The sequence below is a fragment of the Gordonia caeni genome, assembly GCF_039537105.1.
Lineage (GTDB): Bacteria > Actinomycetota > Actinomycetes > Mycobacteriales > Mycobacteriaceae > Gordonia > Gordonia caeni.
Genome location: NZ_BAAAZW010000008.1, coordinates 1 through 57,428, shown reverse-complemented (window position 1 = coordinate 57,428; position 57,428 = coordinate 1). Strand labels below are relative to the sequence as shown.

Here is a 57,428-nt window from a genome sequence, read left to right as displayed (position 1 = left end):
GCCGCACGGAAGCCACGCACCGCATGACGCCCCTCCTCCGCAGATTCTGCGCCGCCGCAGTCGCCGTCCTGCTCACCACCGCCCTCCTCGCCGTACCTGCACCGAACGCGGCCGCCGCGTCCACGCTGAGTCAGCTGACCGTGCGCGGCAACCAGTTGGTCGACGCCCACGGCCGGACCGTGCTGCTGCACGGAGTGAACAACGTCGACAAGGACGCCCCGTACGTCCAGCCGGGTGACGGCTTCACGCTCACCCGCGCTGATGCGAAAGACCTTGCGGCGCACGGATTCAACGTGGTCCGTCTCGGAGTCTCCTTCGATGGACTGATGCCCCGCCGCGGCCAGATCGACCACGACTACATCGATCGCGTCGTTTCGGTGGTGGACACGCTGGCCGCCGAGGGTCTGTACACGGTTCTCGACAACCACCAGGACGGCCTGTCGAAGGTGTGGGGCGGCAACGGATTTCCCGCCTGGTCGCTGAAATCGCGTCCGCCCAGCTGGGAGCCCAACCCGGGTTTTCCCCTCTACTACCTGATGCCCAGCATGAACGCCGCCTGGGACGAGGTCTGGAGCAACCGGCACGGTGCGGTCGACCATCTGGGCACGGCGCTGGCCACGCTCGCCCGCGCCGTCAAGGGAAAGCCCGGTGTCGCCGGCATCGAACTCCTCAATGAGCCGTGGCCGGGGACGGCCGCCCTGACCTGCTTCCCTGTCGGCTGCCCGCTGTTCGACAAGCAGTACCAGCGCGTCATGCAGACGCTGACCGATCGCATCCACGGCCAGAACGCCGACGTCCCGGTCTGGTGGGAACCGAACGTCACCTGGAATCAGCTGATGCCGAGCTACCTGGGGCTCGACAGGATCCGCAGCAAGAACGTCGTCATCGCCCCGCACGACTACTGCATCCCGTCCCAGCTCGCCATCTACCTGGGCCTGCCCGAAGCGCTCCGCGGTCTGTGCTCGGCCCAGCAAGACCTCACCTGGAGTCACGTCGACACCGTCGCCAGACGCACCCAGCGCCCCGTCGTGGTCACCGAGTTCGGCGACGGCGACGCCACGGTGCTCGCCAATACCCTGCAGCGCGCCGACGAGCGGTTCGTCGGCTGGATGTACTGGCACTATCAGTCTCGGCACCGGCCCGACGGCGTCGCCGACGATCCCCTCGCCGGCCCGGTCGGCCGCCAGCTGGTGCGCACCTACCCGCAGGCCGTCGCGGGCACCTCCCGGTCGATGAGCTACGACGCGAACACCGGCGCCTTCCGGTTCACCTACCGCCCGAACCCGGCGATCAGCGCGCCGACGGTCATCGCCGTCTCCGATCTGCACTATCGCCACGGCCGGCACATCACCGTCGACGGCGGAACCGTGGTCGGTTCACCGGACGGCACCACCATCGCGATCACGGCCGACGGGACCGCTCCGGTCACTGTGCGGGTAGAGAACGCCCCCGCTCCGTAGACTCGTCGCCATGACTGCCACGATCGACGCCGGTGCGGTGCTGCTCGACATGGACGGAACGCTGGTCGACTCGACCGCCGTGGTCAACGAGATCTGGACCCGCTGGGCCGCCGAGCACCAGCTCGACGCCGACGACGTGCTGGCGATCTGCCACGGCCGCCAGGGGTACGAGACCATGGCGATCCTGCTGCCCGACCGCCCGCACGAGGACAATCTGACCGAGAACGCCGCCATGCTCGCCGCGGAGACCGACAACGTCGAGGGCATCATCGCGATTCCCGGCGCCGGTGAATTCCTCGCCGCGCTGCGCGACGTCCCGCACGCCCTGGTCACCTCCGCCGACACCACCCTGGCGACGGTCCGGATGCTCGCCGCCGGCCTGCCCCTGCCGGATCTGTCGATCACCGCGGAGATGGTGTCGCGCAGCAAACCACACCCGGAGGGCTTCTTGAAGGCGGCCGCCGACCTTGGCGTCGACCGGGCCGACTGCGTCGTCTTCGAAGACTCCGGCGCCGGGATCGAGGCCGGTCGCGCCGCGGGCATGACGGTGGTCGGCGTGGGCGCAGCCGCCGCCGGCCACGACCCCGACCACCACCTGATCGACCTCGCCTCGGTCACCGTGACCACCGCCGACGGCCGCGCCCGCATCAGCCTGGGCTGAACCTGCGCGATCATGCCCCGCGGCGGCCGTCCGCGTTGTTAATGTTCGGGGACTAAACCACCCATCGAGCAGGCGGTCGCGCGACGATGATGAAGTTTCTGCAGAACCTCGGCAAGTCGATCATGCTGCCGGTGGCCGTGCTGCCGGTCGCCGCGATCCTGGTCGGCATCGGCAACTGGATCGTGGGTATCACCCACAATCCGAACGTCGTCGCCACCTTCCTGACCACCGCCGGACTGGCGATCGTCGCGAACATGGCGATCCTGTTCGCCGTCGGTGTCTCCATCGGCATGGCCGAGAAGTCCGACGGCACTTCGGCTCTCGCCGGCCTGGTGTCGTGGCTGGTGATCACCACGCTGCTGTCGCCGACCTCGGTGCAGGAACTTCTCGGCCGCGGCTGGACCAAGGTGGAGGACGTACCGGGCGCGGGCGACGACCCGATCGGCGTCCAGGCCGGCTGGCACGTGGTCGACGGGGTCATCGAGAGTCCGGACGTCAGCGCCGCGTTCAACACCGGCAGCTTCCAGAACGCCTTCATCGGCATCCTCTGCGGCATCATCGGCGCCTACTGCTACAACAAGTTCAAGGACGTCAAACTCCCCGACGCCCTCTCCTTCTTCTCCGGCCGCCGCAGCGTCGCCATCATCACCGCAGGCATCTCCCTGATCGTCGCGCTGATCCTGTTGTTCATCTGGCCGCTGCTGTACGCCGGCCTGGTCAACTTCGGCGAATGGATCGTCGGTATCGGCGCGGTCGGCACCGGCCTGTACGGCTTCTTCAACCGCCTGCTGATCCCGTTCGGTCTGCACCACGCCCTGAACTCGGTGTTCTGGTTCGACGTCGCCGGCATCAACGACCTCAACAACTTCCTCGCCGGCGACCAGGGCGACGGCATCTTCGGTGTCACCGGCCAGTACATGACCGGCTTCTTCCCGATCATGATGTTCGGTCTGCCCGGCGCCGCACTGGCCATGTACGTCACGGCCAAGCCCGTCCAGAAGAAGATGGCCTACGGCATCCTGCTGTCGGGCGCGGTGGCCTCGTTCTTCGTCGGCGTCACCGAGCCGCTCGAGTTCTCGTTCATGTTCCTGGCCCCGTTCCTGTACGTGCTGCACGCGCTGTTCATGGGCATCTCGATGGCGGTGGCGCAGCTGCTGCCGGTCCGCATGGGCTTCGGCTTCTCCGGCGGCTTCGTCGACCTGGTGCTGAACTGGACCAACCCACTGGCCCAGAACCCCTGGATGATTCCGGTGATGGGCGTGTTCTGGTTCATCGTCTACTTCGTGGTCTTCCGCTGGGTGATCCTGCGGTTCAAGCTGAAGACACCCGGCCGCGAGGACGACGACGACTTCGTGCTCGACGAGGCTGCCAACGACGGCGACAACCCGTTCGTCGGGACCGCGGCCAAATTCATCGACGCCCTCGGCGGCGCCGACAACATCACCAGCCTGGACAACTGCGCGACCCGCCTGCGCATGGAGTTGGCCGACACCTCCGTGATCGACGAGCACGCGCTGAAGCGGGCCGGTGCGGCGGGCACCATGAAACCCGGCGGCAAGTCGGTGCAGGTGATCTACGGCACCCGCGTCCAGTTCGTGAAGGACGCGATGGAAGACCTCATCGCCGGCCGCATCAGCGCACCGGTCGCGGCCGCCGCAGTCGCCGCCGCGGAGACCGAGGCCCCCGTGGCCGTCGCCGACCGGCCGACCACCGTCACCCTGCGACAGCCCGTGGCGGGCACCGTGATTCCGCTCGACGAGGTCCCCGACAAGACCTTCGCCAGCGGGATGATGGGACCGGGTCTGGCGATCGAACCGGCCGACGGCCTGGTGGTCGCGCCGGCCCCGGCCACCGTGGTGACCGTCTTCCCCACCGGCCACGCGATCGGCCTGCGCCTCGACGACGGCACCGAACTGCTGATCCACGTCGGCCTGGACACCGTGAAGCTCAAGGGCGAGGGATTCACGCCGCTGGTCGAGCCGGGTGACATCGTGGACGCCGGTCAGTCGATCCTCGAGGTGGATCTGGACACCATCCGCGCCGCCGGCTACTCCACCGTCACCCCGGTGGTCGTGATGAACAACAAGGAAGCGACCGTCACCTTCGGTTGATGGTCTAGCGTCTGACGATGTGAGTCACCGTCTGCCGGAACCCGAACCCGACCTCACCTCGCACGGACACGGTCATTCGCACGGGTCCGGCCCCGTGAAGAACCTCGCGCGCTATGCGAGGCCGGTCGTGATGGCGTTGCTCATCCTGTCCGCGTTGGGGGTGGTGATCGGCGCATTCGCGTTGTGGCCGAGTCACTCCGACCGCCCGCTGCCGCCTGAGTTCACCGCCTCCGACGGCGGGCCGATTCAGACCGTCGAGGCGACGGTGGTGTCGCAGATCCGCGCCGACTGCACCTCCCTCACCCCGGGCATCGCGACCGAGGACTTCCCGGCCATCCACCCCGGCGGCGGTGACTGCAGCGCCTCGGTGGTGCAACTGGAGTCCGGCGAGTACGCGGTGCTGTCGATCCCGACCAACCGAACGCAGACCGGAGAGGGCCCGGGCCGGCCGTCGACCGAAGGGCTCGATCCGGACGCCCCGATCGCCGGCCAGCCGCACCTGCGTGTGGACGACGAGCTGCGCCTGTCCGTCATGACCGACCCGGCCGGCACCGCGCGGTACGCCTTCTACGACTACCGCCGCGGCATCGGCCTGATCCTGTGGGCGATCGCCTTCGTGGTGGCGGTGATCGCGGTGGCCACCTGGCGGGGCCTGCGCGCGGTGATCGGCCTGGCGTTCGCCTTCGCCGTCCTGGGCTACTTCACACTCCCGTCGATCCTGGACGGGCACTCGGTGGTGGCCGTCGCGATCGTCTCGTCGGCGGCCATCCTGTACCCGGTCCTGTTCCTGGCGCACGGGTTCACCATGCGCACCAGTTCGGCGCTGCTCGGCACCCTGATCTCGCTGGCCCTGGCCGCCGGGCTCAGCTATGCGGCGGTGCAGTCGCTGACCCTGACCGGTCTGTCCGGCGAGTCGACACGCACGCTGCAGCTGTATCAGGGCTCCATCTCGCTGTCCGGGCTGCTGCTGGCGGGTTTCGTGATCGGCACCCTCGGCGTGCTGAACGACGTCACCATCACCCAGGCATCGACGACGTTCGAGCTGGCGTCCCTGCCCGGCCAGACACGGCTGAGCGCATTCCGCGGCGCCATGCGCGTGGGCCGCGATCACATCGCCAGCACCGTCTACACGCTGGTCTTCGCCTATGCGGGCAGTGCCCTGCCGCTGCTGCTGCTCTTCTCGGTCGCCGGTCAGCCCATCGCCGGCCTGTTGTCCGGGGAGGAGATCGCGATCGAACTGGCCCGCACCTTCGTCGGCGGAATCGCACTGGCGATGTCGGTGCCGCTCACCACCGCGATCGCCGCTGCACTGGTGGCCCCGACGACGAAGGCCGCCACCTCCTAGACTGGAACCCATGCTGGCGAAGGTGTGCGGACTGACCGCGGTAGACGACGTCGCCGTGGCCGTCGGCGCGGGCGCCGATGCGATCGGCGTGGTGATCAATCGCACGAGTGCGCGCGCAGTTGACGAAGATCTCGCGCGCCGGATCGTCGCCGCGGCCGACGGAGCGGTCGACACCGTGCTCGTGGTCAACGACATGCCCGCCGCGCAGGCCGCACACCTGGCGCACCAGGTCGGCGTCTCGGTGCTCCAGCTCCACGGCACCTACACGCCCGAAGACTTCGCCGACGCCACCGCCATCTTCCCGCGCATCTGGCGCGCCACGTCCCTCGCCCACGCCCCCGACCTGCGGGTCGGCGCCTACGGAGAGGAGGCGCTGCTGCTGGATGCGCCCCGTCCGGGCTCGGGCGAACAGTGGGACCTGACGGCTCTGGGCGACGGTGCACCGGAGGGTCACTGGATCCTGGCCGGGGGGCTGCGCCCGGACAACGTCGCCGCCGCGATCGCGCAGGCTCGGCCGTGGGGTGTGGACGTGTCCAGTGGCGTCGAGTCCGCGCCCGGAGTCAAGGATCACGGACTGATCCGGGAGTTCCTGGCGCAGGTGTGCGCCGCCTCACGCTGAATTCACGTTGCACGCGAAAGTGTTAGTTAGTAACACTTGACGGCATGTCTTCCGCACTCTTCCGGCTCGGCCGATTCTCCTTCCGCCACAAATGGTGGGTGATCGGCGCGTGGGTCGCTCTGATCGCCCTGATGGCCGGGCTCATCCTGGGCCTGAATCCGAAGTTCGCCAAGGACTTCGAGCTCCCCGGCACCGATGCCGGCATCGCCATGGAGCAGATGGAGGCAGAGTTCCCCGCGCTGACCGAACAGCAGACCAAGTCACGGACCACCGTGGTGGTGGCGGCGCAGGACGGCCTCGACAAGCACACCGAACAGATCGACGCGCTCACCAAGGCCCTCGCCGGACTTCCGGAGGTGACCGACCCGCAGCAGATCGCCGATCCGGTGACGGTGGCGCAGGCCGATCCCGCATTGGCTTCGCAGGTGCTGTCGGACAACGGCCGCATCGGCCTGATCACCGTCAGCCAGGACCTGGATCTGATGGATCTGAAGCCGGCCGACAAGAAGGCGCTGCTCGACGTGATCGAGGAGCACCGCGGTGACGGCCTGCAGGTCGAGGCCACCAGCGGCGTCATGCAGGCGATGGATTCCGGCGGCACCGCCGAGATCCTCGGCTTCGGCGTCGCCTTCGTGGTGATGATCGTCGCCTTCGGCGCCCTGATCGCAGCCTTCATCCCGCTGGTGACCGGCATCGTGGGCGTCGGCCTGACGATGATGATGCTGATGGTCAGCGCCTCGTTCATGACCGTCAACCAGACCGCCACCGGCATCGTCCTGATGCTGGGCATCGCCGTCTCGATCGACTACGCGCTGTTCATCGTGTCCCGGTACCGGACCGAACGGAACCGCGGCGGCGACCCCGCCGATGCCGCCGGACGAGCGGTCGGCACCGCGGGTACCGCAGTGGTGTTCGCCGGTCTGACGGTGATCATCGCCGTCGTCGCCCTGATGGTGATCGGCATCCCGCTGATCACCCAGATGGGTCTGGGCGCCGCCCTCGCCGTGCTGGTCGCGGTCCTGACCGCACTCACCCTGATTCCGGCGATCCTGGGTGCGGTGGGCCGCTTCGCCTTCGTCCCCCGGATCCCGTGGATCAAGCACGCCGAGGCCTCCGAGGACGTCGACACCCTGGGCGTGAAGTTCGGCAAGGCGATCGTCGCCAAGCCGCTCCCGTTCATCCTCGTCGGCCTGGCGATCCTGGTCGCCGCGGCCGTCCCGGTGAAGGGCATGGAGCTCGGCCTGGACATGACCGCCGACGACGAGATCGCCGCGCAGGAACTGGTCAAGGAAGGCTTCGGCGAAGGCATCAACGGGCAGCTGTTCGTGGTGGTCCATGCCGGAGACGACGGTGACGTCGCCGCGGCCGCCGACAGCGCGGTCGCCGACATCAAGGGCCTGCCCGACGTCTACCAGCCGGAGACGGTGACCTGGATCGGCAACGGCACCGATCCGCAGAACCCGAACGCCGGCGCCGACACCGCCATGATCCTGGTGACGCCGGAGAGTTCGCCGGCCTCGACGCAGACCCACGACCTGATGGAGTCGATCCGCGGCTTCGCCCCGGCCATCGAGGCGCAGAACGCCGAGATCCACGTCGGCGGTCAGACCGCGATCATGTCGGACCTGTCGGCCAAGCTCGACAAGGCCCTGATCCCGTACATCGCCGTGGTGGTGGGCCTGGCCTTCCTGATCATGATCGGCGTCTTCCGGTCACTGTGGGTGCCGCTGATCGGCACGCTGGGCTTCGTCTTCTCGGTGCTGGCCACCTTCGGTATCACCACCCTGGTGTTCACCGACGGCTGGCTCGGCCTGATCGACCACACCCAGCCGCTGCTGTCGTTCCTGCCGATCTTCCTGGTGGGCGTGGTCTTCGGTCTGGCGATGGACTATCAGGTGTTCCTGGTGACACGCATGCGCGAGGAGTTCTTGCACGGCATGTCGCCGAAGGACGCGATCGTCGCCGGTTACCGGCACGGGGCGCGCGTGGTGACCTCCGCTGCGATCATCATGATCAGCGTCTTCGCCGCGTTCATGCTGTCGCCGGAGACCACCAACAAGATGCTCGGCTTCGCCCTCGCGGTGGCCGTCTTCTTCGACGCCTTCATCATCCGCATGATCGTGGTGCCCGCGGTGATCTCGATGCTCGGCGAGAAGGCCTGGGGCCTGCCCCGCTGGCTGGACAAGCTGGTCATCAACTTCGACGTGGAGGGCAGTGCGGTGCGCCACCGCGGCGTCAGCTCCTCCGCCGAAGAACAGGTGTCACTGACATGACCACCGGATCCCGGCCCGGGGCGCGCGCCCAGAACAAGGCGCGCACCCGGGCCGCGATCCGCGCCTCCGCTCTCGACCTGGTCTCGACGCAGGGCTACCACGAGACCACGGTGGCGCAGATCGCCGAAGCGGCCGGGGTTTCGCACACCACGCTCTTCCGCTACTTCGAGTCCAAGGAGCAGGTGCTGGTCGGCGACGACCTGGACGAGCGGCGCCGCGACATGCTGGAGCAGATTCCGCCGGGACTCGGCCGGTTCGATCTGCTGCGCCGGCTCGTCACGAACCTGTTCGAGATCGCCGGCGACGACCCGTGGGCGTCCGATCCGCGGCGCATCGAACTCCTGCGTGCCGAGCCGGTGCTGCACGCCGCCCACCAGTTCGAGGTGGACCGGGCGATCCAGGAGATGACCGCCTTCTTCGCCGATTACACCGGGACCTCGCTGGACGCCCTGCCGCTGCGGGTCTTCATCGCCGCCGCGTCGGGAGTGATGGTGCACCTCGCCGAACGTTCCGGCCGCGCCGACGAGGCCACGCTCAGCGAGCTCCTCGCCGCGATCGACCTCCTGGAACAGGGCCTGCCCCTGTAATCTCCCGTCCCTGTAATCTCCTGGCCTATGACCACTCAGGGGGAGCATTCGGGTCCGGGAGACCGTTCCGGGAGCGTGCTGGGGCCGTATCGCCTGGTGCGCCGTATCGGCCGGGGCGGCATGGGCGAGGTGTACGAAGCCGTCGACACCGTCAAGGACCGCACGGTCGCGCTCAAACTGCTGCCGCCGCAGCTCGCCGACGACGCGGATTACCGCACCCGGTTCCTGCGCGAATCCCAGACCGCGGCCCGCCTGAACGATCCGCACGTGATCCCCATCCACGACTTCGGCGAGATCGACGGTCAGCTGTTCCTGGACATGCGGATCGTCGCCGGCCAGGATCTGCGGGCGGTGATCACTCAGGGGCCGGTCGCCCCCGATCGCGCAGTCGACGTGATCGGCCAGATCGCGAGCGCCCTGGACTCGGCGCACGACGCCGGCCTGACGCACCGCGACATCAAACCGGAGAACATCCTGCTCGACGGCAAGGGCTTCGCCTACCTGGTCGACTTCGGTCTGGTGCAGTCGGCCGGTCAGGTCGGCCTCACGTCGACGGGCCTGGCGATCGGCTCGTTCAACTACATGGCGCCCGAGCGCTTCGGGGGCGGCGCGCCGGTGGGACCGCCGAGCGACACCTACGCACTGGCGTGCGTGCTCTACGAATGCCTCACCGGCGCCAAGCCGTTCGGGGCCGACAGCATGGAGCAGATCATCGCCGGGCACCTGCACCGGCCGCTCCCGCCGACCGGCACCGCCTTCGACGCGGTGATCGCACGCGGCACCGCCAAAGACCCGGCGCAGCGGTACCGCACGGCCGGCGAGCTGGCCGCCGCCGCCCGCGCGAGCCTCGCCGGTCGTCCCCCGGCCGTGCCCGCGCCGACCCGGACCGCCCCGGTCGGCAGCTACGACCCCACCGGGTACGCCCAAACGCCGTACCCCCAGAACCCGTACCAGGCAGCCCCGGCCCGTAAGTCCAAGAACGTCGTCATCGCGGCGATCGCCGCGGTCGCGGTGATCGCCGCCCTGGCCGGAGGCGTGCTGCTCTGGCAGTCCGGCCGGGACGACTCCGGTGGCGACTCCGCGGCCGTGGCCCTGGCCGATGCCACCGAGACGAGGACGGCCACCGTCACCGAATCGGCCGCCTCACCCGCCCCCGCGGACTCCGAATCGGTCCCCACCGAATCGTCCACCGTGCGACCCGCGACCACCGCCCCGCCCGCGGCGCGCGCTCCGGGCGACCTCGGTCTGCCGGTCCCGATCTCCACCCCCGCCTGCAACGGCGACACGGTCGCGGTGGTCTACAACGCGGTGAGCCCGGGCGCCTACCAGCAGGAGATCGCGGCGGCGCTGGCGCAGTATCCGGGGTCGTCGTACCTGCGCACCGATCAATCGTGTCTGTCGTTCAAGCAGTCCGAGAACGGCAATCCGATCTACGCCGTCTACTACCCGGGTGCCACGCGCGCCGAGACCTGCGCCATCCGCGATCGGATCGGCGGCGGCACCTACGCCCGCGTCCTCGACAACTCGACACCGGTCGGCACCGAGGTCTGCTGAAAACATCGGTGACCAGGTGTGACGGGACCGACGCCCGTCATCCAACGATCCGGCAGTGGCCGTTCATCTTGACGCGTTACCATCCACACGTGCTGGAAGATCTGAACAAGAAGGCAAAGAACGTTGGACTCCATGTCGCTGACGCGAAGAAGAAGAAGCTGTACACGGTCCGCAAGGTGAAGAACGGCAAGCTGGTCGCCAAGAACGTCGATGCCGACGAAGCCCTGAAGATCATCAAGAAGTACAAATGATTCCCGGCGCGCGGGCCCTGGTGCAGACCGCACTCTCCCCGGCGCGCACCCTCACCGATCTCGCACACACTCTCGGATTTCAGCACCCCGAGGTCACCGGCAGCCTCGTCGTGATCACCGGCGCCTCGTCGGGAATCGGCGCCGAGACGGCGCGCCTGTTCGCCGCCGAGGGCGCCGAGATCGTCGCCGTGGCGCGCGATCTGGAACGGCTCACCGCAGTCTGCGACGCCATCGCCGCCGACGGCGGTGTGGCTCACCCGGTCACCGCCGACCTGTCCGACACCGATTCCGCCGCCGCCCTCGCCGACGAGATCCTGGCCCGCTTCGGCACCCTCGACGTCCTGGTGAACAACGCCGGCCGGTCCATCCGCCGGTCGGTACTCGACACCGTCGACCGCTTCCACGACTACGAGCGCACCATGGCGCTCAACTACTTCGGTGCAGTACGCCTGACCACTGCCCTGCTGCCGGCCATGATCGCGCAGCGCCGCGGGCGGATCGTCAACGTCGTCACCTGGGGAGTCACCGCCGGGTCGATGCCCAAGTTCAGCGCCTACCACGCCTCCAAAGCCGCCCTCGCCGCGTTCGGCCGCAGCCTGGACGACGAATGCCGCGGCACCGGCGTCAGCGTGAGCAACGTCGGCTTCCCGCTGGTCCGCACCCCGATGATCGCCCCCACCGCCGGCTACGACGACGCTCCCGCCATTTCGGCGGAAGACGCCGCCGGCTGGATCCTGCGCGCCGCCCGGACCGGTCGGCCGCAGCTCTATCCGCGGTATTCGGTGGTGCTGCGCGCCGTCGCCGAGTTCTCCCCGCGCCTGACCGGCGATCTGATCCGCCGGATGGGGATCTGAAAGACTGACGGGCATGGCCGATTTCATGTCCCGCGACGACCTCGACTTCCTGCTGTACGACTGGCTGAACGTCACCGAACTGCTCGAGCGTCCGCGCTTCGCCGAGCACTCGCGGGAGACATTCGACGGGGTCCTGGATCTGAGCCACGACATGGCCGCCAAGCTCTTCGCGCCGCACAACAAGAAGTCCGATCAGAACGAGCCGCAAATCGGCGAGGACGGCCGGGTGGTGCTGCTCGACGAAGTGACCGCCGCGGTGCGCGCCTTCAGCGAGGCCGGTCTCAACGCCGGCTCGTTCGACGAGGAGCTCGGTGGGATGCAGCTGCCGCACACCGTCTCGCGGGCCTCGATGGTCAACTTCCAGGCGGCCAACGCGGCCACCTCGTCGTACGGCTTCCTCACCGTCGGCAACGCCAACCTGCTGGCCAAGTACGGCTCACCGGAGCAGATCGACACCTGGGTGCGGCCGATGCTCGAGGGCCGCTTCTCGGGCACCATGTGCCTGTCCGAGCCGCAGGCCGGATCTTCGCTCGCCGACATCACCACCCGCGCCGAGCCCGCCGGCGACGGCACCTACTCGGTCACCGGCACCAAGATGTGGATCTCGGCAGGCGACCACGAGATCACCGAGAACATCGTGCACCTGGTCCTCGCCAAGATCCCCGGCGGGGGCCCGGGGACCAAGGGCATCTCGCTGCTGGTGGTTCCCAAGTTCTTGCCCGACGGCACCCGCAACGACGTCGCGCTGGTCGGTCTGAACCACAAGATGGGCAACCGCGGCACCACCAACACGCTGCTCAACTTCGGCGACGGCACCTTCGGTGTCGAGGGGCGCACCGGGGCGGTCGGCTATCTGGTCGGCGAGGCGCACAAGGGTCTGCGCTACATGTTCAACATGATGAACGAGGCGCGCATCGGGGTGGGCTTCCTGGCCACCGCGCTCGGCTACGCCGGCTACCTGCAGTCGGTGGAGTACGCCAAGACTCGCGAACAGGGCCGCCCGGTCGACGCGAAGGGCCCTGACGTGGCACCCGTGCCGATCATCGAGCACGCCGACGTGAAGCGGATGTTGCTGGCGCAGAAGGCCTATGTCGAGGGCGCTCTGGCGCTGGGCCTGTACGCCTCGCGGCTGGTCGACGAGGAGATGACCGCACCGGACGAGGCCGACCGCGTCCGGGCGCACACTCTGCTCGAGGTGCTGACGCCGATCGCCAAGAGCTGGCCGAGCCAGTGGTGTCTGGAAGCCAACAGTCTGGCCATCCAGGTCCACGGCGGGTACGGCTACACGCGTGAGTTCGACGTGGAGCAGTTCTACCGGGACAACCGGCTGAACCCCATTCACGAAGGGGCGCACGGCATCCACGGCCTGGACCTGCTGGGCCGCAAGATGGTGATGGACTCCGGTGCCGGCCTGGCGGTGCTGACCGAGACCATCGGCGCCACGGTGGAGTGGGCCCGCGGGGCGGGTGGAGAGGCCCCCGGGTACGCCGACGCCCTGTCGGCGGCGACTGGGCGGCTCGCCGAAGTCACCGCGGCGGCGTGGGCTTCCGGCGACCCGGCGCTCGCCCTGGCGAACGCCACCGTCTATCTGGAGGCGGCCGGGCACATCGTCGTCGCCTGGATGTGGCTGGAGCAGCTGCTGGCCGTCGGCGACCGCGAGGGCGCCTTCTACGACGGCAAGCGTGCCGCGGCCCGCTACTTCTTCACCTACGAGCTGCCCACGACCACATCGCAGCTCGACCTGGTCGCCGCGTGCGACCGCACCGCCCTCGACGCCGACCCCGCCTGGTTCTGACCGCCCGACGGAACGTCAGTTCGGCTGGTGGTCGGCCAGCCAGGCCATCACGTCGTCGAGCACCTCGTCGCGCTCGGGCTCGTTGAAGATCTCGTGGTACAGCTCCGGGTAGATCTTCACGGTCACCTCGCCGCCGCCGCGCTCACCGATGAGGCGGGTGCCGTCGGCGTTGGCCAGCGCGTCGCGGCCACCGTGCAAGGAGAGCGTCGGCACGCGCAGCGACGGCAGCCGGTCGCTGAAGGCGGACATCGCACCGATGAGCGCGCCGCCGAGACCGGCCGGGATCTTACCGTGCCAGACCAGCGGATCGGCCTCGTAGGCGGCGACCACCGCCGGGTCCCGGCTGACCGCCGAGGCGGGCAGCGCGGTGGCCGGCAGCCAGGGCACCAGGCGCCCCAGGACCGGCGCCGCCGCGACCATGATCGGCGGCAGGTCGTCGCCCGGCACCACTGCGGGGCCGGAGAGGACCAGACCGGTCAGGTCGTCGGGATGGTCGAGCGCGTAGGTCAGCGCGATCGCACCGCCCATGCTGTGCCCGATCACGAACAGCGGCAGACCGTCGTGCTCCACGCTGCGGATGACCCGGTGCAGGTCGGCGACGAAGTCCCCGAAGTCGTTGACGCCGAGGCGTTTGCCGCCCGAGCGGCCGTGGCCGGCATGGTCGGACGCGACCACCACGTAGCCGGCGTCGGTCAGCCGCGCCACCACGTGGCCGTAGCGACCGGCGTGCTCACCCAGGCCGTGGACCAGCGCCACGACGCCCACCGCGTCCTCATCGGGGCGGTGGACGTCGAAGACGATGGTGCGCCCGCGCTCACCGCGGACCGAGTGCTCGGCGGATTTCACGCCTGCTCTGACGTGGGCTCGGCGCCGCCGATGATGTCCGGCCGCGAGAACGGCGAGCGCTCCCACAGCAGCGGGAACAGCAGGCCGCCGATCAGACCACCGGCCAGCGGAGCCAGCCAGAACAGCCATAGCTGACCGGGTGCGCCGTCGCCGTTGAAGAAGGCCACACCGGTGGAGCGAGCGGGGTTCACCGAGGTGTTGGAGATCGGGATCGAGATCAGGTGGATCAGCGTGAGCGACAGGCCGATCGCCAGACCGGCGAAGCCGATCGGCGCGCGGCCGTGGGTGGCTCCCAGGATGATGATCACGAAGAACGCGGTCAGCAGCACCTCGGCGAGGGCGACGGCACCGAGGCTGTACAGGCCCGGCGAGTTGTCGCCGTAGCCGTTGGCCGCCATGTTGCCGGTGGCCTCGAATCCGGGCTTGCCGCTGGCGATCACGAACAGCGCCAGACCGGCCAGCAGACCGCCGACCACCTGGGAGATCCAGTAGCCGGGAAGGTCCTTCCACGGGAACCGTCCGCTCACGGCGGCGCCGAGGGTCACGGCCGGATTGAAGTGTCCACCGGAGATCCAGCCCACGGCGTAGACCATGGTCAGCACAGTCAGACCGAAAGCCAGGGAGACCCCCAGAAAACCGATGCCGATCTGGAACTTCCCGATCGCGCCGTCCTCTTCGGCTAAGAACTTGGCGGCGAAGATCGCGCTACCGCAGCCGCCGAAAACCAGCCAGAAAGTGCCGAACAGTTCCGCAAGCCATTTGCCCACGATCGAATCCGAGTTCACGAGAGAGTCTCCTACGTCGGTGAACAGTGCACCGTGATCGTATGAGACGCAGCGCCGTTCAGTCGGCAGTTAGCCGTGATGTCTCCGATTCGTCATTCGACCCGCCCCCGAATCCCAGGAATCCGGCCACGCCGCGACCGGCCGATTCGAGCACCCCGAGCGGACGCATCGCCGTCTCCCCCAGGGTCACCAGGTACTCCACCTGGGTCACGACCCGCTCGAGCCGCGTCACCACGCTCGCCATGCGATCCACGGTGGTGTCGACGTTGTCGAGCGAGTGATTCAGGCGCTCGAGCGTCCCCTCCAGATTGTCGATGGCGCCGTCGAGTTCGCCCATCGTGCCGGTGAGTCCCTGCAGGACCGGTCCCATGTCGCCGAGGATGCCCTCCACCTGGTCGACGGTCTGGTCCGCGTTCATCGCCGCCTGCGCGAGCTTGCGCAGGCGCTGGCGCTCACGGCCGGACCGGTCATTCATGGGATTGATGGCCATGCATCTGATTATGCGCGTTGTCAGTCGGAACGGCGGCGATTGGGCGCGGGAATAGGTGTCGATTGCATGACGTTGACCCCGGATGAGATACTTAAAATCTGAACTAATAGGAGGACGTCATGCCCGCCGTGACTGCTGACACCCTGACCCTGCCCCGTTTGGCGCCGCCCGCACCGGCCGAAGCCGAGCGCACCGTGGTCTCGCTGACCACCGGTCCCCGCTCCTACGAGGGCGAGGGCTTCCCCGTGGTCCGCGCCTTCGCCGGCGTCTCGGCCGCCGCCCTGGACCCGTTCATCCACATGGATCAGATGGGCGAGGTGGAGTACGAACCCGGCGAACCCAAGGGGACCTCGTGGCACCCGCACCGGGGCTTCGAGACCGTCACCTACATGATCGACGGCCTCTTCCAGCACCAGGACTCCTCGGGCGGCGGCGGCCTGATCGCCGACGGCGCCACCCAATGGATGACCGCCGGCGCGGGGATCCTGCACATCGAGACCCCGCCCGCCGAACTGGTGGAGTCCGGCGGCACCTTTCACGGCGTCCAGCTGTGGGTCAATCTGCCGGCCGCCGACAAGTTCCTGACCCCGCGCTACCAGAACCTGGAGGGCGGACAGACCGCACTGGTCTCGTCGGCCGACGGCGGCGCGCTGGTGCGCGTGGTCGCCGGTGAGGTCGGCGGGCACGCCGGCCCCGGCTCCACCCACACGCCGATCACTTTCGCGCACGCCACCGTCTCCCCCGGCGCGCAGCTGTCGGTGCCGTGGCGCCGCGACTTCAACGCGCTGGTCTACGTTCTGTCCGGCAACGGCACCGTGGGCCCCGAGCAGCGGCCCATCACCGGCGGCCAACTGGCCGTGCTGGGCGCCGGCGACCGGATCACGGTGTCCGCCGACGCGCACGGCCAGGATTCGCACCGCCCTGCGATGGAGATCCTGCTGCTGGGCGGGCAGCCGATCCGGGAGCCGGTGGCCCAGTACGGCCCGTTCGTGATGAACACCCGTCAGCAGCTGATGGAGGCCGTCGAGGACTACCAGGCCGGGCGTCTCGGCGTCATCCCCGACGACGCTCTGATGCCGCACGTGGTGCGATGAGTCTGGAGATCGAGGACGTCGATCCGCGGGGCCGGGCGTGGCGCCTGTTCATCGAGACCAGCGCCCGCCTGTCCACCGCGATCGACGACCAGCTCCGCCGCGACGCCGGCATGGCGCTGGCCGACTATCACGTGCTGCTGTTGCTGAGCGAAGCCCCCGGCCACCGGCTGCGGATGAAGGAGATCGCCGAGCGCATGGTGTTCTCGCAATCACGCCTGACCTACCAGGTCGACACCCTCTGCAAGCGCGGCTGGCTGCGCCGCGAGCCGGTGCCCGAGGACCGGCGCGGGAGCTATGCGATCCTCACCGACGAGGGCCGCGGCGCCTTCGCCGCAGCCGCCCGCGGCCACCGGGAGCTGGTGGACCGCCTCTTCTACGACGCCCTGACCCCCGACGACGGCCGCGAGTTGGCCGGGCTGATGGCCCGGCTGGCCGACCGGCTCCAGGAGCACCGCGATGACCACTGAAGTGATCCGCGCCGCCGACCGCCACCACTGGGCCAACGAGTGGCTGACTTCGTGGCAGTCGTTCCCGGCCACCGGCAACTACGACCTGTTCGGCAACGCCCACGGCGTGCTGGTGGTGCACAACGACGATCTGGTCGACGCCGGCGAAGGCCTCGACGCCCACCAGCACCAGAACATGGAGATCCTGACCTGGGTGCTGGACGGGTCGGTGGCGCACAAGGATTCCCACGGCACGCAGGTGGTGCTGCGCCCGGGAACCCTGGGACACATGCGCGCCGGCCGCGGCATCACCCACTCCGAGCGCAACGCCGACACCCGGCACAGCGGTGAGCGGCTGCGGGTGGTGCAGATGTGGGTGGCCCCGCACGCCGACGGCCTGGACCCGAGCCACGCCGAACGCGACTTCACCGCCGCCCTGGAATCGGGTGCGCCGGTCGTGGCAGCCTCCGGACGGCCCGAGCACGCCGGCACCGGCGCGCTGGAGATCGCCAACCGGTTCGCCGCCCTGCACCTGGCTCGGCCCCGCGCCGGGCAGAGGATTGAGCTCCCGTCCGCCCCGTTCGGGCACCTGTACGTCGCCCGCGGCACCGTCGAGGTGGACCGGCTCGGCACCCTCGCCGAGGGTGATGCGTTGCGGACCACGGACTCGGCGATCACGCTGACCGCCGTCGACGATGCCGAGATCGTCTACTGGGAGATGCACGCGAGCTTCGACGTCTGACCGCCGACGTGTGACAGTGGAGTCATGACTGACAACGCTCTCGCCGACGCCGTCGCCGCGCAGATGCCGCTCGCCCGCACCGACCTGGCCGAAGCGGTCGGCTTCGCGTCGATCCACGGCGACGCCGACCGCGCCCAGGCCAACCGGGACAGCGCAGCCTGGGTGGCCGCCCGATTCTCCGACCTGGGCTTCGACTGCGAGGTGATCGACACCTGCGACGGCTCGCAAGCGATCGTGGGCTACCGGCCCGGCCCCGAGGGCAGCCGCACCGTGGCCCTCTACAGCCACCACGACGTCCAGCCCGCCGGCGACGAATCCCTCTGGACCACAGAGCCGTTCACGCTCACCGAGCGTGGCGGCCGCTGGTACGGCCGCGGCGCCGCCGACTGCAAGGGCAACCTCGTCGCGCACCTGACCGCCCTGCGGGCGCTGGGCGAGGACGCCTCGTGCAACATCCGCATCATCATCGAAGGGTCGGAGGAGGCCGGCGGCGAGGGCCTCGATCACCTGGTCCGCGAGCGGCCCGAGCTGTTCGACGCCGACCTCATCCTGATCGGCGACACCGGCAACATCGAAGTCGGCGTCCCCACCCTGACCACCAGCCTGCGCGGCGTGGTGAACGTCCGCGTCGAGGTCCGCGCGCTGGCGGGCGCGGTGCACTCCGGCCAGTTCGGCGGGGCCGCCCCCGACGCGATGGCCGGCCTCATCGCTCTGCTGGCGACCCTGCGGGATGCGCAGGGCGACACCACGATCGACGGCCTGGACGCCGGCCAGACCTGGACCGGCGCACCGTATCCGCCGGAGCGCTTCGGTGCCGACGCCGGGGTGCTTCCGGGCGTCGGCATTCTCGGCTCGGGCACGCCCGCGGACATGACCTGGGCCCGCCCGGCGGTCACGGTGATCGGCGTGGACGCCCCGGGCATCGACGAGTGCGCCGCGGCCGTCATCCCGTCGGCCGCGGCCATGCTGAACCTGCGGATCCCGCCGGGCGTGGACCCGCAGCAGGCCTACGACCTCCTCGTCGCGCACCTGCACGCACACGTGCCCTGGCACTGCGAACTCCAGGTGACCTCCGACGCCGCCGGTTCACCGTTCGCCCCGCGCACCGACGGCCCCGGCTACGCCGCGCTCACCGCGGCGATGTCCTCGGCGTACGACGGTGCGCAGGTGGTGCATTCGGGGCAGGGCGGCTCCATCCCGCTGTGCAACGTGCTGGCCGGTGCGGTGCCCCGCGCCGAGATCGCACTCCTGGGCGTCGAGGAGCCGCGCTGCACGATTCACGCACCCAACGAGAGCGTGGACCCCGAGGAGCTGCGGCGCACCGCCCTCGCCGAGGCCATCCTGCTCAGCAGTTACTGAGCGGCGTCCACCGGAGGCTCCGGAGCCGTGGGCGGAGCCTCGTCGGCCACCGGCAGCACCGGGCACGTGCCGCCCGGGAACTTGCCGAGATTCCGCAGCAGCCACTGCCCCACTCGCGTCACCATCTTGGTGCCGTCGGTGAGCGATCCGCTCTTCGGGAGCGCCGCGATACTCACGCCGTACTGCCCGCGCTCGGTGGTGATGACGCCGAGCTGGCGCACCACCTGCCCGCCGCCGGTGCCGGTGGCCGGCCCCCAGCCGCCCTTGACCGCGCCGGTGACCTTCTTGCTCTTGGGTTCGGCCACTCCCCACCGCTGATTCGCGGCCACGCGGCTCATGTGCTTGAGCACTTCCTCGGTGTCCGGCATGCACGGCAGGTGGGCGGCGAAGACGGACTGGTCGGTCAGGGCCCAGGGCGTCGCACCCGGATAACTGGCCGGGTGATCGAGCTCGGAGGAGACACGGGTGTGGACGTCGTGACCTTCGCGCAGCACCGAGGTCACCGCGTCCACCGAGGCCTGGCCGCCGCCGAGCAGCCCCCAAAGGGCTTCGGCGGATTCGTTGTCGGACAGTTCGATCGCCTTGGTCTCCTTCGCCAGGACTGTGCGGCCGTGCTTGCGCTGCGCGGCGATGGAGACCGGCACCTTCAGCGTGGACCAGGCGCGCGCGGTCTTCAGCGAACCGAAGGAGACGGGAGTGTCGCCGTTCACCGGAGTGATCGCGATCCCGACCCGGCCGGGCAGCGACTTGGCCATCGACTTGGTGAGGGCGCGGAAACTCTTGTCCAGCTCGGCCTTCGGCACCGTCGCCGCCCCGAGGCTGCCGTTGGGCAGGCCCGGAAGACCCGGCAGCCCCTGGGCCGCACCGCTTCCGGCCACCACCGCGCTGGTCACGATCACCGCTGTCCCGACACCGATCGCCCATCGACGAATACTCGCCACTCTTACCCCTTAGGTCACTCCATCAACAGCAGTAACACTATGGAGTCCGGCGGTCGGGGTCGAGCCCCACGACCGCCCCGAGACCCGCGCGTGGCCCCGCCGTTACCGGATTCGCCCGAACCGGGCAGCGGTCAGCAGCGGCCGCCGGGCATCGACGCCAAGCGGCCGCCGAGCCAGCGGCCGACCTGGTCGAGCACCGCGGTGCCGCTACCCATCGACGCGCCCGGCGCATAGGTGCTCAGCGCGAACGCGGTCTGCAGACCGTCCTTGCGGGTCAGCAGCCCGATCTGCCGGACGATGTAGCCCCCGGATTCGCCGGGACCCCAGCCACCCTTCACCGCGGTGGTGCGGCCGGGGATCGCCTCGATCCCCCAGGTCTGGTTGCCGGAGACCTGTCCCATCAGGGAGATCACGTACTCCGAATCGGGCAGGCACGGCAGATTCGCGGTGAAGGAAGCCGCATCGTCGAGCGCCCAGACCGTTTGGCCGAACACCGAGAACTCGGCACGACGGCGCTCCGACGGCACCACCGTGGTCTGGTCGCCCCCTTCGCGCAGCACCGCGGTCACCGCCTGCGCCGCCTGTTCCGGTGTGCCCAGCGACGCCCACAACTGCTCGGCGGCGGCGTTGTCGGAGTCCACGATCGCGGGCTGCTCGGCCGGCATCCGGCCGTTCTTGCGCTGCGCGGCCACCGCCAGCGGCACCTTGATGGTCGACCACGCGACCTGCGGGTCCTGGTCGCCGAGGCTGATCACCGCACCGCCGCCGACCGGGGCGATCGACACCCCGACCGGCTGGGCGAGTCCGGCGCTGAACTCGGCGAAGCCGGACTTCAGCGCCGCCACGCCGCGACCGGCGTTGCCCGAGTTCGTCGGCGGCGGCGTCTCGCTCGAGTCGGCCGGGGCGCTCGCGGTCACCGACACGACCTCGGTGACCACGGCTGCCTGCTCATCGCTGGAACAGGCCGCGGCGCCGGCCCCGAGGGCTAGGATCGTCAGGACGCCGACGCTTCGGCGCAGGATCGTTCGAGGGTCGTACACGGTGGGACTCCCCGCCTCTAGTAGATGTGCACGACGGCGTTGTTGCCGCCCCGGCAGATGATGATGCCCGCCTCGGGGGTGCACGACATCGTGTAGGTCACGCCGGTCACCGGGCTGTGGGCGCTGATCGTCCGCGCCTGCCCGGCGGGACCGGCAGCCAGGTAGGCGGCGCGCACGCTCTCGGCGAAGGCGCACGAGGTCACCCCGCTGCCGACGCCCACCCCCGCACCGCAGGGCGACGAGCCCGGCGGCGGCGTGGCCGGCGTACTCGGCGACGGCTGGATGGTGCTGGTCAGCGTGGTGGTCGACGGACCGGCCGCCGACGTCTCGCCGCCGCTGTCCCGGAAGCCGAAGTAGTACACGCCCAGCCCGATCAGCGCCGCGATCAGCACGACGATGACGCCGCCGAGCGCGTACTGGGCTCCGTTTCCGCGTTGCGGGGGCGGCGGCGCGCCGTAGCCGGCGGGCCCGGAGTACGGCGGAATCTGCGCCTGCTGGGTGCCCGCGTATTGCGCGCCCGCGTACTGGGGTCCCGAGTACTGCTGGGGACCCGAGTACTGCTGGGGACCGCTGTAGTGCTTGGTCCCGCCACCCGGGGTTACGTGGGCGGTGGGTGCGGGGTGGGCGATGAACGACGTCGCCGCCTCCCCGGTGAGTGCGCCCCGCGCCGCCGCCGCGAACTCGCCCGCCGAGGCGTAGCGCTGCACCGGATCCTTCGCCAGACCCCGTTCGAGCACCGCATCGAGCGCGGTGGGCACGGCGGGGTTGATCGAACTGGGCGCGGGTGCGGGCTGCAGGACCGCGGCCTTGATGATGGAGCTGACCGTGTCGCCGCCGAACGGGGGCCGTCCGGTCAACAGCTCGAACAGCACCGCCGAAAGCGCGTAGACGTCCGAGGACGGTGCCACCGGAGCGTTGTCGAAGTGCTCGGGAGCCAGGTAGGCGGTGGAGCCGATGGCCGTTCCGGCCTTGGTGAGTCCGGAGTCGGCGCCGTCGTGGGCGATCCCGAAGTCCACCAGGTAGGCGAAGCCGGTGGGTGTCACCAGGATGTTCTCCGGCTTCACATCCCTGTGCACCAGGCCGGCCGCGTGCGCGGCGTCCAGGGCGTCGCCGATCTGGCCGACGACGGCCACCGCGTCCTCGGCCGGCAGCGGCCCCGAGCTGCGCAGCCGCTGGCGCAGGTTCTCCCCGTCCACGAGCCGCATGTCGAGATAGAGGGTGCCGTCGATCTCGCCGAAGTCGTGGATCGGGATGATGTGTGGCTCCCCGAGCCGGGCGACCAATTGGCATTCGCGGCGGAACCGCTCGGCGAAGGTGCCGTCGTCGGCGGTGCTGCCGCCCAGGAGTTTCAGTGCCACTTCGCGGTCACGCACCGTGTCGTAGGCGCGGTAGACGGCCCCCATTCCGCCGCGTCCGATCAACGCCTGAATTCGATACGGTCCGAACTCGGTCCCCACCCGGTCGTCGCTCATTCGGTCCTCCACTGACCCAATCCGAGAATCACCATCACCAGTTGCTTCTCTGCGCGCTGGACCAGTGCCTGCTCGGTCCCCACCCGGCCGTCACCGTCGAGCAGATCGGCCACCGCCGTCATCATGATTGTGACGAACAAATCGGCCGCAATCTCCAGATCGTCGGCTTCCCATCCGGCCAGGGCCGGAACCCGCGCCAGATCGATCGCCAGTTCCCGGGAGAACAGCCGCAACTCGGTGTTGATCGCGCGACGCACCTCGGTGACGCCCCCGTGCTGTTCGCGGATCAGGAAGCGGAACTTGGCCTCGTCGGTGCGCACGTGTCGCAACAGGATCGACAGCGACTCCCGCGCGGTCGGCATGCCGCCCTTGACCAGGTCCCGCCGGCCTTCGCGCAGGGCGCGGCGCAGCACGCGCATGGAGTCTTCGACCAGGGTGACGCCGAGGTCTTCCATGGAGGCGAAGTGCCGGTAGAAGGCGGTCGGCACGATGCCCGCCCCGCGGGCCACCTCGCGCAGCGAGAGACTGCCGAATGAACGGTCGTCCACCAAGTCGATGGTCGCGTCCAGCAGCGCCTGCCGCGTCTGTTCCTTCTTCTCCGCCCGCGACACGCCGGTGTCGCCGTCGGCCCGTCCACGTCGGGAACGACGGCGCGATCCACCTGACGAATCGGTCGTAGAGGCCACGGAGATCAGTCTAGGCGGTGACCGGCGACACACAGAAAGGCCTTGCAGGCCGCGCGCGAACTATGTCATCGTCATTGGTGTACACACGTTCACTCAAAACCGGCACAGCCCCGCCGATGAACGTTCGTCCCGAAGGAGAAACCATGGCAAGCCGACTCGCAGGCCTCCTCGAGAATCTCGTCGAGGCGACCGCGACCCCGTACCCCGTCGACCGGTATCTCGAGTTCGTCAACCCGATGATCACCTGGCGCGAGACCCGAGCCAAAGTGACTGGCCGCACCCTCCAGACCGACCGCAGCGTCACCCTGACGCTGGCGCCCACGCGCCAGTGGAAGGGACACACCGCCGGACAGTACGTCGAGGTCAGCACCGTCGTCGATGGTGTGCGTCACCGCCGGTTCTTCTCGCCCGCCAACGCCGCAGGCGACACGGCGACGCTGGAGCTGACCGTGACCGCGCACGAGGACGGCTTCATCTCCAAGCACCTGCGCGAGGACGTCGCAGTCGGTGACGTCCTGGGCCTCTCGGCCGCCGCCGGCGACTTCGTCCTGCCCGCGCAGCGACCGGAACGCACCGTTCTAGTGAGCGGCGGCAGTGGCATTACACCTGTCATCTCAATGTTGCGCACCATGATCGCTGAAGGACACGATCAGCCGGTCACTCTGGTGCATTACGCGCGGTCGGAAGACGACGTTCCCTACCGCACCGAACTCGAGGCCGCCGCACGCACGCTCGGCAACGTCGACGTGCACCTGCACTACACCCGCACCCCGGCCGGCGGGCACTTCGAGCCCGCACATCTGGACGGGCTCGCCGACGCAGTCGGTGCACAGGTATTCCTGTGCGGACCGCCGTCGCTGAACGCCGCTGTGCGCGAGTACCACGAGGACCGCGGCCTCGGCGATCGCCTGCACACCGAGGCCTTCACGCTCGACACCGCCCCGGTGATCGACCCGAATCAGCCGATCACCGGCACCGTCTCGTACAGCGCTTCGGGCACCACCAGCGAGAACGACGGCCGCACCGTCCTGGAGCAGGCCGAGGCTTCCGGCCTCAATCCCGAGTACGGCTGCCGCATGGGGATCTGCTTCTCGTGCACCAAGGTCCGCAAGTCGGGCTGCACCCGCAACATGCTCACCGGCGAGCTCGATTCCGAAGCCGACCAGCCCATCCAGATCTGCGTCAACGCGCCCGTCGGCGACGTCGACATCGACCTGTAGACATCCCTCCTGTAGATCCGCCCGTCACCGAAAGAGGTATCGACATGGCCATCAACATCACCGACTACTTCCCCACCAAGAACGACGACAAGACCGTCGAGGTCAACCTCAGCGCCGAGCAGGTGGAGGCGATCGGCGCCGAGCTCGAGGCCCTGCGCACCCGCGTCGTGGACTCGCTCGGCCAGTCCGACCGCGACTACATCTACGGGATCATCGGCGCCCAGCGGAAGCTCGAGTTCGCCGGCCGCGCCATGATGTACCTGCCGTTCATCCCCCCGGTGTGGCTGGCCGGCGTCGGCGCGCTCGGCGCGGCCAAGATCCTCGACAACATGGAGATCGGCCACAACGTCATGCACGGCCAGTACGACTGGATGCGCGAGGACACCTACAACTCGCGCGAGTTCGACTGGGACACCGTCTGCCCCGGTGAGCAGTGGAAGCACAGCCACAATTACCTGCACCACACCTTCACCAACGTCCTCGGCGAGGACCGCGACATCGGCTACGGCATCCTGCGCATGGCCCGCGACCAGAAGTGGAACCCCTACTACCTGGGCAACCTCGGCTACGCGACCGCGCTCATGCTGCTCTTCGAGTGGGGCGTCATGCTGCACGACCTGGAGGCCGAGAACGTGATCACCGGCCGCCGCAAGTGGAGCGACGTCAAGGGCCTGGTGAAGGGCATGTGGCGCAAAGCCAGCCGGCAGGTCGCCAAGGACTACATCATCTGGCCGGCGCTGACCGGACCGTTCTTCCTCAGCACGCTGGTCGGCAACGCCTCAGCCAACCTGATCCGCAACGTGTGGACCTACTCGATCATCTTCTGCGGCCACTTCCCCACCGGCGCGCAGACCTTCACCAAGGAGGAGACCGAGAACGAGACCAAGGGCGAGTGGTACCTGCGCCAGATGCTCGGCTCGGCCAACATCGAGGGCAGCGACCTGTTCCACATCATGAGCGGCAACCTCAGCCACCAGATCGAGCACCACCTGTTCCCCGACGTGCCGGCCAACCGGTACCCGGAGATGGCCAAGGAGGTCCGCGCGATCTGCGAGAAGTACGGCCTGCCCTACAACACCGGTTCGCTGAGCCGCCAGCTCGGCTCCACCTGGGCCAAGATCGCCAAGCTGTCGCTGCCGAACTCGTTCACCCGCGACGACAACGACGTGGTGCTCAACATCGAGCGGCAGGCCGACGCCTCGGCGGCGGCCCGGCGGGAGAAGATCGCCTGATTCGTTCGATCGCCCAGTCCGCTCTCCGCGCCTTGTCGGTATCGTCGGGGGCAACGAGTGAAGGAGTCGTCGTGGTCGGGAAGCTCGAACGCAACAAGGACCTGGTGCAGGACGTGGTGGAGAACACCGCGCACCGGGTCGGGTCCATCGCCTCGATCATCACCACGGCGATCGTCGACGTGACCCGCGAGATCGGCGACCTGGTGACCGACGGCTTCGAGATGCGCGAGGCCGCCAAGATCGCGAAGGAAGCCGAGACCGAGCAACTGGAGTTGGAGCCCGGACTGGGCGACGCCGCCGCCGATGCGACCGAAGCCCCCACGACCGGCGACACGGAGTCCTGATCGCCCGAATGGCGGACCAGTACGAGGTCCTGCGGACGGTCTTCGGTTACGAGACCTTCCGCGGCGACCAAGAGGAGATCGTCGCGCAGGTGATCGGCGGCGGCGACGCCGTGGTGCTGATGCCCACCGGCGGCGGCAAGAGTCTGTGCTACCAGATCCCGGCGCTGGTGCGGGACGGTTGCGCCATCGTCGTCTCCCCGCTGATCGCCCTGATGGCCGATCAGGTCGGCGCCCTGCAGCAGCTCGGGGTACGGGCGGCGTACCTGAACTCGACGCAGAGCTTCGAGCAACGGATCGCCGTCGAAGAGGCGTACCTGACCGGTGAGCTCGATCTGCTCTACGTCGCGCCCGAGCGGCTGAGTCAGCCGCAGACGCGGGAGTTCCTGTCCCGGGGGACGCTGAGCCTGATCGCCATCGACGAGGCGCACTGCGTCTCCCAGTGGGGGCACGACTTCCGACCCGACTATCTGGCTCTCGGCGATCTGGCGCAGTTGTGGCCCGACGTCCCGCGGATCGCGCTCACCGCGACGGCCACCGACCGCACCCACCGCGAGATCACCGAGCGCCTGCACCTGGGCGGCGCCCGGCACTTCGTCGCCAGCTTCGACCGGCCCAACATCAGCTACCGGATCGAGCCCAAGGACCGGCCCCAGCAGCAGCTGCTGGAGTTCATCCGCGCCGAAGGCTTCGACGACGGCGTCCCCCTCACCGGCATCGTCTACGCGCTCAGCCGTAAGAGCGTGGAGAAGATCGCGAAGTTCCTGTGCGCCAACGGGATCGACGCGATGCCCTATCACGCCGGATTCGACGCACAGACCCGCGAGGACACGCTGCGGCGCTTCCTCCGCGAGGACGGCGTAGTCGTGGTGGCCACCATCGCCTTCGGGATGGGCATCGACAAGCCGGACGTGCGGTTCGTCGCCCACCTCGACCTGCCCAAGAGCGTGGAGGGCTACTACCAGGAGACCGGCCGCGCCGGCCGCGACGGACTGCCGTCGGTGGCGTGGATGGCCTACGGGCTGGCCGACGTGGTGCAGCAACGGCGGCTGATCGACTCCTCCGACGGCGATCAGGCCCACCGCATGGCGCAGGGCCGGCTGCTGGATTCGATGTTCGCGCTGTGCGAGACGGCCACCTGCCGCCGGGTGCAGCTGCTGCGGTACTTCGGCCAGGAGATCGCTCCGTGCGGCAACTGCGACACCTGCCTGCGGCCGCCGGCCACCTGGGACGGCACCGTCGCCGCCCAGAAGGTGCTGTCGACGGTGTGGCGGCTCGACCGCGAGTTCGGCGGTCAGCGCTACGGCGCCGGGCACCTGGTCGACATCCTGGTGGGCAAGACCAACGCCCGCATCGAGCAGTTCGGCCACGATCGGCTGTCCACGTACGGGATCGGCACCGAACTGGATCAGGCCGGGTGGCGCGGGGTGATCCGCCAGCTGATCGCGCAGGGGCTGCTGGCCCCGCGCGGCGAGTACGGCGTGCTCGCGCTCACGGAGGATTCGCGCGCGGTGCTGTCCGGTGAGCGCACCGTCACCTTCCGGGAAGAGACCCAGCGCATCCGGTCCGGTTCGTCCGGCCGGCCCAAACGCACCGCCACGCAGCTGTCCGGCGACGACGGCGCCCTCTTCGAGGCGCTGCGCCGCTGGCGGGCTGCGGTCGCCAAGGAGGCCGACGCCCCGGCGTACACGGTGTTCAGCAACAAGACGCTCGAGGCGCTCGCCCAGCTACGGCCGGGCAGCGCCGATGCGCTGCTGGAGGTGTCCGGTATCGGCGAGGCCAAGGCCGGCAAGTACGGCGAGGACGTGCTCGCCGTGATCGCGGATTTCGAATCGGCCTGAGTACAACCCTGTCGCATCGACGGGCGCACAACATATCCTTGCGCACGTGTTCACGCAGGTCGATACGACGATCCAGGTCCCCGCGCCGCCCGAGAGCCGGTGGCGCGGCCTGCTCCGATTCCCCAATCCGGTCAACGACTACGCGGCGCGCTCGACCGCGGGGCTGGTGATCGTGCTCGCGGTCGCGGCCGTCGCGGCGAATCAGTGGTGGCTGTACGCCGTCCTGGCGGCCGGTTTCGCGCTGCGCGTGGCCGGTGGCCCGCGGTACTCCCCCTTCGGGCGGTTGGCCGTCCACGTCATCGTGCCGAAGATCTGGAAGAAGGAGAAGCTGGTCCCCGGTCCGCCGAAGCGGTTCGCGCAGACCGTGGGCCTCGCCTTCTCCGGCACGGCCCTGATCCTGTCGCTGCTCGGCTACGGTCTGGCCGCCCAGATCGTCGTCGGCGCCCTGATCGTCGCCGCGTTCGCCGAGTTCGCCTTCGGCTTCTGCCTCGGCTGCGTGGTCTTCGGCCGTCTCCAGCGCGTCGGGCTGATCCCGGCCTCGGTCTGCGAGGCCTGCGCCCTCTGAAGCCGAGCCCGCTAGCTTCGACCGGCCCGGACCACGACGGCGGTACCGGGTTCCGGGACCTCGCCGGTCGCCGGGATCGCTACCGCCACCGGCGGTTGTCCGTCGGTCGGCGCCACCGAGACCAGGTGGTGTGAGCCGCGGAACTCCACCGCCGCCACCGATCCCGGCAGTCCGTCGATTCCCGTACGGGCCAGCGTCAGTTCGTGGGGCCGGAGGAAGTGGACCTCGCCGTCGAGGGTGAGCCGATTCAGTTCTCCGAAGAGTTCGCCGACCCGGAAGTCCGCGGGCGCGGTGTAGAGCTCCTCGGGCGCGCCGACCTGGTGCACCCGCCCGTCCAGCAGCACCACCACCTGATCGGCCAGGGCGAGGGCCTCCGCCGGGTCGTGGGTCACCAGCAGGACCGTCGCACCGGACGACCGCAGCAGTACGCCCACCTCGGCCCGCAGGCGGGTGCGCAGCCCGGAGTCGAGCGCCGAGAACGGCTCGTCCAGGCCGATCAGCGCGGGTGCGGGCGCCAGTGCGCGGGCGAGGGCGACCCGCTGCCGCTGGCCGCCGGAGAGACTGCCCGGCCGCCGGTCGGCGAGGTCGTGCAAGCCGACCAGATCGATCAATTCGTCGACCCGCTCGCGGCGGCCGGCGCGTCCGCGCAGTCCGAAACCGATGTTCCGCCGCACCGTCAGATGCGGGAACAGTGCGCCCTCCTGCGGAACCAGGCCCACGTCCCGGCGCTCCGGCGGCACGTGGCGGCCCGCGCCGGAGACCGTCCGTCCGGCGATCGCGATCACACCCGCGGTGATCGGCTCCAGGCCGGCGACGGCGCGCAGGAGGGTGGTCTTACCGCAGCCCGACGGCCCCAGGACCGCGGTGATCGATCCGCTCGCCACCCGCAGGTCGACGTCGGCGAGCACGGTGCGGCGCCCGTAGCCCACCGACATCTCCTCCACCGACAGCATCGGCGCGGCACTCGGGGGCGCGGTCATCGGCGATCTCCGTTCGAGAGCAGAAGCGTCGACAGCAGGGCCGCGGGGATCGCGGCCACCACCATCAGGACCAGGCCCAGCACGGCGGCCTCCCCGGTCGCGCCGTCGTTGGACAGGCTCCACATGTGGGTCGCCAGGGTCCGGGTGCCGATCGGCCGCAGCAGCAGCGTCGCGGGCAGTTCTTTGGCGATGGCCAGGCCCACAAGCAGGGCCCCGGCGAGGATTCCGGGCGCCACCAGCGGTAGCCGCACGCGCCAGAGGACGCCCCACGGACTGGCGCCGAGGGTGCGCGCCGCGTCGTCCAGGGAGCCGGCCGTCGCGTCGAAGCCGGCACGGATCGATCCCACCGCCAGCGGCAGGAAGAGCATCGCGTAGCAGGCGATCAGCAGGCCGGGCGTCAGGTAGAAGTCGCGACCGAGGCGGATGCCGACGAAGACGACGGCCAGACCGACGGTGACGCCCGGCAGCGTGTACCCGAGGTACGAGAACGAGTCGACCACCCCGGCGCCGCGTCGGCGGGGCTTGGACGTGTACAGGGCGACGGGGATCGCCAGCAGCGTCACCACGCCGGCCCCCACCACCGCGTAGCCGAGGGTCGCGGTCACATCCGGCCAGAGCCACGCCGCGATCTCCCCGGTCGAGCGCCGGGCGAGTCGCCGGGAGCTCGTGACCTCGCGGATCAGTGCGGCGACGGGAATCGCGATCGCCACCGTCAGCGTGCCGGCCATCACCGCCCAGGCCAGGATGCGCGCGGGGGTCCCGGCGCGCGGGGGCGGCCCCTGGACCGCGGCGAGCGGCCGGGCGTCCGAGCGCCGCACACCGCGTTCGATCGCGGCCAGTACCAGTGCCGCGGCGATCAGGAGAACGCTGTAGACCGCCGGCAGCACCCGGTCGAAGGCGCCGTTGTAGGCGTTGTAAATGCCGACGGTGAACGACTCGAAGCGCACCGAGGCGGGGCCGCCGAAGTCACCGAGTACGTACAGCGCCACCAGCAGGGCACCGCCCACGGCCGCGGGCCGCAGTTGCCGGAGCGTGACGCCGGCGAAGGTCTGCAGCGGCCCCCGGCCCAGGGTCCGGGCCACGTCGGCCAGGGCGCGGCCGGAGCCGGCGAGGGCCGCGGCCACCGGGAGCAGGACCAGCGGATAGCAGGCCACCGTGAGCACCAGTACCGCCGCCCAGAACCCCTCGAATCCGGGAAACAGCCGGGTCCAGGCGAAACCGGTCAGGTACGACGGGATCGCCAGCGGCGTCGACAGGACCCCGACCATCAGCGGACGACCGCCGCTGACCTGCACTGCCGCCACCGCGAGCCCGATGCCCAACACCAGACAGAGCGCGGTGACCGTCAGCGTCAGGGCGGCCGTGCTCAGCGCCAGCTGGGCCGTCCGCGGCCGCCAGACCATCTCCCAGACGCCGTCGGCCTCGGCGACCCGAATGATCAGATACGCCAGTGGCACCGCGATCAGCGTGCAGATCGCGGTGACCACTACGGCAAGGATCTTGCCTACAGCGCACCCACCTGGGTCAGCAACTGCTCGGTGCCGTCCAGGTCGGCCAGATCGTCCAGGTTCAACTGCGGCGGCGAGAGCTCGTTGAGCCGGGGCAGTCCGGGCACCGCCAGGGGCACGTCGACGGCGATCGGGTACTCGCCGGTCTCCTCGGCGAAGTAGCGCTGGGAGTCGTCGTTCAGCAGGGCGCGGACCACGTCGAAGGCCTGCTCCTTGTTCGGCGAGCTCTCCAGCACGCCGACACCGGCGACGTTCACCAGCGACCCCGCGTCGTCGGCGAAGAAGTGCAGCCGCGAGGGCACGTTCTCCTCGCCCTTCTCCATCACCGCGGCCGCCCAGTAGTAGTGGTTGATCAGGCCGGTCGCCACGGTGCCGTTGTTCACCGCGTCGAGGATCTGCCCGTTCTTCTCGAAGGCCTGCGGATCGTTGGCCAGGAACTTGGTCAGCCAGTCGCGCGCACCGTCTTCACCGCGGAGCACCCGCAGCGCGGTGACGAAGGACTTGAACGACGCATTGGTCGGCGCATAGCCGATCTGGCCCTTGAACTTCGGGTCCAGCAGCCCGTCGATGCCGGCGGGCAGGTCGGCCTCGGAGATCTCGTCGGGGTTGTAGGCCAGCACACGCGAGCGCGCGGTGACCGGCGCCCAGTTGTTGTCGCCGGGGCGGTACTGGGGATCGGCCACCTCGGTGACGTCGGTCGGCAGTTCGGCGAGCAGGCCCGCGTCCGACAGGCGGCCCAGCTCACCGGCATCCTGGGCGAAGAAGACGTCGGCCGGGGAGGCCTGGCCTTCTTCGAGGATCTGGGTGGCCTTGCGGTCGTACGAGACCTCGAGGTTCATCCCGTTCGAATCGAACCGCGTGATCAGCGGACCGACGAGTTCCTCCGACCGGCCGGAGTACACCACCACCGCCTCCGAGTCGGAGTCGTCGCTCGAACCGCAGGCCACCAGCAGCCCGGTGGTCATCACCATGGCCGCACCGGCGGCCAGAAATCTCGTCGTCCGCTTCACGGAAGCTTTCCCTTCGTCGTGGTGTCACCCCCCAAACTCGCAAAAGCGACAATACGCAAGTACACCGTGATTAGGCGAGTGTTACCTAAGGGAAGTGCCCGGGACTCGAAGGAACCGCGTGCCGGATCAGAGCAAGCCGAGGGCGATGCCGTCGAGGATGTCGTGCTCGCTGACCACCAGTTGGTCTATGCCGCTGCGGCGCGAGAACTCTTGTGCCAGTGCGAGAGTCACCAGCGCCCCGCCGCCGATCACGTCGACGCGGCCCGGGTGCATCGGGCCGAGCGCGGCACGTTCGGCCTTGCTCGCCGAAACCAGCTCCCGGCAGATCCGCTCGACGTCGGCGAAACCGTGCCGGGACAGGTGGATCGCCGCCGGGTCGTAGTGGTCGAGGCCCAGATCGAGGGCCGCGATCGTCGTGAGCGTGCCCGCCACCCCCACCCAGGTGCGCGCGGACTCGACCGGCACCGCGGCGAAGGCCGGGGCGAGCCGCTGGGCCACGAAGGCTTCCGCATCGGCGATCTCGCCGGCGGTCGGCGGGGCCGAATGCAGGCTGTGCTCGGTGAGCCGGACGCAGCCGATGTCGGCCGAGTACGCGGCCTCGGCCGTCACCACTTCGGTGCTGCCGCCCCCGAGGTCGGTGACGACGAACGGGCCGTCGGCCGGGTCGAGGCCGCCGAGGGCGCCGCGGAACGACAGACGGGCCTCCTCGTCGCCGCTGATCACTTCGGCGACGGCGCCCGGGCTCACTCGGCCGAGCAGTTCGGCGGTCATGTCGAAGAAGACGTCCCGGTTGCTCGCGTCCCGGGTGGCCGAGGTGGCCACCATCCGGACGTCGCGCACTCCGGCGTCGAGCATCGTCTGGACGTAGCCGGCGAGCGCCGCGCGGGTGCGGTCGATGGCCTCGTCCCGGAAGCGGCCGGTGGCGTTCACCCCTTCGCCCAGGCGGACGATCACCATGTCGCGCACCACGTCGGTCAGGCCGCCGGCCCCGTCGTCGTCGGCGATCAGCAGGCGAATCGAGTTGGTGCCGCAGTCCACGGCGCCGACGCGCGTCACGACGCCTCGTCGGCGAGGACCGGCCAGTCGGCGGGCACGGCGATGCCGCGCAGCTTCTCCACGTCGGCCAACAGTGCGACGGTCTCGTCACCGAGCGGATTGACCCCGGGCCCCTTCGCCAGCGAATGCGCGGCCAGCACGTGCAGGCACTTCACCCGGTCCGGCATGCCGCCGCCGGTGAAATCGGTGCCCAGCGATTCGATCGCGTCCCGCTCGGCCAGGTAGCTCAGATGGGCGGCGCGGTAGCCGGCCGCCAGTTCCTCGTCGTCGGCGAGGCTTTCGGTCATCTCCCGCATCACGCCGCCGGACTCCAGCCGGCTGCACGCGCCGGTGAGCCGCGGATCGGTCAGGTAGTACAGCGTCGGGAACGGGGTGCCGTCGGGCAGTCGCGGCGCGGTCTTGACCACGGCCGGCTGTCCGTCGGGCGTGGTGTAGCTGATCTCCAGCACCCCCCGCGGCTCTCGGCCGAGCTGGCCGGCGATCACATCGAGTTCGGCTCGGGTAACGCTCACTGACCCTCCGGCGGTGTGGACACCGCGTCCCACAGATTCTGGTACCACGGATTGGCGGCGTATTCGCGCGCCTTCTGTTCTTCGGCTTGCCTGCGGTCCCGGTACGGGTAGGTCAGCACCACCGGCTTCTCCCCCGGCATCACGTACTGCAGGCGGTCGCGGGCCTGGTTCTCGATGTAGGCGGGATCGTTCTGTTCGGTCACCCGGCGCTGGTAGTGGTCTACCTCGTGCGCGAGTTGCTCGTTCTCGGCCTGGAGCCGGTTGAACTCCCCGCGCTGGGCAAGGTAGGTGCGCACCGGCACGGCCAGCGTCAGCGCCAGCAGCACCAGCACCAGGAGGGTGCCCAGGGCCCGCTTGGAGTTGACCGAGGCCAGCCGCTGCCACACCGCGGGCAGCCCGTCGATCCGATCGTCCTCGGGCCGTTCCAGCACCGCGACCGCACCGGTGTCGGCGGTGACCCCGGCATCGGTGTCGGTGGTGGGCTTCACCGGCTCGGTGGTGACGGTCGAGCGGGTCCGGGGTCGGCGGACCGCGGGCCGGGCCTGCCGGGGCGTGCGCGCACGCCCGGAGCCTCGTGCCCGGCTGCCTCGCCCGGACTCGCTCGTCACCATGTATCTAGCTAAACACGCCTACGCGCGAAACCGCGGGAACGCCTCGGCCCCCGCGTAGCGAGCCGCGTCACCGAGACCCTCTTCGATGCGCAGGAGCTGGTTGTACTTGGCCACCCGCTCCGAACGCGCCGGCGCGCCGGTCTTGATCTGACCGGAGCCGCAGGCGACGGCGAGGTCGGCGATGGTGGTGTCCTCGGTCTCGCCGGAACGGTGGCTCATCATCGTCGCGTACGCGGCGTTGTGGGCCATGGTGACCGCGTCCAGCGTCTCGGTCAGGGTGCCGATCTGGTTCACCTTCACCAGCAGCGCGTTGGCGATGCCCTTCTCGATGCCCTCGGCGAGGCGCTCGGGGTTGGTGACGAACAAGTCGTCGCCGACCAGCTGCACCTTGTCGCCGATGGCCTCGGTGAGCGCGGCCCAGCCGGCCCAGTCGTCCTCGGCCAGGCCGTCTTCGATGGACACGATCGGGAACTCGCCGATCAGCTTGGTGTAGAAGTCGATCATCGCGGCGGCGTCCAGGTCCTTGCCCTCCAGGCGGTACTTGCCGTCGGAGAAGAACTCGGTCGACGCCGAGTCCAGCGCGATCGCGATGTCGCTGCCGAAGGTGAAACCGGCCTTGCCGACGGCGTCGGCGATCGCGGCGATGGCGGCCTCGGTGTTCGGCAGGTCCGGGGCGAAGCCGCCCTCGTCGCCGAGCGCGGTGCTCATGCCCTGCTTGTGCAGCACCGACTTGAGCGAGTGGTACACCTCGGCGCCCCAGCGCAGCGCCTCGGAGAAGCTCGGCGCGCCGATCGGCGCGATCATGAACTCCTGGAAGTCGATGCCGTTGTCGGCGTGCTCGCCGCCGTTGATGATGTTCATCATCGGCACCGGCAGCAGGTGCGCGTTGGCGCCGCCGACGTAACGGTAGATGGGCAGGCCGGCCGACTCGGCGGCCGCGCGCGCCACGGCCAGCGACACACCGAGGGTGGCGTTGGCGCCGGTGCGGGACTTGTCCGAGGTGCCGTCGGTCTCGATCAGGATCTGATCGACCACGCGCTGATCGTCGGCGTCGTAGCCGACCACTTCGGGGGCCAGATCATCGAGCACGGCCTGCACGGCCTTAGTGACACCCTTGCCGCCGTAGCGCTCGCCGCCGTCGCGGAGCTCGACGGCCTCGTGCTCGCCGGTGGAGGCGCCCGACGGAACGGCCGCCCGCGCGAACGTGCCGTCGTCCAGCAACACCTCGACCTCGACGGTCGGATTGCCGCGCGAGTCCAGGATCTCCCGCGCGCCTACCTGCTCGATAATTGCCACTGCCAGCCCCATTCGCCAGGTTGTTGCCGGCGCCCGGTGAGCGCGCCGACGAGTACCCGTCCCAGCCTAGTGGAGGTCAGTACCGAACGTTGATGGAGTACGCATTGGCGTGGTTGCGCACCCGGATCACGTACGACATCGAGTTGTTGTAGGTGAGAATCGCCTTCTCCCAGCCCTCCGGCGTCGTCATGTCGCCGCCGGACGAGACGCACAGGTAGCGGGCCGCCGACAGTGCCGCGTCATCGATGTTGTCCGGGTCGGCGACGCCGTCGCCGTTGGCGTCCACGCCGTAGCGCTGCCAGGTCTCCGGGATGAACTGGAAGGGGCCCATGGCGCGGTCGTAAGTGGTGTCGCCGTCGAGCTTGCCCTTGTCGGTGTCCTTGATCTCCCAGTTGCCGTTGGTGCCGTCGAGGGCCATGCCGCGGATCTCCGGCGACACGTTGCCGTCGGCGTCCACGTCGGCGCCGCGGTGCTGTCCGTGTTTGCTCTCCACCCCGGCGATCCCGGCGAGCGTGGTCCAGGCGATCCCGCATTCGGGATGCTGCTGGCGCTGAATCTCGGCGGCGTTGCCGTAGGCCTCCAGGGAGGTGACCGGGATGCCGGTGGCCTCGGAGATCGGCACCGCCCAGTCGTGCATCCCGTCCGCGGTACGGCCGGGCTGCTGGATGTCGATGTAGGGCTGCTGGACGCCGGGGCCGGGCGGAATGCCCTCGGGAATGTCGGGTTTGTCCCACGGCAGCGAGATACAGGCCGTGGTGGCCAGCGCGATGCTGCCGAGAAGCAGCGGCGCCATCAGGCGTCGTCGCAGAGCAGTCATGCCGCTGTCGTCCTCTCTTGGGGTCGGGTCCGCCGGAAGCGTGCCACATCGTGGGGGTAACGGGGCAAGTCGGCGAAGAGTTCCCGTGGCAGGTCTCACCGGTAACCTGGGATCGGTGAGCAACACGCCTCCCCGCCGCGGCCGGGGCCGACCGCCCGGGCCCGCGGTGGATCCGGCGCAACGACGCGAAGCACTGCTCGACGCGGCCGAGCAGGCGATCGCCGAGTCCGGCACTCAGGTGTCGCTGGCGCAGGTCGCGGTGGCCGCCGGGCTCACCCGGTCGGCGGTGTACGCGGCCTTCGCCGACCGCGACGACCTGCTGTCCGCGCTGGCCCGCCGCCATTCCGAGCGGATCGTGCAGCGCCTGCAGGAGGCCGCCGCCCTCGACGCCTCCCCGCGCGAGCAGACGCGCGCGGCCGTCGACGTCCTCGCCGGGTGGTTTCAGGACAATCCCGAACTCGCCCGGCTCCTGGATCAGCGGGTCGCGGGCGATCACCTGCACCATTCCTACGGCGCCGAGGCGGTCGCCGCGATCCTCTACATGGGATTCCGGGCCCGCGGCCTGGACCCCGCCCCCGCCGCCACCTGGGCGCAGGGCCTGATCGGCGCCGTCTCCGGCGCCGTGCGTTGGTGGACCCACACGCAGACCGTCTCCCGCGACGAACTGGTCGACCACCTGACCACCCTGATCTGGTCGGGCTTCTCGGGTGATTGACACCACCCGCCTCAAAAGACACACTGTCTTTTATGAACCCGACGCCCGCAGAGGCAGCCCGCATCACCGGCGCACGCAACTGGGCGGAGATGCGTGCCGACCATCCCGACCACGTCGACCAGATGGCCGCGGGCCTGGAACGCGGGGACCGGCTGGCCGATGCGGTGGTCGCCGAATTCTTCTCCCCCGACGGGATCAGTTGGGATCGGACCATCGGCGCCCTGGACACCCCGGATCAGCTCGACGACCTGCCGCCGGCGCTGCTTGAGTTCCTCGTCGCGGCCGCCACCCCGCCGCCCTGGTACGACCCCGCGCTGGCCCGCGCCGGAGCCGACGCCTGGTGGCGCTTCGGCTCCCTGCAGTCGTCGACGCTGTATCAATCGCTGATCTACGGCTATCAGGCACGCGGCTTCACGCGGCCGCTCGTGGAGACCGGACGACTGACCACCGGCACCTGGGATCGGGTGATCGCCACCGCGCGATGGGTGGCGCTGTCGACGGCCCCGAACATGATGGACGTCGGCGCCCCCGGCTGGGTGGAGACGCTGCGGATCCGGCTTGTGCACGCCATGGTCCGTCACCACCTGGTCGCGCGGCAGGGCTGGGACACCGCCGCGTGGGGGGTGCCGATAAACCAGACCTACAGCCAACTGACGATCACCGCGGGTTTCCTGGCGCTGCCGCTGCGCATCGCGAAGGATCTCGGGCTGCGGTACTCGACCGCCGAACTCGAAGCCATCACCCACCTGTGGCGGTGGATCGGCGCCACCATGGGCGTCGACGACGAACTGCTTCCGGTCAACTATCGCGACGCCTGTCTCACCTACCGCATCGCGCGCGAATTCCAGATGGAGCCCGACGAGCAGGCCAAGGTGCTGGTGAACGCCCTCCTGAACGACGGCTACCAGACCGACCTGGGGCTGCCCGGGCCGCTCAACTCGGCGGTCCACACGCTGGCCCGGCCGTTCCTGCGCGGCTTCTTCGCCACCGTGTCCACCCGCTGGGTGGAGCCGGACGTGGCCGAAGCGATCGGCCTGCGCCCGACGCGGCTGCACAACCTCGTAGTGCTGGCGCGGCCGGTGGTGCGTTCGCGCGAGGTGCTGCGCTCGCTCGGTCTGCTCGGCTCGGACACCTCGGTCGCCCGGCGCGAGCTACGTCTGGTGACCGGCCGGCTGGGCCTGGATCTGGCACAGCCCGGACTGGGCAACCGATACCGTCGCGCCGACCGCAATCACTTGGACACCGTGGCATGAGCGCGTCCTTCCACCACCGGCGCGACCTGGCCTGCTCCCCCGCCACGGCGTGGCGGCTGCTCACCGACCCGGAGCAGATGAATCGATGGTCGGCCGCGCCGATCGCCCTGTCCGACAACGGCATCGGCGACCGGCCGGACGGCATGGGCGCCCTGCGCGTGGTCACGTTGCCCGGCGGACGCAGCAGGTTGCGCGAAGTGGTGGAACTGGCCGAGTTTCCGCGCCGATTCGTCTATCGCGTGCACGACGGCGGCCCCCTGCTGCTGAGCCACCGCGGCGAGCAGACCATCGAAGCGACCCCGTCGGGCTGCCGGCTCACCTGGAGCGTCGAGCTGAGACTGGCCGGCGGCCTCTCCCGCCCGATCGCGCGTTCCATCGCCAAACAGGTGGGCGCCTCGCTCGACGCCCTGGCGGCGCTCGCCCCCGGCGAGCCCGACTCGGACGATCCCGGGCCGCCTGCCGACCGGCCGGCCACACTGACTCGGAGTGAACTGGCGACGCTGCGCGGGGCGGCCTTCGAGTCCCTCGACGCGCAGATCGGCATCGCCGACCGGCTGGCCGCCGCCGGCGACCCGAAGCAGTGGTTCGCCCGGGTGTACCAGTACGTCACGCAAGAGATGATCGCCGTCGCCGATCGCCCCGAGGCACTGCGCAATCCGGACTGGGTACTCGCACTGATCCCGGTCTTCCACGACTACTTCACCGCCAACCTGGCGGCCTACGAGGACGGCGGCCCGTGCACGCCGGCCTGGCAGCGCGCGTGGTCGCTGTGCGAACGGGAAGACCCCGACCATCCCGAACGCCCCGTCATGCGCGGCCTGCTGGCCGGGGTCAGCGCCCACATCGACGACGACCTCCCCCACGCGCTGGCCGATGTGGCCGCCGCCCGCTACCCCGATCGCGACCTGCGCGAGTTCCGACCGGACTATCTGCGGCTGGCGCCGGTGTTCACCGCCGCCTCCGACCACCTGCTGGCCGATCTGCCGCGCAGTCACAAGCCGTGGTGGACTCCGATCGCCGCCCGCGTGCACCCGCAGGTGCGCGACGACCTGCTCGGCCGCAAGGGCTTTCACGTGGGGCGCCAGCGCCTGAAGGCGTTCGCCGCCGCGCGGGCGGCCGTCGTACAGTCCTGAGGTGCCCGACTACCTGTCTCCCGACTGGCCGGCCTCGGCGCTGGTGCTGATCGACGTCCAGCACGACTTCGTCGACGGCGCGACGCCGATTCCCGGCACCGCCGATGCCCTGCCCGCGATGGCCGAACTGACACGCGCGTTCCGTGCCGCCGGTCGGCCGGTCTTCCACATCGTGCGGTCGTACGCGCCCGGCGAGAGCGACGTCGATCTGATCCGCCGCGAGGCGATCGAGTCCGGCGCGCAGATGGTGGTGCCGGGGACGCCCGGCGCCGGGATCCCCCGCGAGTTGCTGCCCGATGACGCCGACCCCGCGCTCGACTGGGAGTCCCTGCGCGCCGGCGGAACTCAGCGGGTCGGTCCGGAAGAGTTCGTCGTCTACAAGCCGCGCTGGTCGGCGTTCCACCGCACCGAGCTCGACGAGCTGCTGCGCGAGCGGAGCGTGAGCACCGTCGTCGTCGCCGGCTGCAACCTGCCCAACTGCCCGCGGGCGACCCTGTTCGACGCCTCCGAGCGCGACTACCGCACCGTCCTGGTCGCCGACGCGACCTCGCAGACCACGCCCGAGCGCCTCGCCGACCTCACGCTCATCGGGGTGCAGACGTCCGACGTCGCCGCGGTGCGCACGGCGATCGGCTACTGAGCCGAGAGGCCGGAAAGCGGGTCGGCGTGTCGCGGGCGTGTCACAGCTCCCGGCACCAAACCCAGCGCTCGCCACTGCTGGGTTTGGAGCCGAGCGCTGGGTTCGCGGACGGGCGCTGGGTTTGCTGACGCCTACTGAGCCGGCGTCAGCTCGAAGATCGGGAAACGGCGTCCCTCAGCGGTTTCGGTGTACTTCTCGAATCCCCTCGACCGGGCGGTGAACGTCGCCCAGGCGGCTTCCCATTCGTCGTCGTGCAGTTCGCGGGCGGTCACCTGTTCGCGAACGATGCCGTCGTCGACGTGCCGTTCGATGGTGATGTTCGGCTCGGCGCGCACGTTGTGGACCCAAGCCGGGTTCTTCGGCGATCCACCGGCCGAGCCGATCACCAGGACACCGCCGCTCTCGGACGGCAGTCCCATGAGCGGATTCTCCAGTGGGCGCCCCGACCGCGCACCGACGGTGTGCAACACCACCAGGCTCTTCCCGAAGCCCATCGTGGTGACGATGCCGTCGTTCGCACGGAACTCGGCGATGATGTCGTCGTTGAAACCCATGGTCCCGGTCTACCACCCGAAGGCTGGATCGGCTCTTACCCTCACTTAATCGATAAGTGAAGATACAGTGAATCATGTCGTCACTTGTTCCGTTGATCGCTCAGTGGAGCCCTGTGATCGGTCCCGAACTGCTCGCCCTTGTGAGCGAAGCCAGTCACGCAGTCACCCGATTCGACGCACATCTCGGCAACGAGATCGCGCCGTTCGCCGCGATTCTCCTGCGCTCGGAGTCCGCGTCGTCGTCACAGATCGAGAACCTCTCGTCCGGCGCCCGACAGATTGCGCTCGCCGAGTTGGGCAGCCGGGAGAAGCGCAATGCCACCGAGATCGTGGGGAATGTCGCCGCCATGCGTGCAGCACTGTCGCTCGCTGACCGACTCGACACTTCGGCGGTGCTCGCCATGCATCGTGCGCTCATGGAAAGCCATGCGCCGGATATCGCCGGACACTGGCGTACCGACCAAGTCTGGATCGGCGGTTCCAACATCGGGCCGCATGACGCCGACTACGTAGCTCCGCCGGCGGCCGCAGTACCAGGCTTGATGGACGACCTGATCACATTCGCCCATCGGGAGGATCTTCCTCCCCTGGCCGCGGCTGCGCTCGCGCACGCCCAGTTCGAGACGATCCACCCGTTCCCCGACGGCAATGGACGTACCGGTCGCGCGCTGATCCAGGCGATGCTGCGTACCCGGGACATCACGCGCAACGTCACCGTCCCGGTGTCGGCAGGGCTGTTGACCGACACCCGGCGGTACTTCGAGGCCCTGAACTCCTACCGCGGCGGCGACGTGTCACCGATCATCGAATCGATCTCGCACGCCTCCCTGGATGCCGTCGCCAGCGGCACCCGACTGGTGTCTGCGCTCCATCAGCTGCGCACGCGGTGGGAAGACCGGCTCAGCCTCAGACGGGACGCATCGTCGTGGCGGCTGCTGGACGTCCTGCTGCGGCAGCCCGTCGTCGACGGGAGGGCGGCAGCCGAGGCCCTCGGCATCACTCCCGCCAACGTCGGCAGAGCGATCAGTCCGCTGGTCGACGCCCGCATCCTGCGCGAGTTCACCGGCTTCGACCGGAACCGAATGTGGTGTGCCACCGAGGTCACCGACATTCTGGACGAGTTCGCGCGTTCCGCGGAACGCGGCTCTTTGCCCCACATCGAGCCCTGAGTCGGCGATACTGTCGGGGCACACGATCGCCGAGACCTACGAGGTGGCAGTGAGACAGCAACGACATCGCTGGGCGGCACTCGCCGCTGCGGCCGCACTGGTGCTCGCTGCCGTCACCGGCTGCTCGTCGGACGACTCCGGTGTCGACCGGGAGGCGCTGCGCGACGAGTTGCCGCAGCAGATCCTCGACTCCGGAAAGCTGTCCGTCGGCACCAACGCCCCGTTCGCGCCGATGGAGTTCCGCGACGCGCGCGACCATCTGGTCGGGTTCGACATCGACGTCGTCAATGCGATCGGTGAGACTCTGGGAGTGACCGCGGACTTCCTGCAGTCGCCGTTCCCGGCGTTGCTGCCCGGGGTGGTCGGCGGCGAGTTCGATGTCGCCGCACGCGGCCTCTTCGACACCAAGCAGCGCCAGGAGCAGGTCGACATGGTGACCTACTACAGCGCCGGCACCCAGTGGGCCGCCCGGAGCGCCGATCCGGTGGACCCGAACAACGCCTGCGGACTGAAGGTAGGCGCCGAGGTCGACACCGTCCAGTTCACCACCGAACTGCCCGCCAAGAGCGCGGCCTGCACCGACGCCGGGCAGGAGGCCGTCACGGTGGTCCCCTACGACAACGTCGATCTCGCGATCGAGGCTCTCCTCGAGTCCGGAGTGGACGCGGTCTCCGCCGATTCGCCGGTGGTCCTGTACGCGGTCAAGAACTCCGACGGTGAGCTCGCCGCCGCCGGCGACCCCTTCGACACCCAGCCGTACGCGCTCGCGGTGGCGAAGGGATCGTCGTTGGGTCCGGTGCTGCAGAAGGTGATTCAGCAGATGATCGACGACGGCGACATGCAGGAGATCGCCGAGAAGTGGGGCCTGCAGCCGGGCCTGATCGAGACGTCCACCGTCAACGGCGCGACGAGCTGAGGTAGCTGAGATGCGCAACGTCAGCACCGCACTGATCGCCGGATTGAGTGTTCTCGCCCTGGTCGTCGGCTGCTCCTCGACCGAGGACGGCAACGCCGTCCCGACACCGGTGTCCGCCAACGAAGCACCCGACGACTTCGCCCAGGTGATCGCCTCGTCGAACATCGACGCCGAGCGATACGTCTATCCGGTGGCCGACGGGGACAGCGACAACGACCAGAACTGGGTCGACCTGTTCATGCCCAAGGGCGATCACCCGGACGGCTCGGTCCCGATGGTGATCCTGGTCCACGGCGGTTCGTGGCAGTCGCAGATCGGTGCCGACACCTTCGTCACCTTCGCCCGGCGGCTGGCCGAGCGCGGATTGGCCGTCTACAACGTCGAGTACCGGCGCCTGGGTTCGGGCGGCGGCTATCCGCAGACGTTCGCCGACGTGGCCGCCGCGATCGACTACGCGCCGGAGATCGGACGCGCGAACCCGGCGATCAACATGGACGACGCAGTGGTGGTCGGGCATTCGGCGGGCGGGCAGCTGGCCATGTGGGCCGGGACCCGGCACAAGCTCGACGACGACGAAGTCGGCGCCAAGCCCAAGTACCGGCCGACCAGCGTGGTCTCCCTCGCCGGTCCCCTCGACATGCGCACAGCGGTGCGGATGGGCGACGACCGGATCGTGAAGGCGCTCGGCGGGGAACCCGACGAGGTACCCGAGCGGTACTCATCGGTGGACCCGATCCAGAACATCGACCCGCAGATGCCGACCATCGCAATGGCCGGCGGCGACGACCACGTGGTGCCGCCGGTGGTCTCCCGCAACTACGTCGAACAGGCCAAGAAAGACGGCGGCGACGCCCGGTTCATCCTGCTCCCCGACACCACGCACGTCTCCATCGTCGATCCCGCCGCCCCCACCTTCACCCGCGTGCTGGAGACCATCAGCCGGGCCGCCCACAACGCGCACACCGGGTAGGGCGTCAACTGAGCTTCAGGTGAAGCAGCGGATACGGGCGCCCCGCTTCGTCGGTGTCACTTCGGCCGACGATGTCGAATCCCCGACGGGCGTAAAAGTCCACGGCCTGCGTGTTCTGCTCGTTGACATCGACCTTCCACGCACCGAGCTCGCGGACCGCATGATCCAAGAGCGCAGTTCCAGCCCCGCTGCCACGGTCTTCCGCGGCGACGAACAGCATCTCCAACTGGTCCGGCCACCCCCGCGAACCCGATCGGACGGTTGGCGCGCTCCGCCACCCATAGAGCAACGGCAGGGAAGTAGTCGGACGAGAGCCTGGCCTCGATCGCCGCGCGGTCGCCATCGGCGAGGAAGTCGTGCGTCGCGTCGACAGCGCTCCGCCAGATCTGCACGAGCGCGGGGTACTCCGCGGGTCCGAGCGTCTGGCGGATATTCAGAACAGGCACGACGGAAGCATAAGCCGCGGCCGAGTGAAGTCGCGATCCCAGAGTTGTCGTATGTCACACCTACTATCAGATTAGAACTATAGTTCGATAGAAGGAACCCGCAAGATGACCACCGACATCTTCGACAAGACACCAGCCTCCGACCTCGACGACGACCAACTCGCCGAACGCGTCGTCGGCTACGCCTCCCAGATCGCCGCGTTGAACGCACGCATGCTCGACTACCTCGGCGAGTTCGACTTCCGCGAAGCGTGGCGAAGCGACGGCACCGTCGCGTCGTGCGCGCATTGGCTGGCCTGGCAGACCGGGACCAGTCTGCGGACCGCGCAGGAACACGTCCGCGTTGCCCGGGCAATGCGCGAGCTTCCGCTCCTGGCCGAGCAGTTCCGAGCGGGCCGGCTCTCCTTCTCCAAGGTGCCGGCCCTCGCGCGCATCGCCACCCCCGACCGCGAGCCGGAACTCGTCAACTTCGCCCAGGCCGCCACCGCCGCGCAAGTGGAAAGGTTGTGTGCTGCGATACGCGACGTCGACGCCGAGTGGGAAAGCCTGATGGCCCGCCGTAACGGCGAACGTCCCGACGACGACACCGAGCCGCCTCCCCCGGAGTCGTGGGGCCGCTGGAACTGGAACTACGACGGCACCCTGACTGTGAATCTGCGTCTTAACGCCGTCGACGGCGCCCGGCTGCTGGCCGGCGTCGTCCGCTCCGAGTATGAGCGCACCCGCACCCTCGACGACCCTGACCTCCCCACCGCCGACGACTGCGAGAACCCGCAACAGTCCAAGACCACCGACCGGTGGCGCAATGTCCCCAGCAACATCGCTCCCGCGCTGACCGCGATGTCCGACACTGTGATCGCCGGGCTCAAGGTCCCCGAAGTCGTCGTCGGCGCCGACATCCTCGTCCATCAGGTCGACGACGACGTCGCTCTCGACAACGGTCCCGCCCTGCGTTCCGCGGAACGCGAAGAACTCGAATGCGAGGCCACGGTGCGCGAGATCGGCCACGACCGCGGGGACTCGATGAGCGTCGCCGGCCGGCGGATGGGACCCACCCTCCGGTGGGGCCGCAAGCGTCGCGTCCCCAACTCCGCGTTGGTCAAAACGATCCTCATGCGTGACCGCGGCTGCCAGGCGCCGGGCTGCGGACGGTCCCGTCACCTGCACATCCATCACGTGAAGTTCTGGTCTGCCGGCGGTACCACCGACCCGGACAATCTGATCCTGCTCTGCGGCTCCCACCACCGGGCCCTGCACCACGGCGCGTTCACCATCGAAGCTCTCGGCGACCAGCGCTTCGCGTTCCGCGGAACGCACGGCCGGCTTCTGATCACCGCTCCACTCCACGCAGCGCCAGACGCCAAGTGGTATCCCGACATCTGGGTCAGCGCCGACGGTGTCACTCCCCGCAACGGCGGCCGCTGCGACCTCGGCTACACCACCGAAGTCCTGTACGACGCCTGGGAGTGGAAGGCGCGCCAACAGGGACAGGTGGCCGCATGAGTGATCACGAAACACAGGTCGAACAACACGTGTGGCGGTCTCCAAGCCCCAAGCCCCCCACGACTCCCGATTCCATCACAGTCGGTGGATTATTGAGTCGAACGAAAGACCAGCGACCACAGGAGGATGTATCAGCCGGATCCTTCTCCCGAACCCAAGCGCTCGCGACATGATCGTAACGACCGTCAGTCAGCTGTAGCTGCAGCGGCAATGATCTCCTGAATCTCGTCCGGTCGTTTCCAGGGACAGTTTCGGTGCACCATCGCGTGGCAGTTCGCACAGACCAGGATCAGATCCGAGAGATCGTTCTTGACCTCGCCGGTGATGTGGAGTGGCACGCGATGGTGGACATGCGTGTAGCCTGCGCCGAGGGTCCCATAGACCTTCTCGAAATCGAACCCGCAGATCTCACATGCGATGGAGCCACGCACGCGCAGGGACTCGCGGATTTTTGCACGCCTCAGCTTTGGATTCCGTTCTCGCACCGCTGCCCACCTGCGCCCTACCGCTCCCTCAAGCGCTGTTGTGATCCCTTCTTGCTCAACATCATCAAGATCGACGATTACGTCGATGCCGTCGCTGAGTCCGTCCTCGGCAAGACTGAGCAAACTGGGATTTGCGCGAATGAAGCCCGCAAGTGCAAGCAGCCGAGGAGCGTCTTCGAGGTACGAGGCTATGACCTCCTCTGTCGGCCGACCGGCTTTAGTCTTCTTACCCTCGTAGGTAGGAAGCGAGGTCCTTAGGTTCTCCAGCTTGGCGCGCACCGATCCGGGGCTCCGGAACTTCTGATCGAAGGCCAGGGCAGGGTTGGCAGCGCGCAGAAACTGCGAGAGTTCGACCACGCGGGGATCGCCCCTACGAACTGTGCCCGCCCAGCCCGTCGTCTCCCGCAGCGCAACCGCAAGAATCAACTCGGGGCGCGTCCAGTCGGCACCTGCCATGTATCAATCGTCCTCGTCGTCCCACTCGCTGCGCACGACCATGCGGGGGACGTCGACCTGGTACGTGAGGTCCACCTCGCGCTCGCCCGCGGTGATCGGGTCGGCGTCGACGACGCGGTGCTTCGGGGCCGGACCGGGGAAGTCCTCCGGCTCGGGAAACTCCGACTCGTGCGCTGACTCCGGGGCTTCGTGTCCCCCACGGCCGCGCTTGGGAAGACTGAAGTCGAACGAGAAGACGTCGGTCGACTCGCCGTCGAACTCGAAGTCGAAGTCTGCCTTCGTATCGTCGGTCGATCCCGGGCCGGCGGTGCTGTCGTTCGACTTCGCATCCTCGGACCAGGGGTCGAGGTGTTCGTGGTCGTCGTCTTCGTCTGGTCTCGACTCCGCTCGACCACCGAGGGACTCCGCTCGAACATCGAGGGAAACCGCATCGTCATCGACGGACTCCGCTTGACCTTCGACGGTATCCTCCTCGTACGACATCCCCAGGTACTTACGCCAGTCGTTCTCGCCGCGGGGGACGACGCCGTCCAGGCCGGCGGCGGTTTCGGCGGCGCGGACCTGGTCCATCAGCTGAAGGAGCTGGCGGCGCTGGGCGTCTTCGACGCTGTCGCGCGCGTGCTTGCGGAACGGGATGTCGACGCGGGTCAGCGACGGGCTCACGGCGTCACGCGGGAAGCCTGCGCCGGCCAGGCGCTCGAATAGCTTCTGCGTCAACGACAACACCGGCTGGCTGGTGACGATCCCGTCGAGCACGCTCCCCCGGTTCCGCTCGGCGGCCTTGCGGTCCTCCCACTCCTGGATCTGGCGCTCGAGGTCGGCGTGCTCACCGGCGAGGATGCCGGGCGTCCGGTACGACACCTTGTCCACGAAGCTCTGCGCGACGTCGTCGATGCTGAACGAGCCCTCGGCCGAGTCCTCGGCGATCCGGGCATGGAACAGGACCTGCAGCAGTAGATCGCCGAGCTCGGAGCACAGCTCCTCCGACGTCCCCGTATCGAAGGCATCGAGCAGCTCGTACACCTCTTCCAGGAGGTAGCGCCGCAGCGAGTCGTGCGTCTGCTGACCCTCCCACGGCCCGGTGCGCCGCAGCTTGTCCATCAGCGCGACCGCCTCGAGCAGTCGCGTGCCGGGCACGGCGTCGCCCGAGAACACCTGATCGCCGCGCGCGATCTGCCGACGCACCAGCGGATGATCGCGGTCCGACGAGAGCAGCAAGGCTCCAAAGGGGAGCTCCCCGACGTCGCTGGCGAACTGGTACGACGGCAGGTTCCACAGCAACGTCGGATGCACGTCTTCGGTGACGAAGACGTGCCCGGTCATCGAGGACATCGCGCGCACCGGGATCATGTCCGGCAACGCTGGATCCAACAGGATCACGGGCATCGATTCACCTCCGAGTTGACTACTACGCAGGACCTTATCGACTCAGTCGACCTTGGCATGACGCCCTCGACCGGTAGGTCCGTTCCCGGACGACGCTACTCTCTTGACCTTGACCTTCCGGCCAACGCGTTGCTTGATTCCTTCATGCTCAGCCGCGAGGCCAAACAACGACGCCGTCAGAGACTCGTTCGACATGAAGGTCCTCGTGATCTCATCCTCGGACATCTCGTACTTCTTGGCCATCGAGAGAATCTGACCGACCCGACACGCCATTGCGGTGCGGTACACGATCTGCACCGCCTTGCGGACCTCTCCGTGCTGGGGTGCGGGAGCGCGGGACAACCAGTACTCCTCGACATCCTTAATCAACGGGAAGTGCGGGTCGATCACTACTGACCCGAGCTGTCCGGTGCGGCCCTTCGTGTACTTCACGCCCACCTGTGGACGGGCCAACCGTTCCTCGTCACTGAAGGCCTCCGCGTCGAACCGACAATCGGGGATTCCAGCACGAACACGTGCCGGCCGACCGGCCTCATCCCCACCCTCAACTCCCGATGGGAGTGGGGTTCCGGCTGACTGTCCTGATTTGGACCGCACTTTGCGACGGCCACGTGGGGCACGAGCGTCTTCACCTGTCGTGCGCCCTGGCGTTTCACCGGTCGCCGCACGCCACACGGCCTTGCTGAACATCTGCATGAAGGGTTCAGCAACTCGGTCGATTACATCTTGATCGAGATCGTTGGACTCTTCGGGTGTCGCCGCCTCGATCGCTGCAACGACGAAGTCCGGCATAGCGTCAATAAACTCTTGCTCCCACTCGGACCAGGGCAAGTCGCGACCAGCTATCGCACTAGCGAAGGGATGCACGTACTGCAGCGACGTCCGAGCTGAACTGGGAAACACCCCGCCGAGAGGATCATTCACCCCGTCTGCCTGACGCGGCTCGATGATGATTGAGAGCCGCTTGTAAACCTTGGGATGAGAGATTGCGAACTTCTGATAGTCCCGCGCCAACGTCTTACGGTGATAGATCTCATCCTTGTACCTGACGCCGATCGCTGGTTGCGCAGCAGCTCGCTGCCCACCACCGGAGGTGCTCGACGACTCCGGGAGCAAATAGACAATGATTCGTCCGCCGCTCTCAAGCGGGATCTTCGCGATCTGAGAGGCCCCTCGCCGTGCGAACTCTCCCCTCATCAAGTCCCGTGTAGACCGCACTGGTTCATTGAGCACGCGATCATCGGCCTTCGGTTCCGAATGATCCAGAGTGGTTCTGTCCATGCGATCGCGACGACGCTCGCTCCAAGCATCCATTCTCGCGGTCCGCGGATCTTCGTAACGAATATTCAGGCCCTTAGGGAACTTGTAGTAGCGATGCGACAGGTAGTTCGGCCCGGTGTGCGTCTTCCATTCCTCCGTCGGGCCCAGAAAGGTGTTCTCGGATCCGGTTTGCCCAAGCATCAGGAGCATGGTCCCCGTCTGGATCTTGCCGTTGGCATCGGGGCGCCCCAGCCATTCGGGCCGGTCTCCGATGAACTCCTCGAACAAGTCTGCGGGGGCTACGTCCCGCCAGTCGATGTTTCCATCGTCGTCTGCAACCCCAAGTGTGGTTGCTTCATACGACCCAGCCCGTGCCCCGTCTTCCACGTACCGGAGCCAAACGAGTTGACCCTCTGAGTAGTCCTCTGCCCACGAGGCAACGATGACTCCGGCATGATTCCACGGAAGGGTGGAGACTCTGACCCCCATGGCAAAGTTCCCATGCAGGTCACCGGAGGCTTGGTCCTTCGAGTCAAGGTCCAGTAGGCCAGCCATATAGTCGACTATCCTGTCACCCATGCCGACCCCATTGTCGTAGTAGACAAGCCGGTACTTTCCGCCAGCAATCACATACGGATAGTCCCTTGGCGGGTCGATGAGTTCCCACGACGGATCAGCACTCTGCCAGTGAATCCCGATCTGGATTGTCGTCGCTTCAGCCTCGATACCGTTCTGGACCAACTCTCGAAGGAACTGGGTGTCAGTCCCCTCCCGGTACGAGCGCTCGATGAAGATCGCCGCTGCACGAGCCCCCTGCACCTCAATCGGTTTCGCCATACGGCCATTGTGGACGACCTCGACAGCTCATTTCTGTGACTTGGAGCCGTGGATCTGCCCAAGCACGGATCCGTGGTCCCATCGACACGGCTTCTGTGGTCGCCCGACTAGGGAGATAAGGGGTTGGGCAGGACCTGGGTCAGGAAGGTCGACAGGTAGGTGATCAGCTCGTCGTCGCGCAGTCGCGGGGAGCCGACACCACCGGTCCGCGGGATGGGCAGGGTGACCGTGTGCGTGGTCGCCCGGTAGCCGGCCGACGAGTACAGCCGCGACAGCCGCACCTGTTCGCTGTCCACCAGCAGCATCGGCGACAGCCGGATCGACGTGCCCGCCAGGGTGACCTCGCTGATCCCCCGCTCACGGCACCGCAGCCGCAGTCGCGCGATCTCCGCCAGCCGCCGGGTTTCCACGGGCGGCTCGCCGTAGCGGTCGTTCAGCTCGGTCAGCGCCTCGTCCACGTCGGCGTCCGACGTCGCCGACGCCAGCTTCCGGTACGCCTCCAGGCGCAACCGGTCGGCTTCGACGTACTCGACCGGGATGTGCGCGTCGATCGGCAGGTCGATCCGCACCTCCTTGGTCTCCTCCTGCGAGATCGGCTGACCGTCGGCGGCGGCCCGGTAGGCCTCCACGGCCTCGCCGACCAGCCGCACGTACAGGTCGAAACCGACACCCGCGACGTGACCGGACTGCTCGGCGCCGAGCACGTTGCCCGCACCGCGCAGCTCGAGGTCCTTGAGCGCCACCGCCATTCCCGCGCCGAGCTCGTTGTTCTGCGCGATGGTGGCCAGCCGGTCGTAGGCGGTCTCGGTCAGCGGCTTCTCCGGGCTGTACAGCAGGTACGCGTAGCCGCGTTCACGGCTGCGTCCGACGCGGCCGCGCAGCTGGTGCAGCTGCGAAAGCCCCATGTTCTCGGCGCGATCGACGATCAGCGTGTTCGCGTTCGAGATGTCCAGGCCGGTCTCGATGATCGTCGTGCACACCAGCACGTCGTACTCGCGGTTCCAGAACCCCTCGACGGTCTTCTCCAGCAGTTCCTCGGGCATTTGGCCGTGGGCGACGGCGACCTTGGCCTCGGGCACCAGCCGGGCCAGGTCGCGGGCCGTCTTGTCGATGGTGGACACGCGGTTGTGCACGTAGAACACCTGGCCGTCGCGCAGCAGCTCGCGCCGGATCGCGGCGCCGACCTGCTTCTCCGAATACCCGCCCACGTAGGTGAGCACCGGGTGCCGCTCCTCCGGCGGCGTCAGGATGGTCGACATCTCGCGGATCCCCGCCATCGACATCTCCAGGGTGCGCGGGATCGGCGTCGCCGACATCGTCAGCACGTCGACGTGGGTGCGCAACGACTTGATGTGCTCCTTGTGCTCGACGCCGAAGCGCTGCTCCTCGTCGACGATCACCAGCCCCAGGTCCTTCCAGACCACTCCGGTCTGCAGCAGCCGGTGCGTGCCGATGACGATGTCGACCTCGCCGGAGGCCATCTGCGCGATGATCTCCTTGGATTCGGCCGGCGACGTGAAGCGCGAGAGTCCGCGCACCGTCACCGGGAAGCCGGCCATGCGCTCACTGAACGTCTGAAGATGTTGTCCGGCAAGGATTGTGGTGGGGACCAGCACAGCGACCTGCTTGCCGTCCTGCACGGCCTTGAAGGCCGCGCGCACCGCGATCTCGGTCTTGCCGTAGCCGACGTCGCCGACGATCACGCGGTCCATCGGGACCGGCTTCTCCATGTCGTCCTTCACCTCGCCGATCACCGTCATCTGGTCGACGGTCTCGGTGAAGTCGAAGGCGTCCTCCATCTCCCGCTGCCACGGGCTGTCCGGGCTGAAGGCGAAGCCGGGTGCGGCATGGCGTGCGGCGTACAGCTGCACCAGCTCACCCGCGATCTCGCGAACGGCCTTGCGCGCCTTGCGTTTGGTGTTCGACCAGTCCGATCCGCCCAGCTTCGACAGTGACGGCTGCTCGCCGCCGACGTACCTCGAGAGCTGATCGAGCGAATCCATCGGGACGTACAGCCGGTCGCCGGGCTGGCCGCGTTTGCCGGGTGCGTACTCGATCACCAGGTACTCGCGCCGCGCCCCGGAGACGGTGCGTTCGATCATCTCCACGAACCGACCGATGCCGTGCTGGTCGTGCACCACCATGTCCCCGGCGGTCAGCGCCAGCGGGTCGACCTGGTTGCGGCGCTTGGCCGGCAGCTTCCGGCCGTCCTTCACCCCGACCACGCGGGCACCGGTCAGGTCCGCCTCGGTGATCACCACCAGCGAGCCTTCCCCGGCGATCGACGGGAAGATCACACCGTGACGCAGCGTGCCGTGGTAGACCGCGACCGCGTCGGCCGGGGGTTCGTCACCGTCGGCCATCAGGCGCGCGGGCACCTCGGCCTCGCCGAGCCGTTCGACGAAGCGCTGCGCGGTCCCCTTGCCGGCGGCCACCACCGCGGCCCGACCGCCCGCGGCCAGCTGGGCCCGCAGGCTCGCCAGCAGCGTCACGATCTCGTCGTCGTTGCCGTGCGGCGCAGGGCCGGCCTGCAGATCCAGTTCCACCTCGTCGCCGCTGCCGGACGACAGTGGGCTCATGGTCCACCAGGCACGACCGGCCTCGACGGTGGTCCGCTCCACCTCGGCCACCGGCCGGTACGAGCTGTCCTGCAGGTCCACATTGCCGACGCGCACCGGTGCTCCGGCGCCCATCGCCGCCGCGTTCCACGACGCGTCCAGGAACTCCGCGCCGGTCCGCTCCAGATCGGTCGCGCGGGTGCGTACCTTCTCCGGGTCGAGCACCAGCACCCGGGTGCCGTCGGGCAGCACCTCGGTGAGCAGCTGCATCTGCCCCTCCACCAGGGCCGGGATCATCGCCTCCATGCCCTCGACGGGGATGCCCTCGCTCAGTTTGGTCAGCATCTCCGCCAGCGCAGGATCGTCGGCGTCGACGGCCAGTTCCCCGGCCCGCGCGCGCACCGGCGCGGTGAGGATCAGCTCGCGGCACGGATGGATCTGCACCAAGGCCGAATCGATCTCGGACTGCGTCCGCTGGTCGGCGACAGAGAAGGCGCGCATGTCGGTGATCTCGTCGCCCCAGAACTCCACGCGCACCGGATAGTCCGCGGTGGTCGGGAAGACGTCCAGGATGCCGCCGCGCACCGCGAACTCGCCGCGCCTGCCCACCATGTCGACGCGCTCGTAGGCCATCTCGACCAGTTGCTCCGCCAGATCGTCGAAGTCGACCTCGCTGCCCTCACGCAGGGTGAGCGTGCGCAGCGTGCCCAGGCCCGGCGCCATCGGCTGGATCAGCGACCGCACCGTGGTCACCACCACCCGGAGCGCATCCGAGTCGGGATCGGCCAGCCGGTGCAGCACCGCCAGACGCTGCCCGACGGTGTCGGCGCTCGGCGAGAGCCGCTCGTGCGGCAACGTCTCCCACGACGGGAACTGCGCCACCGCCTGCGCCCCGTCGTCGATCAGCTCGGCGAGCTCGGCGGTCAGGTCGTCGGCCTCGCGCCCGTTCGCGGCGACCACCAGAATCGGCCCCGGCCCGGCCGCCGCCAGCGCCGCGACGACGAAGGGCCGCGCGGCGTCCGGGGCGGTCAGGTCGAGACGCAGCTCACCGGCGCGTTCTCGCAGGACATCGAAGGCGCTGTCCCGGGTGGCGGAGGCGTTGAGCCCGGACAGCGATGGGGTGGTCGACACTCACCCCATCTTAGGCGTCGGGCCCAGTGCCCAGCAGACCCGCACCCAGCGGCGCCGTCGGGGTGGCGCCGGGCGGGATCGCATACACGGCAGACCCGATCGGCGTGGTCCACTCGTTGAGGTCGTCGTGCTCGGCCAGCCGCTGCTGCACGGGGACGAACTGCCGGACCGGATCCCGTTGCGCCGTCGCGAAAACGAGCCCCGTGTTGGACGTGTCCGCCTCCACCCCGGGCAGCGGCGGTTCCGGTGCCTCGTCGTAGTTGTAGACCAGGCGCAGGAACTGCTCGTGCTCCTCGCGGCGCCGCGCCCGAGCGATGTGCGAGGACTCCGGGATCACCGGTATTCCGCCCTTGGTGATCGTGAAGTCCGGCTCGTCGTGCTCGTCGGTGCCGGTGAGCGGCGCCCCGTTGCTCAGGTTCCGGCCGACTACCAGTTCGCGGTTGTCCCGGTCGAGCGCTTCCCAGGTGTCCATGTGCATGGCGATCCGGCGGACCACCAGCGACGTGCCGCCGGCCATCCACGGCTGCTCGGCGCCGTCGTCCCAGATCAGCGAATCGTGGAGGGCGGTCACCGGCTGCTCGGTGCCGTCGACCTGCCCGAACAGGTTGCGCTGCGTCTGTCCCGCCGATTGCGTGCCCCGTGCGCGGCGGAAGCCGCGCTGGATCCATTTGACCTGCACGATGGTGCGCACTTCCGCGGTCAGGATCCGCGTGGCGTGCGCCAGCGAGATCGGATCGTCGGAGGCCACCACGAGGAGCAGGTCGGTCTGCCCCCAGCGATTCTGCAGCCGGTCGATGGCGAACGGCGGCAGCGGCGCGAGCCACGACGGCCGGCGCTCGGCCAGCCCCGGACCGGAGAACGCCCGCGGCCCCAGCCCGACGGTGACCGTCAACCGCGACGGGGCGGGGGCGAGTTCGGGCTCGGGGTCGGCCAGGCCCGGCGTGCCGGCGGTGAGCCGGGCGCCGTCCTGGGTCCAGAGGGTCAACGCTCCGGCCAGGTCGGCGGTGTCCGTGGGATCGACCAGGTCGAGCCCGATGAAGTTGGCGTGTGCCGCCGGAGCAGTGGTGATGCCCGCTTGATGACGCCCGTAGAAATCCACGGTCTGCCGGGCCGGCTCGGCGTCGGACGACGAGCGTTCGACGCCGAGACCGACCGCGGCTGCACCGACACCGAGGCCGGCGAGGCCTGCGGTGCCGGCGAGGAATCCACGACGCGAGATCCGGGCGGATCCGCGCGGGGTCACGGCTGGTAGTCCTCCTGGTTTCCGGCGAAGTCGCGTGCGAGCGCCTTGACGGCTTGCGTGGAGCCGTCGGCCATCCGGAGCGTGATCGTGACGGTCTCGCCGGACTTGATGGGCTGCTTCAGATCCATCAGCATGATGTGCTCGCCGCCGGGCGTCAGCTCCAGCGTGCCGCCTGCGGGCAGGGCGAAGCCGTCCTTCTTCTCCTGCATGGTGCTCGAAGCGCCGTCCTTGACCACCTCGTGCAGTTCAGTGGTACCGGCGACGTCACTGGACGCCGAGACGATCCGGACCTCCCGGTCGTTCGGGTTGGTGATCGTCGCGAAGGCGGCGGTCATGTGCTCGGTCTCCGGAGCGGCCTTGACCCACTGGTCGGTGACGACGACGGGCTCGGTCTTCGTGTCGTCGTCAGTGCTGCTGCAGGCGGTCACGATCAGTAGGGGTGCGATGGCTGCGACGATCGTCGCAGCAGTACGGAAGGGTCGGCGAAATGCCATGGTGAATAGACCTCTGGTGTGTAGGTGAATGAAAAGGGTGCTCAGCCGGCCACGGGCGGAGCACGCATCCCTACAGCCAGACGCGGGGCCAGATCATGGAGTACGACGGCAGCGGGCACCGCCCGCAGGTGCGACGGCGCGGCCGGCAACGGTCGTCCGATTGCGCGCAGGGTGCTGACGGTGGAGCCGAGGACGCGCAGCAGCCAGTCGACGGCGCCGAGAGCCGCCACGGCCACGGGCAGGGCTGCCACGTGCCAGGCCGCCATGGCGGCGGTGTTGCTGTCGTGCTGGTGCCCGGCGTGCGACCCGACTGCGGTGAGCACCGTGTGCGAGGCCAGTTGGCCGCCGATCAGGACGGCGGCGATGGACGTCCACGAACCGTCCAGGCGTCCGTGTTCGCGGCGACGCCGTTCCCGATCGACCTGCCCGGTGCGGACGGCCGCGACGCCGAGCGCGATCACTGCCAACAACAGCAGTTGTCCGGCGTCGGGCCGGAAGCCTCCGGCGACACCGTGTGCGCCGATGCCGAGGATCACCGAGACGGTACCGGCCAGCAGGCCGTGTGCTCGCGTGATCATGATCCCAGACTACTACCGTTTGTAGTGGTCAGGGAATCAGCGACCGCTGCATGACGATGCAGTCGAGGGCGCGGCCGAACTTGGTGCCGACTCCGGCGAGCCGGCCGACCTCCCGGAAACCGAGGCGCTCATGCAGAATCACCGAGCCGCCGACCTCCCCGGAGATCATCGCCACCACCTCGCGCACCGTGGCCGGGTCGGCCGCGTCGAGGAGTGCGCCCAGCAGCGCCCGCCCGTAGCCGCGGCCGGTGGCCGCCTCGCGCAGGTAGATGGTGTCCTCGACGGTGAACACCCACCCGCCGCGGTCGCGGTACGGGGCGAGGTAGGCGAACCCCTGCAGCCCGAGCTCGTCGTCGAGGACGAGAAACGGCAGTCCTGCCTCGGTGAGGCCGGCGATCTTGGTGCGCCACTGGTCCTCATCGGGAGCGGTGAGCATCCACGTGGCGGTCGTGTGCTCGACGTAGTGGGCGTAGATCTCGGTGATCGCCGGGAGGTCGCCCTCGCGCGCGGGCCGGATCATTCGTCGTCGTCCTCCGCGCCGGCGGAGCTCTCGAGGTAGTCGGACTCCACCAGGACGGGATCCTGGTCCAGGTGGGTCAGCCCGTTCCAGCACAGGTTGACCAGATGCGCGGCGACCACTTCCTTCGGCGGCTCCCGGACGTCGAGCCACCACTGGGCCGTCACCGAGACCATGCCGACCAGCGCCTGCGCATACAGCGGCGCGAGGGAGGGGTCGAAGCCCCGCCGCTCGAAATCGCCGGCCAACAGGTGCTCCACCTGACTGATGGCGTCGTTCAGCAGACTGCCGTACCGCGTGTCTTCGCCGTCCTCGCCGCCCGTGGAGTCCCCCCGCACCAGGATCCGGAAACCATCGGTGCGCTCTTCCATGTACGTCAGGAGAGCCAGCGCCACCTGCTGGATCCGGTACAGCGATCGGTTCTGTGAGAGCGACGACGTGACCATCTCCAGGAGGGTGGCCATCTCGCGGTCGACGACGACGGCGTACAGACCTTCCTTGCCGCCGAAGTGCTCGTAGACGATCGGTTTGGAGACACCGGCCCGCTGCGCGATCTCTTCGATCGACGTGCCCTCGAATCCCCGTTCGGCGAACAGTCCGCGGGCCACCTCGATCAGTTGCAGGCGTCGCTGCGCACCGGTCATCCGTGCGCGTGGAGCACGCACCACTTCTTCTGTGCCCTCCCCGGGCCGGCCGACTGCCATGGCCACAGTCTAACCATGTGCCGAGATGCGAAAGACCCCCTGAACTGGTGTGTTCAGGGGGTCTTTCAAGTGGTGTTCGG

General features: G+C 68.9%; 54 protein-coding genes. 28 read left to right on the top strand and 26 right to left on the bottom strand.

Features of this window, described 5'->3' with window-relative positions; all coding sequences use genetic code 11:
- Nucleotides 1-23 precede the first annotated feature (23 nt).
- The 11 genes from ABD732_RS13805 (at nt 24) to ABD732_RS13755 (ending at nt 13,510) form a co-directional block, all read left to right on the top strand.
- A complete protein-coding gene (locus ABD732_RS13805) occupies nt 24-1,460 on the top strand; it encodes an endoglycoceramidase I (RefSeq protein ID WP_344784700.1) in 1,437 nt (478 codons plus the stop codon).
- Nucleotides 1,461-1,470: 10 nt separating this feature from the next.
- Nucleotides 1,471-2,121 (top strand): HAD-IA family hydrolase, encoded by a 651-nt coding sequence (locus ABD732_RS13800; protein ID WP_344784698.1) that lies wholly within the window; start codon nt 1,471-1,473, stop codon nt 2,119-2,121.
- Nucleotides 2,122-2,207: 86 nt separating this feature from the next.
- Complete coding sequence (nagE, locus tag ABD732_RS13795) at nt 2,208-4,232, top strand: N-acetylglucosamine-specific PTS transporter subunit IIBC (RefSeq protein ID WP_344784696.1); 2,025 nt, start codon at nt 2,208-2,210, stop codon at nt 4,230-4,232.
- A gap of 19 nt (nt 4,233-4,251) precedes the next feature.
- Nucleotides 4,252-5,577, top strand: a complete 1,326-nt coding sequence (locus tag ABD732_RS13790; protein WP_344784694.1) for a YibE/F family protein — start codon at nt 4,252-4,254, stop codon at nt 5,575-5,577.
- A 10-nt stretch (nt 5,578-5,587) separates the two neighbouring features.
- A complete protein-coding gene (locus tag ABD732_RS13785; protein ID WP_344784692.1) occupies nt 5,588-6,196 on the top strand; it encodes a phosphoribosylanthranilate isomerase in 609 nt (202 codons plus the stop codon).
- A gap of 44 nt (nt 6,197-6,240) precedes the next feature.
- Nucleotides 6,241-8,469: an MMPL family transporter gene (locus ABD732_RS13780; protein WP_344784690.1), complete on the top strand. Its 2,229-nt coding sequence runs from the start codon at nt 6,241-6,243 to the stop codon at nt 8,467-8,469.
- On the top strand, nt 8,466-9,056 hold the full coding sequence (locus ABD732_RS13775; protein ID WP_344784688.1) for a TetR/AcrR family transcriptional regulator: 591 nt from the start codon (nt 8,466-8,468) through the stop codon (nt 9,054-9,056). Before ABD732_RS13780 ends, ABD732_RS13775 begins: the two co-directional genes overlap by 4 nt.
- Nucleotides 9,057-9,083: 27 nt before the next feature.
- The gene (locus ABD732_RS13770) at nt 9,084-10,610 is read left to right on the top strand and encodes a serine/threonine-protein kinase (RefSeq protein ID WP_344784686.1); all 1,527 of its coding nucleotides are present in this window, start codon (nt 9,084-9,086) and stop codon (nt 10,608-10,610) included.
- 89 nt (nt 10,611-10,699) lie between these two features.
- The gene (locus tag ABD732_RS13765; RefSeq protein WP_344784684.1) at nt 10,700-10,861 is read left to right on the top strand and encodes a hypothetical protein; all 162 of its coding nucleotides are present in this window, start codon (nt 10,700-10,702) and stop codon (nt 10,859-10,861) included.
- Nucleotides 10,858-11,715, top strand: coding sequence for an SDR family NAD(P)-dependent oxidoreductase (locus ABD732_RS13760; RefSeq protein WP_344784682.1), 858 nt, complete (start codon nt 10,858-10,860; stop codon nt 11,713-11,715). Before ABD732_RS13765 ends, ABD732_RS13760 begins: the two co-directional genes overlap by 4 nt.
- Before the next feature lie 13 nt (nt 11,716-11,728).
- Complete coding sequence (locus tag ABD732_RS13755) at nt 11,729-13,510, top strand: acyl-CoA dehydrogenase (protein ID WP_344784680.1); 1,782 nt, start codon at nt 11,729-11,731, stop codon at nt 13,508-13,510.
- Nucleotides 13,511-13,525: 15 nt separating this feature from the next.
- Here ABD732_RS13755 and ABD732_RS13750 read toward each other — a convergent pair whose 3' ends face one another.
- From ABD732_RS13750 to ABD732_RS13740, 3 genes are read right to left on the bottom strand one after another with little or no spacing between them, the layout of a single operon-like run.
- Nucleotides 13,526-14,356, bottom strand: a complete 831-nt coding sequence (locus ABD732_RS13750) for an alpha/beta hydrolase (RefSeq protein WP_344784678.1) — start codon at nt 14,354-14,356, stop codon at nt 13,526-13,528.
- Nucleotides 14,353-15,141: an aquaporin Z gene (aqpZ, locus tag ABD732_RS13745; RefSeq protein ID WP_344784676.1), complete on the bottom strand. Its 789-nt coding sequence runs from the start codon at nt 15,139-15,141 to the stop codon at nt 14,353-14,355. Before aqpZ ends, ABD732_RS13750 begins: the two co-directional genes overlap by 4 nt.
- A gap of 58 nt (nt 15,142-15,199) precedes the next feature.
- Nucleotides 15,200-15,631: a hypothetical protein gene (locus ABD732_RS13740; RefSeq protein WP_344784674.1), complete on the bottom strand. Its 432-nt coding sequence runs from the start codon at nt 15,629-15,631 to the stop codon at nt 15,200-15,202.
- Between the two features lie 119 nt (nt 15,632-15,750).
- On the opposite strand from ABD732_RS13740, the gene ABD732_RS13735 reads away from it, so the two are divergent.
- Genes ABD732_RS13735 through ABD732_RS13720 form a run of 4 tightly spaced genes read left to right on the top strand, consistent with a single transcriptional unit; the run spans nt 15,751 to nt 19,272 of the window.
- On the top strand, nt 15,751-16,725 hold the full coding sequence (locus ABD732_RS13735) for a pirin family protein (protein ID WP_344784672.1): 975 nt from the start codon (nt 15,751-15,753) through the stop codon (nt 16,723-16,725).
- Complete coding sequence (locus ABD732_RS13730) at nt 16,722-17,192, top strand: MarR family winged helix-turn-helix transcriptional regulator (protein WP_344784670.1); 471 nt, start codon at nt 16,722-16,724, stop codon at nt 17,190-17,192. The genes ABD732_RS13735 and ABD732_RS13730 overlap by 4 nt, the downstream gene beginning before the upstream one ends.
- A complete protein-coding gene (locus tag ABD732_RS13725; protein ID WP_344784668.1) occupies nt 17,182-17,913 on the top strand; it encodes a pirin family protein in 732 nt (243 codons plus the stop codon). The genes ABD732_RS13730 and ABD732_RS13725 overlap by 11 nt, the downstream gene beginning before the upstream one ends.
- Before the next feature lie 24 nt (nt 17,914-17,937).
- Complete coding sequence (locus tag ABD732_RS13720; protein ID WP_344784666.1) at nt 17,938-19,272, top strand: dipeptidase; 1,335 nt, start codon at nt 17,938-17,940, stop codon at nt 19,270-19,272.
- Here the strand turns inward: ABD732_RS13720 and ABD732_RS13715 are convergent.
- From ABD732_RS13715 to ABD732_RS13700, 4 genes are all read right to left on the bottom strand, one after another.
- Nucleotides 19,266-20,213: a serine hydrolase gene (locus ABD732_RS13715; RefSeq protein ID WP_344784664.1), complete on the bottom strand. Its 948-nt coding sequence runs from the start codon at nt 20,211-20,213 to the stop codon at nt 19,266-19,268. The two genes, ABD732_RS13720 and ABD732_RS13715, sit on opposite strands and share 7 nt — an antisense overlap.
- A 131-nt stretch (nt 20,214-20,344) precedes the next feature.
- Nucleotides 20,345-21,253 (bottom strand): serine hydrolase, encoded by a 909-nt coding sequence (locus ABD732_RS13710; protein ID WP_344784662.1) that lies wholly within the window; start codon nt 21,251-21,253, stop codon nt 20,345-20,347.
- 17 nt (nt 21,254-21,270) lie between these two features.
- The gene (locus ABD732_RS13705; protein WP_344784660.1) at nt 21,271-22,725 is read right to left on the bottom strand and encodes a serine/threonine-protein kinase; all 1,455 of its coding nucleotides are present in this window, start codon (nt 22,723-22,725) and stop codon (nt 21,271-21,273) included.
- On the bottom strand, nt 22,722-23,411 hold the full coding sequence (locus ABD732_RS13700; RefSeq protein WP_425553052.1) for a TetR family transcriptional regulator: 690 nt from the start codon (nt 23,409-23,411) through the stop codon (nt 22,722-22,724). The genes ABD732_RS13705 and ABD732_RS13700 overlap by 4 nt, the downstream gene beginning before the upstream one ends.
- A 143-nt stretch (nt 23,412-23,554) precedes the next feature.
- Between ABD732_RS13700 and ABD732_RS13695 the strand changes: the two genes are divergently transcribed.
- The 5 genes from ABD732_RS13695 to ABD732_RS13675 all read left to right on the top strand — a co-directional run bounded on the left by ABD732_RS13695 (nt 23,555) and on the right by ABD732_RS13675 (nt 28,610).
- Nucleotides 23,555-24,631 (top strand): ferredoxin reductase, encoded by a 1,077-nt coding sequence (locus tag ABD732_RS13695; RefSeq protein WP_344784658.1) that lies wholly within the window; start codon nt 23,555-23,557, stop codon nt 24,629-24,631.
- 44 nt (nt 24,632-24,675) lie between these two features.
- Nucleotides 24,676-25,863: a fatty acid desaturase family protein gene (locus ABD732_RS13690; RefSeq protein WP_344784656.1), complete on the top strand. Its 1,188-nt coding sequence runs from the start codon at nt 24,676-24,678 to the stop codon at nt 25,861-25,863.
- Nucleotides 25,864-25,934: 71 nt separating this feature from the next.
- Nucleotides 25,935-26,207 carry a hypothetical protein gene (locus ABD732_RS13685; RefSeq protein ID WP_344784654.1) on the top strand — a complete coding sequence of 91 codons (273 nt, stop codon included), beginning with the start codon at nt 25,935-25,937 and terminating at the stop codon, nt 26,205-26,207.
- An 8-nt stretch (nt 26,208-26,215) separates the two neighbouring features.
- Nucleotides 26,216-28,045: a DNA helicase RecQ gene (gene recQ / locus ABD732_RS13680; protein ID WP_344784652.1), complete on the top strand. Its 1,830-nt coding sequence runs from the start codon at nt 26,216-26,218 to the stop codon at nt 28,043-28,045.
- A 46-nt stretch (nt 28,046-28,091) separates the two neighbouring features.
- A complete protein-coding gene (locus ABD732_RS13675; protein ID WP_425553051.1) occupies nt 28,092-28,610 on the top strand; it encodes a DUF4395 domain-containing protein in 519 nt (172 codons plus the stop codon).
- A gap of 11 nt (nt 28,611-28,621) precedes the next feature.
- Here the strand turns inward: ABD732_RS13675 and ABD732_RS13670 are convergent, their stop codons facing one another.
- The 8 genes from ABD732_RS13670 to ABD732_RS13635 all read right to left on the bottom strand — a co-directional run bounded on the left by ABD732_RS13670 (nt 28,622) and on the right by ABD732_RS13635 (nt 36,400).
- Complete coding sequence (locus ABD732_RS13670; protein WP_344784650.1) at nt 28,622-29,590, bottom strand: ABC transporter ATP-binding protein; 969 nt, start codon at nt 29,588-29,590, stop codon at nt 28,622-28,624.
- Nucleotides 29,587-31,077 (bottom strand): ABC transporter permease, encoded by a 1,491-nt coding sequence (locus ABD732_RS13665; RefSeq protein ID WP_344784647.1) that lies wholly within the window; start codon nt 31,075-31,077, stop codon nt 29,587-29,589. The genes ABD732_RS13670 and ABD732_RS13665 overlap by 4 nt, the downstream gene beginning before the upstream one ends.
- Before the next feature lie 17 nt (nt 31,078-31,094).
- On the bottom strand, nt 31,095-32,108 hold the full coding sequence (locus tag ABD732_RS13660; protein WP_344784645.1) for an extracellular solute-binding protein: 1,014 nt from the start codon (nt 32,106-32,108) through the stop codon (nt 31,095-31,097).
- 126 nt (nt 32,109-32,234) lie between these two features.
- Entirely contained in the window at nt 32,235-33,164 is a 930-nt protein-coding gene (locus ABD732_RS13655; RefSeq protein ID WP_344784643.1) for a Ppx/GppA phosphatase family protein, read from the bottom strand.
- Nucleotides 33,161-33,676, bottom strand: a complete 516-nt coding sequence (locus ABD732_RS13650; protein ID WP_344784641.1) for a DUF501 domain-containing protein — start codon at nt 33,674-33,676, stop codon at nt 33,161-33,163. The genes ABD732_RS13655 and ABD732_RS13650 overlap by 4 nt, the downstream gene beginning before the upstream one ends.
- Complete coding sequence (locus ABD732_RS13645; RefSeq protein ID WP_344784639.1) at nt 33,673-34,164, bottom strand: FtsB family cell division protein; 492 nt, start codon at nt 34,162-34,164, stop codon at nt 33,673-33,675. Before ABD732_RS13645 ends, ABD732_RS13650 begins: the two co-directional genes overlap by 4 nt.
- Before the next feature lie 141 nt (nt 34,165-34,305).
- Nucleotides 34,306-35,583 (bottom strand): phosphopyruvate hydratase, encoded by a 1,278-nt coding sequence (eno, locus tag ABD732_RS13640; protein ID WP_344784637.1) that lies wholly within the window; start codon nt 35,581-35,583, stop codon nt 34,306-34,308.
- 76 nt (nt 35,584-35,659) lie between these two features.
- Nucleotides 35,660-36,400, bottom strand: a complete 741-nt coding sequence (locus tag ABD732_RS13635) for a lytic transglycosylase domain-containing protein (protein WP_344784635.1) — start codon at nt 36,398-36,400, stop codon at nt 35,660-35,662.
- 115 nt (nt 36,401-36,515) lie between these two features.
- Between ABD732_RS13635 and ABD732_RS13630 the strand changes: the two genes are divergently transcribed.
- The 4 genes from ABD732_RS13630 to ABD732_RS13615 are packed head-to-tail and all read left to right on the top strand — an operon-like array spanning nt 36,516 to nt 40,141.
- Entirely contained in the window at nt 36,516-37,115 is a 600-nt protein-coding gene (locus ABD732_RS13630; protein WP_344784633.1) for a TetR family transcriptional regulator, read from the top strand.
- Between the two features lie 32 nt (nt 37,116-37,147).
- Nucleotides 37,148-38,368 carry an oxygenase MpaB family protein gene (locus ABD732_RS13625; RefSeq protein WP_344784631.1) on the top strand — a complete coding sequence of 407 codons (1,221 nt, stop codon included), beginning with the start codon at nt 37,148-37,150 and terminating at the stop codon, nt 38,366-38,368.
- Nucleotides 38,365-39,501 carry an SRPBCC family protein gene (locus ABD732_RS13620; protein ID WP_344784629.1) on the top strand — a complete coding sequence of 379 codons (1,137 nt, stop codon included), beginning with the start codon at nt 38,365-38,367 and terminating at the stop codon, nt 39,499-39,501. The genes ABD732_RS13625 and ABD732_RS13620 overlap by 4 nt, the downstream gene beginning before the upstream one ends.
- Nucleotide 39,502: 1 nt before the next feature.
- A complete protein-coding gene (locus tag ABD732_RS13615) occupies nt 39,503-40,141 on the top strand; it encodes a cysteine hydrolase family protein (RefSeq protein WP_344784627.1) in 639 nt (212 codons plus the stop codon).
- Nucleotides 40,142-40,272: 131 nt separating this feature from the next.
- Here the strand turns inward: ABD732_RS13615 and ABD732_RS13610 are convergent, their stop codons facing one another.
- Nucleotides 40,273-40,695: a nitroreductase/quinone reductase family protein gene (locus tag ABD732_RS13610; protein WP_344784625.1), complete on the bottom strand. Its 423-nt coding sequence runs from the start codon at nt 40,693-40,695 to the stop codon at nt 40,273-40,275.
- A gap of 113 nt (nt 40,696-40,808) precedes the next feature.
- Between ABD732_RS13610 and ABD732_RS13605 the strand changes: the two genes are divergently transcribed.
- Genes ABD732_RS13605 through ABD732_RS13595 form a run of 3 tightly spaced genes read left to right on the top strand, consistent with a single transcriptional unit; the run spans nt 40,809 to nt 43,750 of the window.
- A complete protein-coding gene (locus ABD732_RS13605) occupies nt 40,809-41,864 on the top strand; it encodes a Fic family protein (RefSeq protein ID WP_344784623.1) in 1,056 nt (351 codons plus the stop codon).
- A gap of 49 nt (nt 41,865-41,913) precedes the next feature.
- Nucleotides 41,914-42,780 carry an ABC transporter substrate-binding protein gene (locus ABD732_RS13600; RefSeq protein ID WP_344784622.1) on the top strand — a complete coding sequence of 289 codons (867 nt, stop codon included), beginning with the start codon at nt 41,914-41,916 and terminating at the stop codon, nt 42,778-42,780.
- A 10-nt stretch (nt 42,781-42,790) separates the two neighbouring features.
- Nucleotides 42,791-43,750 (top strand): alpha/beta hydrolase family protein, encoded by a 960-nt coding sequence (locus ABD732_RS13595; RefSeq protein ID WP_344784620.1) that lies wholly within the window; start codon nt 42,791-42,793, stop codon nt 43,748-43,750.
- A 4-nt stretch (nt 43,751-43,754) separates the two neighbouring features.
- Here ABD732_RS13595 and ABD732_RS13590 read toward each other — a convergent pair whose 3' ends face one another.
- Nucleotides 43,755-43,970, bottom strand: a complete 216-nt coding sequence (locus ABD732_RS13590; RefSeq protein WP_344784618.1) for a GNAT family N-acetyltransferase — start codon at nt 43,968-43,970, stop codon at nt 43,755-43,757.
- 331 nt (nt 43,971-44,301) lie between these two features.
- On the opposite strand from ABD732_RS13590, the gene ABD732_RS13585 reads away from it, so the two are divergent.
- Nucleotides 44,302-45,699 carry an HNH endonuclease signature motif containing protein gene (locus ABD732_RS13585; protein ID WP_344784616.1) on the top strand — a complete coding sequence of 466 codons (1,398 nt, stop codon included), beginning with the start codon at nt 44,302-44,304 and terminating at the stop codon, nt 45,697-45,699.
- Nucleotides 45,700-45,884: 185 nt separating this feature from the next.
- Here ABD732_RS13585 and ABD732_RS13580 read toward each other — a convergent pair whose 3' ends face one another.
- From ABD732_RS13580 to ABD732_RS13540, 9 genes are all read right to left on the bottom strand, one after another.
- Entirely contained in the window at nt 45,885-46,640 is a 756-nt protein-coding gene (locus tag ABD732_RS13580; RefSeq protein WP_344784614.1) for an HNH endonuclease, read from the bottom strand.
- A gap of 3 nt (nt 46,641-46,643) precedes the next feature.
- On the bottom strand, nt 46,644-48,026 hold the full coding sequence (locus tag ABD732_RS13575) for a nucleoside triphosphate pyrophosphohydrolase (RefSeq protein WP_344784612.1): 1,383 nt from the start codon (nt 48,024-48,026) through the stop codon (nt 46,644-46,646).
- Nucleotides 48,027-48,068: 42 nt separating this feature from the next.
- Nucleotides 48,069-50,123, bottom strand: a complete 2,055-nt coding sequence (locus ABD732_RS13570) for a hypothetical protein (RefSeq protein WP_344784610.1) — start codon at nt 50,121-50,123, stop codon at nt 48,069-48,071.
- Between the two features lie 107 nt (nt 50,124-50,230).
- On the bottom strand, nt 50,231-53,812 hold the full coding sequence (gene mfd / locus ABD732_RS13565; RefSeq protein WP_344784608.1) for a transcription-repair coupling factor: 3,582 nt from the start codon (nt 53,810-53,812) through the stop codon (nt 50,231-50,233).
- 10 nt (nt 53,813-53,822) lie between these two features.
- Nucleotides 53,823-55,055, bottom strand: a complete 1,233-nt coding sequence (locus tag ABD732_RS13560; protein WP_344784606.1) for a Dyp-type peroxidase — start codon at nt 55,053-55,055, stop codon at nt 53,823-53,825.
- Nucleotides 55,052-55,549 (bottom strand): copper chaperone PCu(A)C, encoded by a 498-nt coding sequence (locus tag ABD732_RS13555; RefSeq protein ID WP_344784604.1) that lies wholly within the window; start codon nt 55,547-55,549, stop codon nt 55,052-55,054. Before ABD732_RS13555 ends, ABD732_RS13560 begins: the two co-directional genes overlap by 4 nt.
- Nucleotides 55,550-55,590: 41 nt before the next feature.
- Complete coding sequence (locus ABD732_RS13550; RefSeq protein ID WP_344784602.1) at nt 55,591-56,127, bottom strand: hypothetical protein; 537 nt, start codon at nt 56,125-56,127, stop codon at nt 55,591-55,593.
- A 28-nt stretch (nt 56,128-56,155) separates the two neighbouring features.
- Nucleotides 56,156-56,647 carry a GNAT family N-acetyltransferase gene (locus tag ABD732_RS13545; RefSeq protein WP_344784600.1) on the bottom strand — a complete coding sequence of 164 codons (492 nt, stop codon included), beginning with the start codon at nt 56,645-56,647 and terminating at the stop codon, nt 56,156-56,158.
- Nucleotides 56,644-57,348 carry a TetR/AcrR family transcriptional regulator gene (locus ABD732_RS13540; protein WP_344784598.1) on the bottom strand — a complete coding sequence of 235 codons (705 nt, stop codon included), beginning with the start codon at nt 57,346-57,348 and terminating at the stop codon, nt 56,644-56,646. The genes ABD732_RS13545 and ABD732_RS13540 overlap by 4 nt, the downstream gene beginning before the upstream one ends.
- Nucleotides 57,349-57,428 lie beyond the last annotated feature (80 nt).

Excerpts from the sequence above, each read along its gene's own strand:
- ABD732_RS13805 (WP_344784700.1), top strand. The coding sequence starts at position 24 with ATGACGCCCCTCCTCCGCAGATTCTGCGCCGCCGCAGTCGCCGTCCTG.
- ABD732_RS13800 (WP_344784698.1), top strand. The coding sequence starts at position 1,471 with ATGACTGCCACGATCGACGCCGGTGCGGTGCTGCTCGACATGGACGGA.
- nagE (WP_344784696.1), top strand. The coding sequence starts at position 2,208 with ATGATGAAGTTTCTGCAGAACCTCGGCAAGTCGATCATGCTGCCGGTG.
- ABD732_RS13785 (WP_344784692.1), top strand. The coding sequence starts at position 5,588 with ATGCTGGCGAAGGTGTGCGGACTGACCGCGGTAGACGACGTCGCCGTG.
- ABD732_RS13780 (WP_344784690.1), top strand. The coding sequence starts at position 6,241 with ATGTCTTCCGCACTCTTCCGGCTCGGCCGATTCTCCTTCCGCCACAAA.
- ABD732_RS13775 (WP_344784688.1), top strand. The coding sequence starts at position 8,466 with ATGACCACCGGATCCCGGCCCGGGGCGCGCGCCCAGAACAAGGCGCGC.
- ABD732_RS13770 (WP_344784686.1), top strand. The coding sequence starts at position 9,084 with ATGACCACTCAGGGGGAGCATTCGGGTCCGGGAGACCGTTCCGGGAGC.
- ABD732_RS13760 (WP_344784682.1), top strand. The coding sequence starts at position 10,858 with ATGATTCCCGGCGCGCGGGCCCTGGTGCAGACCGCACTCTCCCCGGCG.
- ABD732_RS13755 (WP_344784680.1), top strand. The coding sequence starts at position 11,729 with ATGGCCGATTTCATGTCCCGCGACGACCTCGACTTCCTGCTGTACGAC.
- ABD732_RS13740 (WP_344784674.1), bottom strand. The coding sequence starts at position 15,631 with ATGGCCATCAATCCCATGAATGACCGGTCCGGCCGTGAGCGCCAGCGC.
- ABD732_RS13735 (WP_344784672.1), top strand. The coding sequence starts at position 15,751 with ATGCCCGCCGTGACTGCTGACACCCTGACCCTGCCCCGTTTGGCGCCG.
- ABD732_RS13730 (WP_344784670.1), top strand. The coding sequence starts at position 16,722 with ATGAGTCTGGAGATCGAGGACGTCGATCCGCGGGGCCGGGCGTGGCGC.
- ABD732_RS13725 (WP_344784668.1), top strand. The coding sequence starts at position 17,182 with ATGACCACTGAAGTGATCCGCGCCGCCGACCGCCACCACTGGGCCAAC.
- ABD732_RS13720 (WP_344784666.1), top strand. The coding sequence starts at position 17,938 with ATGACTGACAACGCTCTCGCCGACGCCGTCGCCGCGCAGATGCCGCTC.
- ABD732_RS13705 (WP_344784660.1), bottom strand. The coding sequence starts at position 22,725 with ATGAGCGACGACCGGGTGGGGACCGAGTTCGGACCGTATCGAATTCAG.
- ABD732_RS13695 (WP_344784658.1), top strand. The coding sequence starts at position 23,555 with ATGGCAAGCCGACTCGCAGGCCTCCTCGAGAATCTCGTCGAGGCGACC.
- ABD732_RS13690 (WP_344784656.1), top strand. The coding sequence starts at position 24,676 with ATGGCCATCAACATCACCGACTACTTCCCCACCAAGAACGACGACAAG.
- recQ (WP_344784652.1), top strand. The coding sequence starts at position 26,216 with ATGGCGGACCAGTACGAGGTCCTGCGGACGGTCTTCGGTTACGAGACC.
- ABD732_RS13670 (WP_344784650.1), bottom strand. The coding sequence starts at position 29,590 with ATGACCGCGCCCCCGAGTGCCGCGCCGATGCTGTCGGTGGAGGAGATG.
- ABD732_RS13635 (WP_344784635.1), bottom strand. The coding sequence starts at position 36,400 with ATGACTGCTCTGCGACGACGCCTGATGGCGCCGCTGCTTCTCGGCAGC.
- ABD732_RS13625 (WP_344784631.1), top strand. The coding sequence starts at position 37,148 with ATGAACCCGACGCCCGCAGAGGCAGCCCGCATCACCGGCGCACGCAAC.
- ABD732_RS13620 (WP_344784629.1), top strand. The coding sequence starts at position 38,365 with ATGAGCGCGTCCTTCCACCACCGGCGCGACCTGGCCTGCTCCCCCGCC.
- ABD732_RS13610 (WP_344784625.1), bottom strand. The coding sequence starts at position 40,695 with ATGGGTTTCAACGACGACATCATCGCCGAGTTCCGTGCGAACGACGGC.
- ABD732_RS13595 (WP_344784620.1), top strand. The coding sequence starts at position 42,791 with ATGCGCAACGTCAGCACCGCACTGATCGCCGGATTGAGTGTTCTCGCC.
- ABD732_RS13590 (WP_344784618.1), bottom strand. The coding sequence starts at position 43,970 with ATGCTGTTCGTCGCCGCGGAAGACCGTGGCAGCGGGGCTGGAACTGCG.
- ABD732_RS13585 (WP_344784616.1), top strand. The coding sequence starts at position 44,302 with ATGACCACCGACATCTTCGACAAGACACCAGCCTCCGACCTCGACGAC.
- ABD732_RS13580 (WP_344784614.1), bottom strand. The coding sequence starts at position 46,640 with ATGGCAGGTGCCGACTGGACGCGCCCCGAGTTGATTCTTGCGGTTGCG.
- ABD732_RS13575 (WP_344784612.1), bottom strand. The coding sequence starts at position 48,026 with ATGCCCGTGATCCTGTTGGATCCAGCGTTGCCGGACATGATCCCGGTG.
- ABD732_RS13570 (WP_344784610.1), bottom strand. The coding sequence starts at position 50,123 with ATGGCGAAACCGATTGAGGTGCAGGGGGCTCGTGCAGCGGCGATCTTC.
- ABD732_RS13555 (WP_344784604.1), bottom strand. The coding sequence starts at position 55,549 with ATGGCATTTCGCCGACCCTTCCGTACTGCTGCGACGATCGTCGCAGCC.
- ABD732_RS13550 (WP_344784602.1), bottom strand. The coding sequence starts at position 56,127 with ATGATCACGCGAGCACACGGCCTGCTGGCCGGTACCGTCTCGGTGATC.
- ABD732_RS13545 (WP_344784600.1), bottom strand. The coding sequence starts at position 56,647 with ATGATCCGGCCCGCGCGCGAGGGCGACCTCCCGGCGATCACCGAGATC.
- ABD732_RS13540 (WP_344784598.1), bottom strand. The coding sequence starts at position 57,348 with ATGGCAGTCGGCCGGCCCGGGGAGGGCACAGAAGAAGTGGTGCGTGCT.